We start from the raw sequence: 57,671 nt of genomic DNA on the forward strand, positions 1-57,671 counted from the left end.
CAACGCCACCAACTCCCCCTCAATCACCCAGACATCCCCTCCCCCACACAAACAGTGACCCTCACCACCACCGTAGCGCCCAGCCACGACACCCCGCAGCACCACCCGCCCACACCCGCATCCCACCGCGCCCACGGCCCGGGCCAATCAACACGCCACCCTTGCCGTAAGGAGATGACGGCATTCGCGCTGTCCCAGTTCCGCCCGCCCCGGAGGCCGCCGTGGATCACCGGCGCAGGCCGTGGGGCCGCCGGGTCGGCGGTGAGGCGGAGATCGGGGGCATGAGCGGTAGCATAAGGAGCATGAGCGAGCCCACCCGGAAATACTCGATCACCATGCCGCGGGACATCGCCGAGGCCGCCCGCGCCCGCAGCGGGCCCTCCGGACTGTCCGCCTACGTGGCCGCGGCCGTCGCCCGGCAGATCGAGCGGGACAACCTCAACGAGCTCATCAGCGTCGCCGAGGCGGAACACGGCCCCATCGCCGAAGAAGAAATCCAGGCCAAGCGCGACGAACTTCACCGCGCCCGCGCCGAGCAGCACACCGGCGAGTCATACGCGGCATGACGCGTCCCACCGCCACCCCCGGCGGCACTCTCGCCCTGGACAGCGAGGGACTGGCCAAGGCCGTCCTTCGCGACCGCGCGGTCATCGCCTGGCTCGCCCTTGCCCGCGCCGACGACCTGCGCGTCATCACCTCCGCCGCAACGCTTGTCGAAGTCGTGCACCCGCGTATCAAACGGCCGGCTCTGGAGTGGACCCTCTCCCGCCTCGTCATCGAACCCGTCACCGAGGCCATCGCCCGGCACGCCGCGACCCTCCTCGCCGACGCGGGACTGCACGGGCACACGCACGCCATCGACGCCATGCTCACCGCCACCGCCCTCGCCGCCCCCGGTCCGGCAACCATCCTCACCTCCGCCCCAGACGACCTCGCCGCGTTGAGCGGTGGACGCATCACCGTCATCAAGATCTGACCGTCGCCGCTCAACCGCCGGCAGGGGGAGGACCCAGCCGCCGCCGGGGCGCGGGCATGGTGCCGACACGGACGACGGCCTCCGGGGGCCTGGTGCGTGGGCACCGGGGCGGGTGGGCGGCCGGTCCGGGTGCCGCGGGGCGGCCGGGGGTACCGGTCCGGGTACCGCAGGGCGGCACCCGGAGTGCCCCGGGCCGGCAAACCGGGGGTTCTGCCAGGTCAAGACCGGCTGTGGCCCGGCGGAACCCGGCGCTGGGATTCCTCCAGCAGCCGCAGGGCCAGTTCCTTCCGTTCCGGGGTGGCCTCGGCGGCGTTGCCCGCGTCGAACGGCGGGTGCGGGTCGTATTCGACGGCGAGCTGGGCGGCTTGGGCGATCGTGTCGCCGGTGAGCAGGGCGGCCAGGTACAGCGCCAGGTCGAGGCCGGCCGAGACCCCCGCGGCCGTGATGATCCTGCCGTCGTGGACGTAGCGTTCGGGTACGTAGGTGACGCCGAAGGCCGACTCCAGGTAGTCCTTGGACGCCCAGTACGTCGTGGCCCGCTCGCCGAGCAGGCCGGCGGCGCCCAGGACGAGGGAGCCTGTGCACACCGAGGTCGTCCAGCGGGTGTGCCGGTGGGCCTGCCGCAGGAAGCGGAGGATGGCCGGGTTCTCCATGGCGGCGATCGTGCCGTCGTTTCCGGCCCCGGGGACCAGCACGACGTCCAGCCGGCCGGCCTCCGCCAGCGAGCGGTCCGCCACGACGGCGACGTCCCCGGTGTCGGTGCGGACCGGGACCGGCCCGCGGCGTTCGGCGAGCATCGTGACGGTCGCCCCGGGCAGCCGGGAGAGCACCTCGGCGGGACCGGTCGGGTCCAGCAGGCTGAAGCCGTCGTAGAGGAGGATTCCGATCCGGGGGCCCGGCGTCCGGCGCCCGGCGGCGGCCGCGCCGGCCTTGGCCGGGAGTCCCACGCCCAGCGCCGCGGCGGCAACGGCCGCCGCCCCGCCCAGGGTTGCCCTGCGCGTCGTCGAGTTCGTCTGCGTGTGCGTCATGTTCCGGGAGTCTGGGCGCCCGGCCTCTCCCGCGGCGGCGGCATGTCCGGCATCCTGCGGATCCTGTCCCCTGTGACCCCGTAGTGATCGAGGAACGCCTGCCGTAGCGTCTCGGCAGAACCGAAGCCGCATCGGCGGGCGATGGCGGCCAGGGGCAGCCCGCTGGAACGCACCAGATGCGCCGCTCCCTCGGTGCGGGCGGCCCGCACGGCCCGAGCCGGGGTCGTGCCGAGGTGCCGGGCGAACAGCCGGGCGAGGTGGCGCGGGCTCACACCGGCGCGGGCGGCCAGGGTCCGCGTGCCGAGGTCGTCGGCCAGGTGGCCGTTGATGTGCCCGAGCAGGTCTCCGACCAGCCGGTCCCCGCCGGGCGGGGCGGCCAGGAACATGCTGATCTGCGCCTGGTTGGCGGGCCGGTGCAGGTACGTCACGAGTTCGCGGGCGACCTGCCGGGCCAGGGTCGGCCCGTGGTCCTCCTCGATGAGTGCGAGCGTCAGGTCCAGCGCGCTGGTCACCCCGGCGGAGGTGTAGACGTGGCCGTCGTGCACGTACAGCGGCGCGGGGTCGACAGCGACGGCGGGGTGGCGGGCGGCCAGGTCCGCGCTGTACCGCCAGTGGGTGGTCACCCGCCGCCGGTCCACGAGACCGGCGGCGGCCAGCACGAACACCCCCGTGCACACGGCCGCCACCCGCCTCGCCGTCCCGGCCAGCCGCCTCACCTGTGCGACGAGCCGCTCGTCCCCGGCGGCCTTCTCGTGCCCGGGGCCGCCGACGACGAGGAGGGTGTCCAGCTTCCCGGCCACGGCCGCGAGCCGCCTGCCGCCCCCGACCCCGATACCCGCAGAACTGCGCACGCCCCGCCCGCCGACCGTCCCCAGCTCGATGGCGTACGGCGGCGCGGCACCGTAGCCGTTCGCGGCCTCGAACGCGCCGCTGGGGCAGGCGATGTCGAGAATCTGCGCCTCGTCGTAGGCGACGATCAGCACCCTGCGCGCCACCGCTCCCGCCTCCCGCGCTCGGCGTTCAAGGGCGCTTGTGCAGGAGTGCGGGGTGGACTGGTCCCGTGGCCGGTCCTGGTCGAGCGGCGGAAGATTCGGCTCGACCGGGGAACTGGCGACTCCCCGCTTGCTCACTGGCCATTGAGCATCTCGTCTTCGTCGAAGCCGAGTTCGTCCTCGATTTCCAGCTCGATGGCGGCGTACCAGCGCAGGGGGTTGGCATACCGGTCGTTGGTGGCGATGCCGCGTAGCGCCTGTTGGGCCTCGGGGGTGCCGATGGTTCCGAGGGCCTGGATGCTCTTGACGCTTGCCGAGTGGAACGGTGCTTCTTTGGGCCAGGTTTCCTCGAAGAAACGCAGCAGGGTGGGTACTGCCGCGGCATCTCGGATCTCGCCGAGGATTTCCACCAGATCCTCGCGATTGACTTCCGCGGGCGTGGGCGTGCGGTCGAGTGCCTCGCGGATGACGGGTGCGAGGCCGGGTGGCTTGATCGATCCGGCGAGGAGGGCGAATCTGCGGAATCGTCGCCAGTCTTCCGCGGCGGCGAATTGCTGGAGCCAGTCGACGATGGCACCGGGGGTTTCGGGAACGGATTCGACGATGCGGGCGGCCTTCTCGTCGCCGATGAATCCGGCGCCAAGGAGCAGGTCGACCCGGTCGATCAGGGCCTGATTCCCGGCCGGGGGTTCGGCGTTGCGATTGTGCTGCGGTGCCACGTTACCTCTCTACCACGTCGATCAGGTTGTGACTGATGATGTTGGAGTTGAACACATCGGCCGATCCCTCTCGGAGGCCGAAGTTCAGGCCACCCAGCTCGAGTTTCACATGGACGAAGTCGGTGCTGCTGCCGATCTCTTCGGCGAAGTTGAGCGGGATGTCGGGGAACTCCGAGCGAATTGCGGCGAGGTTGTCTCCTGAGCCGCGGCCGGCTCGGATCAGGGCGTCCAGGGTACCGGGCTGCATCTCGTACTGGACGAGGTGCGTGTACGCCTGGCCGCGGCGGCCGGCCTGGCGCAGGAATCTGTTGCGGAGTTGCTCGACGTAGCCGAGGTTCTGGGTGACGAAGTTCTCACCGCGCGGGGTTATTTCGCCGTTCGGGCCCAGTCGCTGGAACTCCCGCTTGGACATGGCGCGGTAGAAGAGTTCAGGGCATCCGGACAGGCCGAGGGGGTCGGTCCAGGTGAGGGGGTTGTGGACATAGGAGTGGGGGTTGGGTCCGGGGAGGAGACCGAGCGGGTCAGGGGAACAGTAGCGAGCGGTGTCGGGGTCGTAGTAGCGGAAGAAGTTGTAGTGCAGGCCCGACTCGCTGTCGTCATACTGACCGGGGAAGCGCAGCGGGCAGTCGGCGGTGCCGCCGGCGCCGGGGAGATCCTTGCCCCACAGGGTGGTTCTGCCACGCCAGACGATCCGGCCATCGCCGTCGACAAGTTCGGTGGGGCTGCCCACCAGGTCCGTGACGATGGCATGGAACCGTTCGTCGATCTCTTCCTGCGGCGCGTCTTTGAGCGTGGTGCGTTCGGTCTGGGTGACCGGGCGGTCGAGACCGGGCTGCCAGGTCCAGGAGGTGGTGCGCACCTCGTCGGAGCCCTCGGCGGTGTGGGTCCGCTCGGCAAGCCGGCTGCCGTCCCAGGTGAAGTCGGTCCGTTCGGCAACGGTGCCGTCTTCGGCCAGGCGGAGCTTGGCGGTGCGGCGGCCGAGGGGGTCGTAGAGGTACTGCCAGCGGGTCCCGTCCGGGGTGCGCAGCTCGGTCAGCCGGTCTTCGGCGTCCCAGGTGAACTGCCAGGTCAGGCTGCCGCCGGAGAGAAGTTTGCGGCTGCGCCTGATCAGGCGGCCCTGCGCATCGTGGTGATAGAAGGTCCGTCCGGCGCGCCGTGGCAGGGTCCCGGAGAACGTGCGGTCTCCCTGGACCTCGTCGCCGGTTCCGCCGGTTCCGGCCGGCCAGATCGCGCGGATGACGTTTCCGGCATCGTCGTAGGCGTACTGCTCGGTGGAACCGGTGCCGTCCACCGACTCCACCCGGCCCCTGGGGTCGAAGTGGAATCTTCGGTTTCCGGCGTGCAGTTCGTGGATCTGCTCCAGCTGGCCGCTGGGATTGTAGGAGTAGGCGCGGTGTTCCAGGGGCTGCCGGGTCGTGGCGGAGAGCAAGGTCTGGGCGATCAGCTGGTGGTTGCCGTCCCACTGCTGGGTGAGCACGGCGCCGTGGCCGAGCCGGCGTTCGGTCTCCCGCCCGATCGGGTCGAGGATGAAGGCGACAGTGTGGCCGGCCGTGGTCACCGTGGCCGGTGCATCCGGCGTCCATGTCCACGTGGCCGAAGGACCCGCGGGGGTGCGGCGTTCGATGCGGCGGCCGTTTCCGTCGTAGATGCTTGTGAGGGTGCGGCCGTTGCAGGTCTCGGTGGTCACTCGTCCGGCCTGGTCGTAGGTGAACGCGAGTTCCACGTCCGGGTTGGCGGCGTGGAGCAGGTGCCCGGCCTCGTCGTATCGGAAGCGGGTGAGGGCACCGGCGCTTTCCTTTGCCACGATCCGGCCGTTGGTGTCGCGGTCGTAGCGGACGCTCTGCCCCTCGGCGTTGGTGCGTTCGACCAGCTGTCCCGCCGCGTCGTAGGAATAGGCGAGGGAGGAGCCGTTGAAGTCCGTCTCGCCGATGAGCCGTCCCGCGGGGTCGTACGCGTACGTCCACGACTGGCCCATGGCATTGCGGACACGGGTCAGCCGCAGTTCCGTGTCGTAGGTGAAGTCCAGGCGGCTGCCGTCCGGATTGATGCGGGCGGCAGGCAGGTCGAAGTGGGTGTACGTCCAGCGGGTGACGGAGCCATCGGCTGCGGTGTGCGTGAGGGCGTTGCCCTCACCGTCATGGGTCCACCGCTCGGTGGCGCCATCGGGGGTCACGCGCAGGGCCAGATTGTTCTCGACCGTCCAGCCGAACCGGGTCACCCCGCCGTCGGGGTCGATGATCTCGGTCACTCGTCCGAAGGCGTCCCGGACGTATCGGGTGATGGCGCCTCGGCCGTTGGTCACCGCCTGGGGCAGGCCGGATGCGGTGGGCTGGAACCGGATGGTGGCGCCGCCCGGTTCGGTCAGGGAAGTGAGGTGACCGTGGTCGTCGTACGAGTACGCAGTGGTGTGGCCGGCGGGGCCGGTCATCGCCGTGAGATTCCCGCGATCGTCGTACTCGTGGCACCATCTCGCGCCATCCGGCCCCACCAGGACGGCGGGCTGCCCCGACGGCGTGTACTCCGCTGTCGAGACGGCACCATCGGGGCGCACGACCTGCACGAGATTGCCGGCGGAGTCGTAGTCGTAGCGGGTGGTGCGGCCCAGCGGGTCAGTGCGGGACAGCAGCCGGTCGTCCGCGTCCCACTCCTGGAGGGTGACCCCGCCAAGCGGGTCCTCCTCGCGTACGACCTGGAAGTTCTCGTTCAGCTGGAAGGACGTCGTGGCGCCGAGCGAATCGGTGCACACCGTCGTCCTGCTGTCCGCGTCGTAGGCGAAGGTGCCGCTGAGGAAGCCGTCGGGACCGATGGTGCGCACGCAACGGCCCTGCTGGTCGTACTCGTAGCGGTAGCGCGAGCCGTTGCGATCCTGCCAGCTGGTGATCCGGCCCTCGCCGTCGTACGCCAGTCGCAGCGGAAGCCCGGAGGAGTTGACGATCTCGGTCAGCCGGCTCTGCTCGTCGTAGCCGTAGCGCACGAGCGCCACCGGATCGCTCCCGTCCGCGCCGAGAAGGTGCAGCGCGGTGATCCGGCCGCCGTCGGTGTCGATACCGATACGGTAGCCGCCGCTGTGCACGACCTGGGTGGGCGCGCCATCGCGGAACGCCACCTCGAAGCCGTTGCCGTTGCGGTCCCGGACGCGCCGCAGCGGCATCACGTCAGCGGTGCCCGGTGGCTCACCGCCGTCCCGGAGAGCGGCGAAGTGCAGCGTGAGCCCTCGTTCGGGAACGCTGACCCGGATCTCGCCGGATGCTGCGCCGTCCCAGGAGAGCGGCCATCGCGGTCCCTCGTAGGGCAGGGCAGGCACTCCCGGTTCCGGGACGGGATAGCGAAGCAGCATCCCGTCGGCGGAGGCGTAGACCACTCCGTGTTCGTGACGCTCCAGGCGCTGGTCGAGGGTGGAGGCCCAACTCGGCCCGAACCAACGGCCGGCGCGGTAGGACGAGACGTGAGCGCGCTCCAGCACCAGCGGAAGAGCGCCGGGCAGGGCGACATCGCTGTGCGACATCACCATCTCGCCGGTGGCGATGTCAATGGGGTCGTTGCGGCAGACGCGCACCAGCATCGGCGCGGCGTCCTGGCGCATCGCGGCCCTGAGCCCGCGCACGGCGGTGCTCATCCTGCCCAGCCCGGTCCGGATCGCCGTCAGGCCTCCCCTGGCCATCCGCAACAGCCCGCCGGCCGTGGTCAGGCCCTTGAAGCCCGGGATGCAGTCGAGGGTGGCGAAGGCGACGTCCCACAGGGATGCGCGTCCGTTGGCGTATTTGATCAATGTGTCGGCGAGGACGACGAGGGCGGCGGCGAGGACGACCCAGGCGAGGGGGCCGCCGATGATCATGACGACGATGCCGAGAACGGCGACGATGGTCTTGCAGACGGCGACGATGGTGTCCCAGTTTTCGGTGACCCAGTGGATGGCGTCTTCCCACCAGTGGCGGTTGTGGATGCCGGCGTCCGACGCCTCGTCGATGGCCTGGGCGCAGGTGCGGGCGGCATCCTCGCGCATGTCGCGGGCCTGGCGGGCGAGTTCACGGGCGGCGTCCAGGCGTTGCTGGGCGTCCTCCACGCGGGTTTGGGCTGCGGTGGCGGCGTCGTGTGCGGCCTGGGCGTTGCGGGTGGCGGCGCGGACCTGGGCCTCGTCGGGTGGCGGGGCGCTGCTGCCGTGGTCTTCGTGCTGGAGGCGGTCGGATTCCTGGCCGGCGCGGGTGACCCAGTCCTGTGCGTCGGCGAGTTGACCTTGGGCGGTGGTCAGATCGGCTTGGGCTTCGAGGGCGCGTTGGAGGGCGCGGTCGGCCATGCCCTGGGCGGTGTCGAGTGGGGGCCAGTAGGCGGAAAGGGCCTGGGCGCACAGGTCATAGGAGGTCTGCAATTTGGTGAGGTTGCCCGGAACTTCGTCGAACTCCGAGCGGAACGCCTCGGCGGAGAGACCCGCCCAGTCCTGCACCGCCCCGTCGGAAGCCATGCTGCGGATCTGTGCCAGCGCCTCGCCGACATCGTCGGCGAACGTCTGTAAGGACTCCGCCAGCTCCCGGATCTGCTCGGGATCGCCCGGCGTGGGATCGGAATCCATGTCCACCGGGCTCCAGTCGGAGGGCCGCGCCACCGTCACCCACCCCCATGGTGTAACCACACGACTCCAGGGGACTGTAGCGCGACTCCACGACAGACTGTAGCGCTCAGGACGCAGCGTGCGGGCGTTTCCCGGGATGCGGACCGGCGCGCGGCCCGGTCCGCTGCGCGCCACCGCTCCCGCCTCCCGCGCTCGGCGTTCCCCGGGGGCACCGTAGTCGAGGTGCCGCCCGGACGAGTCCGGGGGCTGCGCCGCACCCCCGGGGCCTGGTGCGGGTGCACCAGGGCGGGTGGGCGGCTGGTCCTGGTGCACCAGGGGAAGTGGGGCGCGGGAGACGATGCCGGGCGGGGTGCCGGGGGGTGAGTGTGGGAGGGCCGTGAAAATCACGGATTTTCCCTGCTCAGCGGTGTCTGGAGTGATCGACAAGTGGCCGCGATTCTTTACCGGGTCGGGCGGTGGGCCTTTCGGCGGCGCCGGCTCGTGGGTGGCGTGTGGCTGGGGGCGCTGGTGCTGGCCCTGGTCGCCGCCGCGGTGGCGCCTGAGGCGCAGGACGAGGACCTGTCCATGCCGGGCACCGAGTCGCAGAAGGCGTTCGACCTGCTGGACGAGCGTTTCCCGGAGAGCAACGCCCAGGGCGCCGAGGCGCGCCTGGTGTTTCAGGCCCAGGACGGGCAGCGGGTGACGGCCGGGGAGCCCAGGGCGGCCGTCGAGGAGGCGCTCGGCTCCCTGGAGGGCGGCGATCAGGTCGCGTCGATCGACGACCCCTTTGCGGCCGGCGCCGTCAGCGAGGACGGCACCATCGCCTACGCCACGGTCACCTACACCGCGGACGCCGTCGACCTGGGCGAGCCGGCGAAGAGCGCCCTCCAGAACGCCGCGGACCAGGCCAGGGAGGCGGGGCTGACCGTGGAGATCGGCGGCTCGGCCCTGGACGCGGAGGTGTCGCCCGGCGGCACCACGGAGCTGGTCGGCGTGGCGGTGGCGGCGGTGGTGCTGGTCCTCGCCCTGGGGTCCCTGGCCGCGGCCGGGCTGTCGCTGCTGACCGCGTTCCTGGGCGTGGCCATCGCCTTCGGCCTGGTCTCCGCGCTGGCCGCCCCGCTGGGCCTGACCTCCACCGTCGCCATCCTGGCGCTGATGCTGGGCCTGGCGGTCGGCATCGACTACGCGCTGTTCATCACCTCCCGGTTCCGCGAGGAACGCGCCCGCGGCAGCGAGCCCGAGGAGGCCGCCGGCCTGGCCGTGGGCACGGCCGGTTCCGCCGTCGTCTTCGCCGGCGCCACCGTCTTCATCGCCCTGGCCGGCCTCGGGGTCGTCGGGATTCCCGAACTCACCAGGATGGGCCTGGGCGGCGCGGGTGCCGTGGCCCTGGCCGTACTCGTCGCGCTGACCCTGGTCCCCGCGCTGTTCGGCTTCTTCGGCAGGCGGGTGTCCCCCGCCGGGGCGCGGCGGAGGGCGTGGCGAAGGAGGCCGTCGCCCGCCGGCGAGGCCGCCCGGCGGGGCGGCGGGCGCCCGCACGTGGCGCCCGCCGCGGCCGGCCGGCCCGGGCTCGGCGCCCGCTGGGCGCGGTTCGTGCTGCGCCGGCCGGTGGCGGTGCTGGTGGTCGCCGGGCTGGGTCTGGGCGCCGTCGCCCTGCCGGCGCTGAGCCTGGAACTCGGGCTGCCGGGAGACGAGTCGAAGCCGGTGGAGACCACCCAGCGCCGCGCCTACGATCTGCTGTCGGAGGGCTTCGGCCCCGGCTTCAACGGGCCGCTGACCGTGGTCGTGGACGTGCCGGAGGCGGCGGACGCCCCGGCCACCACGGACCTGGTCGCCGAGACCGTGGGGGGAATGGACCAGGTCGCCTCGGTCGGCGATCCGGTGCTCAGCGACGCCGGGGACACGGCCGTCCTCACCGTCGTCCCGCGGACCGCGCCGAACAGCGGCGAGACCAAGGAGCTGGTGCACGCGATCCGGGGCGCGGTCTCGGACGTCGAGGCCGACACGGGGGCCACCGTCCTGGTCACCGGCACCACCGCGATGAACATCGACATCTCCGAGGCCATGTCGGACGCCCTGCTGCCCTATCTGGCCGTGGTCATCGGGCTGGCGGTGCTCCTGCTTGCGGTGGTCTTCCGCTCGGTCCTGGTCCCGGTCAAGGCCGCGCTCGGCTTCCTGCTGTCGGTGGGGGCCGCCTTCGGCGTCGTCGTCGCCGTCTTCCAGTGGGGCTGGGCGGCGGACCTGATCGGCATCGAGCAGACCGGGCCCGTCATGTCGCTGATGCCGATCCTCATCGTCGGCATCGTCTTCGGCCTCGCCATGGACTACGAGGTCTTCCTCCTCGCCCGGATGCGGGAGGCCCACGTCCGGGGCGCCTCCCCCGCCGAGGCGATCGTCAACGGCTTCCGGCACAGCGGCCGGGTGGTGGCCGCGGCGGCGATCATCATGGTCAGCGTGTTCACCGGGTTCATCGGGATGAACAACCCGACCATCCAGACGATGGGCGTCGGCCTGGCCTCCGCCGTCGCCTTCGACGCCTTCGTGGTCCGGATGGCGATCGCCCCCGCGGTCCTGGCGCTGCTCGGCGACCGGGCCTGGTGGCTGCCCCGTATCCTGGGCCGTGTGCTGCCGCAGGTCGACATCGAGGGTGAGGCACTGAGCCGGCGCGTCCCCGCCTCCGCGCCCGCGCCGGACGCCGCGGTGCCGCACCTTCCCGCCGGCAGGCGCTGACTCGGCCATGGGGAACACGGACGGCGGTGCCCCGCGCTCACGCGGCAGGTGGTGGCGGGAGGCGGCGATCACGGCGACGGCGTTCGCGCTGTGCCTGATGGGCGGCGTGGTGCAGGACGACGGCAGCACGCTGGCCGCGCCACCCGCCGCCGCCTACCTCATCGCCGTGGCCTCCTGCGCGGTGCTGCCGGTGCGGCACCGGGCGCCGCTGGCCGCCATGGCGGCCACCACCGCCTGCGGCGTGCTGGTGCCGGCCCTTGGCCTCCTGCTGAGCCCGCTCATCGTGGCGCCCGCCGTGATCAGCGCGTACTCGCTCACCGTGCGCACCCGGCGGCACGCGGCGAGCGCGGTGACGCTCACCTCCGTGGCGCTGCTGGTCGCCTTCGCCCCCGTGGTGGGCGCCCTCTCCTGGAAGGACGCGAGCAGGATGGGGGCGGTGGCGGCGTTCCCGCTGGTGGCGGGCGTGCTCGGGCACTCGGTGCAGAACCGGCGGGCCTACCTGGCCTCCGTGGAGGAGCGGGCCAGGCGGGCGGAGGAGAGCCGGGAGGGCGAGGCGCGCCGGAGGGTGGCCGAGGAGCGGGTGCGCATCGCCCGGGAACTGCACGACCTCGTGGCGCACCAGATCACCCTGGCCAACGCGCAGGCCACGGTCGCCGCCCACCTCTTCGACGCCCGCCCCGAGCAGACCCGCAAGAGCCTGCGGGAGCTCGTCGAGACCACCGGCGAGGCCCTGCACGAACTGCGGGCCACGGTCGGCCTGTTGCGCCAGTCCGGGGACGCGGCCGCGCCCGCGGAACCGGCGCCTGGGCTGTCCCGGCTCCCCACGCTCCTCGCGTCCTTCCGCCGCGCGGGCCTTGAGGTGTCGGTGCACCAGGAGGGCGCGGCCAGGCCGCTGCCGCCCGGCGTGGACCTCACCGCCTACCGCATCGTTCAGGAGGCTCTGACCAACGTGACCAAGCACGCCGGCACCCACCGCGCCCGGGTGGGCCTCGCCTGGGACCGCGATCACCTGACCCTCACCGTTGCCGACGACGGCGGGGGCGCCCGTACGGCACCGGCCGCGGCCGGGGGGACGGCCGCGGCCGGGGGCACGGAGCGCGCGCCAGGTTACGGACTGATCGGGATGCGGGAACGCGCCACCGCGGTCGGGGGGCAGCTCTCCGCGGGCAGACGCCCGGAGGGCGGCTTCCTCGTCACCGCCCGGCTGCCGCTCCCGCCCGCCAGGGACGCGGCGCGGAGGACGGACGCGGCGCCACCCGGCGAGGGGCCGGCGGGCGGGGAGGGCCCGGCGGCCGGGGAGGCGGGCGAGGCCGGGGCCGGGGGTGCGCCGTGACGCTCCGGGTGCTGCTCGCCGACGACCAGGCCCTGCTGCGCGGGGCCTTCCGGCTGCTTCTCGACAGCGCCGAGGACATCACCGTGGTCGGGGAGGCCGCGGACGGCAGGGAGGCGGTGCGCCTCACCCGGGAGCTGCGCCCGGACGTGGTGATCATGGACATCCGCATGCCCGAGATGGACGGTCTCACCGCCACCTCGGAGATCTGCGCGGACCCGGAACTGCGGGCCAGCCGCATCCTGATCCTCACCACGTACGAGACCGACGAGTACGTCGCCCAGGCGCTGCGCGCGGGGGCCGGCGGCTTCATCGGCAAGGGCATCGGGGCCGAGGAGCTGCTGGACGCCGTGCGGACCATCGCGGCCGGCGACACCCTGCTGTCGCCGGCCGCGACGCGTTCCCTGGTCGCCCGTTTCCTGGCCACTCCCGACGACGCCCCGCCGCACCAGCCCGAACTGCTCGGCCGGCTCACCCCGCGCGAACGCGAGATGGTGGCCCTGGTCGCGACCGGCCTGTCCAACCAGGAGATCGCCGAGCGGCTGTTCCTCAGCCCCTTCACCGTCCGCGCCCACGTGCAGCGCGCCATGACCAAGCTGGAGGCCCGCGACCGGGCGCAACTCGTCGTCATCGCCTACCGGACGGGCCTGGTCCAGGCCGGCCCCGAGGGCGGCACCGGCCCCGGCACCGGCCGCCCGTAGCCGCGCGCAGACCGGGCCCCTGGGGCGGGCGCCGCGTTCGGCCGTACCGGGATCGCGGACCGGGCGGGATCGCGGGCCGGGCGGGATCGCGGGCCGTACCGGGATCGCGGACCGGGCGGGATCGCGGGCCGGGGCCCCGCCGGCCGGGCCACCGGGCGCAACGCCGTTCCGGCGCAGGGCCGTTCGGGCGCGACGCCGTCGGGGCGGGTGGTCACGGCGCGGGGTGGTCACGGCAGGGGGTGGTCACGGCAGCGGGGTGGGCGCGGGCAGCGTGAGGGCGGAGTGGGCCGGCCGCGCGGGCGCCGCGGGCAGGGTGACCAGCGTGCGCAGCATGGCGTTGCGTTGCTCCAGGGCGCGCGAGGTGGTGGGGAAGAGAGTGGCCCCTCCGTTGTCGACCAGTCCTTGATTCATGGCCACGAACCCGCGCAGGTCGCGTTCGCAGGCGGCGAAGGCCGCCGCGTGGTCCGGGTGCGTGGCCAGGGCGTGGGCGAGCAGGTAGGCGCCGGCCAGCGCGAGGCTGGAGCCCTGCCCGGTGAGGAACGAGGGCGCGTACGCGGCGTCGCCGACGAGGGCGACGCGGCCGCGGGACCAGTGGGGCAGGCGGATCTGGCCGGCCGTGTCGAAGAACAGGTCGTCCGCCTCGCGCATGGCCTTGACCATGGCGGGGACCTCCCAGCCCGCGCCCGCGAAGACCGTGGCGGCCAACTCCCGTTGGGCCGCCGGGTTCCGGAGCGCCTCCAGCGGCGGCTCGGGACGGTGAAAGGTCAGGAAGGCGTGCAGTTCCTCGCCGTCCCCGACGGCGTAGAGGGCCGCGGCCTTCCCCGGGGCGTTCCACATCAGGAGCTCGCGGGAGAGGCCAAAGGTGTTCGGCATGGTGAAGAGGGCGAAGCAGTAGCCGAGGTAGCGGTGGAACCGTTCCTCGGGGCCGAACAGGAGCTCCCGGGTGGCCGAGTGCATGCCGTCGGCGCCGATCACCAGGTCGAACGTGCGCCGTTGCCCGCTGCGGAACGTCACGTCGACTCCTTCCTCGGACTGGCCGAACGTGCCGGGGGAGTCGCCGAAGAGGAATTCCACCTCGTCGCGCACCCTGGCGTAGAGGATCTCGGCCAGGTCTCCGCGGCGGACTTCGAGGTCCCGTCCCTCGACGCCGCCGGCGACGGCGCGCGCGCTGACCGAGGCGATCTCGGCGCCGTCGGCGTCGAGGAAGGTGCAGCGGCGCATCTCGATGTGCGCCTCCCGCAGTTGCGGCAGTATCCCCATCCGGCGGACCACCTCCACCGCGGTGCCGCGGATGTCGATCGGGTAGCCACCGCCGCGCAGCGCGCCCGCCTTCTCGACCACGGTGACCGCGTATCCGGCCCGGTGCAGCCAGTACGCCAGCGCGGGCCCCGCGATGCTGGCACCGACGATGAGCACCCTGCGTTGCGCGCCCCTGGTGCGTTGCGCGCCCCTGGTGCGTTGCGCGCGTCCGATGCGCTGGGCGCCCCCAGTGCGCTGGGCGCGTCCGGTGCGCGGTGCGCCTCCGGTGCGTTGCGTGACGTCGCGCCGCGCGGCGGCACTTCCGTCCCTCGACGGGCCGGTGGGTGTCATGAGGGGGTTCCCTTCCTCGTGAGGCGGGCAATGAGCGGTGACAGTGCGGCGACGAGGCCCGCGGTGGCGAAGCCGGTGACGAAGGCGGACTCGCCCGGCAGGCCCGTGGCCGGCTCGGCCCCGGCGTCGAGGATCGCGCCGGCGACCTGGGCGCCCAGGGCGACGCCGATCACGCGCGTCACCACGAGCAGGCTGGTGGCGATGCCGGTGTCCCCGGCCTCCACGGCGGTGGCGGCGCCGGCGAGCAGCGCCGTGGTGGCGACGCCCGCGGCGAACGCGGTCAGCACCTTCGCGAGGACGAGCTGCCAGGCCGCGGTGTGCAGCGCCGCGAGGGCGATCAGCGTGACCGCCGTGACGATGCCGCCCACGACGACCACGGCCCGCGGTCCGAAACGCCGCGCCGCGATCCCGCCGACCGAATCGCTGAACGCCCCGGCGAGCGCGCCCGGCAGCAGCAGCAGCCCGATGTCGGTGGTGTCGGCGCCGAAGCCGTAGCCGTCGGCCGGCACCGCGAACAGCTGCGGCAGCAGAAAGAGCACCATGCCGGAGCCGGTGGTGATGACGAAGGTGAGCAGGCAGGCCCGCCACAGGGCGGGGTGTGCCAGCATGCGCAGCTCGACCATCGGCGCGGCCGCCCGGCGCTCGACGAGGACCCACCCGGTCGCGAGGGCCGCCACGGCCACCGCGAGGCCGCCGGCCGCGAGGGGCGGCAGGCCGTTCGTCACCGTGACGAGCCCGAGCATGAACGCGAGCAGCGTGCCGCTCAGCAGCGCCACGCCCGGCCAGTCGATCCCGTGCTGCGAGGGCGCCGGCGGATCGTCGGGCATCAGCCGCGTCACGGCCCACGTCGCCGCGATGATCGCGAGCGTCGGCAGGGTGAACATCCCGTGCCAGGTGAGTCGTTCCGCGATCGGCCCGGCGAGCGACGTACCCACCATGCCGCCGCCCGTGAACAGCGCGCTGACCACCCCGATCGCCACCTGGGACTCCCCCGCCGCCAGGTGCTTGCGCGCCAGGACGAAGGAGAGGGGCAGCGCGCCCACCATGGCCCCCTGCAGCACCTGGCCGAGTAACAGCACCGGCAGGTTCGGGGCCAGGCCGGCCAGCAGGCCACCGGCCGAGACGAGGGCCGTCAGCCGGACCAGCATGCGCTTTCCGCCGTAGCGGTCGCCGAGTTTGCCCGCGACGGGCGCGACGACCGCGCCGGTGACGAGCAGCGTGTTGGCGACCAGCGCCCCTTCGGCCGGGCTGATCCGCAGCTCGCGTTGCAGCAGCGGGAGCGCGGGTTCCAGCACCGACTGGAGGGTGCCGAGGGCGAGGGCCAGCATGCCGAGGGCGCCGATCGGCAGCCACCCGAGGCGGCCCGTCCGCCCGCGCGGCCGGTCCGCCCCCGCGGGGCCGTCGACGGCGGCCCGGGCCGAACCGCCCGGCCCCGCCGCCTGTTCCGGAAATACCACCACGTGCCGATCACTCCAGACGCCGTTGGGCAGGGGGGAATCCGTGGACATCACGGACCTCCCACACTCCCCTCCGGCGCCCCGCCCGGCATCGTCTCCCGCGGCCCACTTCCCCTGGTGCACCCGGACCAGCCGCCCCGCCCACCCTGGTGCCTGCGCACCACGGGGCGGGGAGGGCGGGGTGGCCGCGGAACGGAAGGCCATCCGAGAGTGCGCGTATCATCACCTGATGTAGTCGGCGGGAGGGGCGGGATGAGCAACTTCAACGAGGTGGCGAACCTGCGGGCCGCCGAGGCCCGGGTGCTCGCCGAGTCGAAGAAGACTCTCGCCGAGGCGGACCGCCGCAGCCGCGTCCAGGAGCAGGTGCCTCCTCGGATCGCGGACCGGATTCACACCTGGGAGCTGCTGACCGAATCCGAAGCCCCCTGGTACGGCGACCTGGCGGCAACGGCCGCCCCTCCCCCCGCCTGGGCAACCGCGCTGGATCGCGTCGGGGACGAGAAGGCCAGGCCGGAACGGATCACGTTCGCCAGCGATCTCGACCAGGACCTCGACTCCGCTCCGGTGGTGACCTTCTACAGCCTCAAGGGCGGTGTCGGACGCAGCACCGCCCTGGTGGCCGTGGCCCGCCGCCTCGCCTCCGAACACGGTCTGAGGGTCCTGTGCATCGACATGGACCTCGAAGCCCCCGGCCTGGACACCCTGTTCGGCATCTCGCAGGAGAGTCAGCCGGACCGCGGCGTGGTCCCGGTCCTTCTCGCCTACGAGTTCGGCGAGGACCCCGTGGTTCTCGACCACGTCGTCCCGATCGACGACAACGGCCGCCTGTTCTGCATGCCCGCCGGCCGGATCGACGGTACCTACGCCGCCCGGCTCCGCTCCCTTGAGCCGGAAATCTGGTATCGCGAACGCGTCAACGCACTGCATCGGCTGATCGACGACGCCCGGGAATCCACGCTCCGCCCGGACGTGATTCTGCTTGACTCCCGCACCGGCGTCAGCCCGGTGGCCGCCCCGCTGCTCTTCGACGTCTCGGACATGGCCGTGGTCTGCTTCCACCCCCACAGCCAGGCGCGGAACGGCACCGAGCTGCTGACGGGCGCGCTGCTCAGCTCGACCACCCGTCGCCGGACACCCCTTCGCCTGACGCCCGAGCCACGCTTCGTCGTGTCGCCGATGCCCCCGGGGCACAGCGCGCCCCGGCTGGCGGACCGGGCGAAGTCCTGGATCGACAAGTGGCTGGCGCCCTTCAACGAGGCCCGCCACGGCGCGCCGTTGCTGACCGCGGAAGAGATCACTCACGTCGTCCCCTACAACGCCGAGGTCTCCTTCTCGGACACCGTCGCCACGGACAGCGTCCGCCTCGCTCCCTATGCCCGCATCGCCGACTGGGTCCTGCAGATCGTTCCGGAGCCCGCCCCCAAGCGCAGCCTGCAGAGCCGGACCTCGGAGAGCAAGGCCGCGACTCTGGCACAGCTGTCCTTCTCCACCGGCACGGCCGAGGAGCTGGACAGCGCCCAATTCCTCCAGGACTACGTCGTCACCCGCCAGGTGAGCGAGACCGCCGACCCCGAGACTCCCCTGATCCTGGGTCGCAAGGGCACGGGCAAAACGGCACTCTTCCGGTGGCTGGCCGCAGGAAAATTGCCGGGGTGGACTCCCGTCGCCGTCACGACCCCCAGCTTCCGGGACCGGCCTGACTGGTCCTTCGGTCCTGACAACTACGATGCCATCGACCAGTACCTTGCGACGAGCGGCCAGGACTGGGGCACCTTTTGGCAAATCCTGATTGCGCTGGCGGTGCATCGCACCGAAGGTGCCGCGGACGAGGCCGGAGCCCCCCATCGCGCGATGCGGGATCTCGAAGCGGGAGACTTCGCCGCCACCCAGGCCGTCCTGGAAGTCCTGCGGGACCCCATGGGTGCCCTTCAGTGCACCGACTGGCTGCGCAAGGTCGACGCCGACGGAAGGAATCAACTCCTTCTGCTCTTCGACGGACTCGACACCGCGTTCGGCAACAGCCCCGTTCAGCGCAGACGCCGCTCCCAGGCCATCGCCGGCCTCCTGGCGAAGCAGGCGGACCTCGCCCCCAAGTTCACCGGAATCCGGCTCAAGATTTTCGTGCGTCAGGACATCTGGAGCGGGCTCCGCTTCGAGAACAAGAGCCATTTCTACGGCCTCTCCCGCAGGCTTCAATGGGAGGACCAGCGCGAGTATTTCAAGGTCGTCCTCAAGCGAGCCGTCCACGCAACCGCCTTCCGGGACATCCTCCGCACCGCGGACGAGTCACTCGTGGAGAACGATGTCGCCTCGTGGACCCCAGAACAGGTCGACACGGCCTGGAATTCACTCGTCGGCGAGCGCATGCGCGGCGAGCGCACCGCATTCACCTCGAACTGGGTGTGGAACCGCCTGGCCGACGGCAACGGCGATCACTCCCCCCGTGCGCTGTTGCAGTTGTTCGCCGCCGCACTGGACTGGGAGCGGGAGGAGGAAAAGCGCAGCGCCTACGACCGTTCGGTCCTGCGCCCTCGCAGCCTCGCCCTCAGCCTGGAGCGGGTGAGCGAGCCGGCGCTGTCGGCCCTGCTGGACGAGGAGTTCCAGGAGCTCCGGGTGGTGGCCGACGCTCTCAAGGACTACGGCCGCACCCCCATCGGCGAGGACGCGCTGCGCAATGCCCTCGGCGAACCGCCCGAGGACCTGATCGCGTTGGCCAGGGAAGCCGGCCTCATCACGCCCAATGAGGCCGACGACGACGCCCGGTCGTTCCGCGTCCCCGATCTCTACCGCTGGGCGCTGAGCGTCACCCGCAGGGGGCCGATGTAGGACGGCAGGGCGACTCGGCGGAAGGGCTGCCCGGCCCTTCGCCGGCCGCCCCTCCCCCGGCCCGCCACCGGCCGCCCGAAAGGCGTTGCACCCGTGAGCGTCTCCGCTCCGCGGACCGGGGCATACGCGCGGGGCCGTGCGCGCGGGCCGTGCGCGCGGGTGGTGCGCCTGGGTGTGCGCAGAAGGGCGCGATGTCCCGGCGCGCACGGCCGGCCCCTCGTGCGCCGTGGCGCGTTCGGGGTGGGGGCCGTGGCGCGGACAGCGGGGGAACGGGCGGTGCGGGGGCGGTCAGTGCTGGAAGGTGAACCAGTTGATGTTGACGAAGTCGCCGCCCGCGTTGGTGAAGACGAGGTAGACGTCGTGGACGCCGGTGGCGGCGGCGGTGATGTTGGCGGGGACGGTCTGCCAGTTCTGCCAGCCGCCGTTGTTGGCGAAGTCGATCTCGGCGATCTGCGGGCCCGTGGTGCTGTCGAGGCGGACCCGGATGGCGCCGCTGACGCCGGGGTCGGCGCCGGAGGCCAGGCGGGCGACGAACTGGCGGGGCGAGGCGCTGCCGAAGTCGAGGGCGGAGTACTTCAGCCAGTCGCCGCCCGCTATGTAGCCGACGTCGAGGCCGCCGCCGGTGTCGCTGCACGCCTCGGTCTGGGTGCCGCTCTGCGCGCTGTGGCTCTCGGCCTGGATGGTGGCGTAGGCGCTGGTCCCGTCGCCGGGCGGGGTGCTGCCCGAGTCGCCGCCCGGGCCCAGGGAGATGCTCCACGAGGTGGGCGCGGGGTCCTGGATGTGGCCGTCGACGGGGGCGGAGCCCGAGGGGCCGACGTCGTCGTAGGGGAAGGCGTAGCCGATGTTCGCGTGCTCGTGGACGAGGCGCGCGTAGTGGTTGGTGATCGGGTCCTGGTAGTACTGGGCGGGGGTGACGCCGTTCGGCTGCGAGGCGCCGCCGCTGACCAGGAGATTGCTGCGGTTGAGCGCGGCGGCCAGGCGGGCGGTGACGGCGCCGCGGGCGTCGGGGCCCGAGTTGTACAGCGGGCCGCTGGCGCAGCCGAAGATGTCGGCGGCGCTCGGCTTGGTGAACGGGACGCCGTTGGTGTTGAGCCCGGCGAAGGTCAGCGCGCCGTTGGAGACGGTGCCGGAGAACGCGCCGAACGCGCCCTGCGTGTCGATGGTGAGGGTGTGGGACTGGTAGTGGCTCCACACCCGGTCCAGGTAGGAGTTCCAGTAGCCGCCGAAGTCGGTGGGCGAGTGGCCCGGCGCCATGACCCGCAGGATCGCGCCGGAGGAGTCGGTGGCGACCAGGTGGTCCCAGGGGGCGCCGTCGGCGGCGTGCTGGCTGCGCAGCCCCGAGGCGATGGCGGCCAGCGCCCCCGAGGGCAGCGGGCTGACGGTCTGGGTGCCCGCGCTTCCGGTGCTGGTCATGGCGATCGGCAGGGCCACCATGTCGACGTAGGAGATGTTCGCGTACAGGTTGGCGCTGTTGTACGTGAACTCGCAGAATGTCCAGTTCGTCTGCCAGTTGGGGTCGGAGCTGACGAGCGCGGGCTGCACCAGCCCGGGAACGGTGCCCGGGTTGCGGAAGAACTGGAGCTTCCTGCCGGCCGAGAACCACACCCGGCCGCCGATGAGGTACTGGCCGAGGGTGAGGCGGACCGGGGCGGAGCCCGAGGCGCCCAGCGGGATCGAGTAGTCGGCGGTCGGGGTGACCGGGGCGGACGGGTTCTGCAGCCGGTGGAAGACGCCGTCGGCCGTGACGAACCCGGGCCACCCCGAGGTGTCGGCGCCGCTGATGTAGGCGTAGACGTTCCCCTGGCCCGAGTTGTTCTGCAGGCTGATCGGCAACGAGGCCGCCGCGGCCGACGCGCGGGAGGCGAGGGGGAGGGCCCCGGCCAGGGCGGCGGCCCCGGTGGCGCCTGCGGCGGCGATGAGCGAGCGTCTGGTGACCACGCGGTGCTCCTTCGGTGGGGGGAGAGAGGGGGGAAGGGGCCGGCGGCGCCCGCGAGCCGGACGCCGCACGAACGCGGCCGGGGCGGACGAGCCACGACGGGATTGGTCCAGACCTATTCAAGGGGTGTGACATGTAGGCGTCAAGAGGCGCGGCAGGCGCGGGGATGTCCCTGCCCGCCGGGGGCGGCCCGCGGGAGCCGGCGGCTGCCCGCCGGGCCGGAACGTGCGGCGGTGGTCCGGGAGTTCGCCCGCGCCGAGCGGCGCCGGCAAGGCGGTACGCTGCCGGGTCGTGCCGAAGACGCGTCTTGACACCGACCGCATCCGGGCGGCCCGCCGGGTCATCGACCCGGTTTTTCTCGACACGCCGCTGTACCGCTGCGAGGCGCTCGGCTCCCGTCTGGGGTGCACGGTGAGCGTCAAGGTGGAGACGGCCAATCCCGTCCGCAGTTTCAAGGCCCGCGGCACCGAACTGGTCGCGAGTCTCCTCGCCGGCAGGGGCGCGCGGGCCGCGGTGTGCGCCAGCGCGGGCAATCTCGGTCAGGCCCTCGCCTGGTCAGGTCGCGCGCGGGGGCTCGACGTCACCGTCGTGGCCTCCCGGCGTGCGCCCGCGGTCAAGCTCGATCGCATTCACGCACTGGGCGCCCGTCTCGAACTGGTGGACGGCGACTTCGAGGAGGCACGCGAGCGGGCGGCGGCGCTCGCGCGGCAGGAGGGCATCCGGCTGGTCGAGGACTCCCTGGACATCGAGACCTGCGAGGGCGCGGCGACCATCGGCCTGGAACTGGTGCAGGGCGCGCCGTCGTTCGACGCCGTCCTGATCGCCCTGGGCGGCGGGGCGCTGGCCACCGGCGTGGGCCACGTGGTGAAGGCCCTCGCGCCCGGGGTCGAGGTGATCTGCGTCCAGCCGCTGGGCGCCCCGGCGATGACCCACTCGTGGCGCAGGCGGCGCGTCGTCACCACCGACTCGGCCCGCACCATCGCGGACGGCGTCGCCGGCCGGCGTCCCCTCGCGGCCGTCCTGGAGGACCTCCTCCTGGTCGCCGACGACGCCCTCCTGGTCCGGGAGTCGTCGATCGTCGCCGGGATGCGGATGCTCTTCGACCAGGCCGGCCTCGTCGTCGAACCCTCGGCCGCGCTCGGCATCGCGGCCGTCCTCGAAAACCGCGACCGGTTCGCCGGCCGGCACGTGGTCACCATCCTGTGCGGCAGCAATGTCGACGCGGACGACTATCGCCGCTGGATCGGCCCCGCCCCCACCCGCGCGCCGTGAATCGCGGGATTCACGCGGCGGCGATTTCGGCTCCCGGGGAAGGAGGGGAAGGGAGGCGGAAAGCGGGGAAGGCCGGGAAGGGGAATTCGGGAAGGCGAGGGAGGCGGGCAGGCGGGGAAAGCAGGGCATGCGGTGGATTCCGGGAATGCGGGGCGGGTTGGCCGCCCTTCGGGGGCGTCCGCGAATGGGCGTTGCGGGGTGGCGGCGGCGGGGGCCCGTTCTTCCTTGCGACCATCCCCTTGGGCGCGCCCTCTTGGTACGCTTCGGGGCCGGAAACCGGTCTCCGGCCGCCTCGCGGGAGGCCGGTGCCCGGTCGGCGTTCTCGCGAGGGGCGGGCACGAAGCCCCTGGCCGGAGGCGCGTGCGGCCGGAGCGGAAGTGCCGCCCGCGTACCTTTCGGCGGTGATTTCCCGCGGAAGGAGGGAAGGCGGCGGAACCTGACGGGGAATCAAAATCCGGGACGGGGCACCATGCCGCGCTCCGGTGCGGGAATCGAAGAAGAATGGCGGGTGCGGTCGTGGCCGGGGCGTGGAAAATCGGCCCGTGCTTCCCGATCCGCAGGTCGAGCAAGGCACAGAGGAACAGCATCATGAGCAACGCCGAAAACGGCAGACACGAGGGATTCTCCGCCGAGGAGCGGGCGGCGATGAAGGAGCACGCCCAGGAGTTGAAGAAGGCGGCGCGCCGCGGTTCGAAGGCGGAGAAGGCCGCCGAGGCGGAACGGGACCTGCTCGCGAAGATCGCAGGCATGCAGCCCTCGGACCGGGCGATGGCCGAACGCGTCCACGCCGTGGTCACCCGCACCGCCCCGGACCTCGCGCCGAGGCTTTGGTACGGGATGCCCGCCTACGCGCTGGAGGGGAAGGTCGTCTGCTTCTTCCAGAGCGCGGAGAAGTTCAAGGCGCGCTACGCGACGCTCGGGTTCAACGATCCGGCGAAGCTGGACGAGGGCCCGATGTGGGCGACCGCCTTCGCGCTGACCGAGGTGACGCCCGAGGTGGAGGCGCGCATCGCCGCGCTCGTGAAGCGGGCGGTCGGCTGAGCCCGTCAGTGGCGCGCCACGCCGCCTGACGCGTCACGCCGCCTGACGCGTCACGCCGTCCGGCGGGCGGCGCCGTAGGGCCCGCGGGGGCGTAGGGCCCCCGGCGGCGTAGGGCAGGCAGGGGCGTATGGCGGGGGCGGCGGCGAGGACGGCTCGGGTGCGGGGTGGGCAGGCCCGGGCGGCCGCCGCGGTCCTCGGCCGCGAGTTCGCGACCGCCGCCAAACGGCAGGCGGCAGGGCGGCCCAGGCGGCAGGGGTCCCAGCGGCAGGCGGCAAGGCGCCCGCGGCAGGCGAGGTGGAGGGCCGTACCGCGGCCTGGGTATCCGGCCACGCCCGGCCTACGGTGGGGCGCGTCGCGTACGCCCGTTCCGCGTGCTCCGGTCCGCGGCCCGCGACGCCTTCGGCATCGTCGTCTCGCGACGGAGAGGAAGCCCGTGGAAGCCGACGTGCGCCCCGGCCGCCCCAACGGCGAGCAGCGATGACCGCGGGCAACCCACCCCCCGTACCGCCCACGGGCAACCCGCCCCCCGTACCGCCCGGGAGGAGGCGCGTACCCGTTCCGCCCGGGCGGGGGCGGCCGGGCGTTCCGGCCGGGGGCCCGCGGCCCGCCGCCCGGGAGGCGGGGCGGCGCGACCACGCGGCGGGCCTGGCCACCGGTCCCGTGGGACGGCTGCTGCTGGGCACCAGCGCCCACACGACGATGTCCGTCGCCACCTACGGCTGCTACGCCCTGACCAACGCCTGGTTCGTCTCCCGGGGGGCCGGGACGCAGGCGCTGGTGGCCGTGAACCTCGTCTCCCCCGTCCTGCTCGTCCTCGGCGCCGTCTCCACGACGGTCGGCGCCGGCGGCGCGTCCCTGGTGTCCCGCAGCCTCGGCGGCGGGAACCCACGGCAGGCGGCGCGGGCGGCGGGGAACACCTTCCTCGTCTTCTGGGCGACGGCCGTCGCCGTCACCGTTCTCGGCCTGCTCCTGCTCGACCCGCTGCTCACCCTGCTGGGCGCCACGGGCGGCACGCGCGCGGACGCCCGCAGCTACGCGGGGATCATGCTGGCCGGCGCAGTCACCGCCACCGGCTTCTCCAGCCTGGTGCGCGCCGAGGGACGCCTGGGGTTCTCGACGCTGCTGTGGATGCTGCCCGTCCTGTGCCAGATCCTCCTCGACCCGCTGCTGATCTTCGGCCTCGGCCTCGGGGTCCGCGGGGCCGCCCTGGGCACCCTCGGGGGGCAGGGGCTCTCCCTGGCGATGAGCCTGTGGTTCTTCTTCGTGCAGCGGGACCGCCCCTACCGCATCCGGCCGGGCGACCTGCGCCCCCACGGGCCCACCCTCAGGGAACTGCTCGCCGTCGGGGCCCCCTCCTTCCTCAGCGGGTTCGGCAACACGCTGATCATGCTCCTCGCCAACAACCGCCTGGCCGCCACCGGCGACCCGGCGGCGCTCGCCGCGTACGCCACCTGCGTCCGCGTCGGCACGTTCGTCCTCATGCCGCAGACCGGCATCGCGCAGGGCATGCAGCCGCTCATCGGGTACAACGCCGGCCGGGGCCTGCTCGCCCGCGCCGAACGCACCCGCGTCCTGGCGCTGCGGGCGACCGCCCTGTACGGCGCGGCCGTCTGCCTCGCCCTGCTGGCCGCCGCGGACCCGCTGGCCGCCGCCTTCGCCGACGAGCAGGTGGCACGGCGGGCGACGGCCGAGGCGATGCGCATCATCGCGCTCGGCTACCCCTTCGCCGGGGTGCCGGCGCTGCTGTCCACGTACTTCCAGGCGCGGGGACGGCCCCGCCCCTCGCTGCTGATCTCCGTCGGCTCGCTCACCGGCGTCCACCTGCCCGTCCTGCTGGTCCTCGGCTGGTTCGGCACGCCCTGGCTGTGGATCGCCTTCCCGGCGGCGGCCCTCCTGTCGGCGGCGGGCGCGATGGCCGTCCTCCACCGCGCCGCCCCGCGCCGTGGATGACCCCGCAACGCCGCCCCCACGCCCTCGGCCCGCCCGGGACTTCCGGGCCCGAGGCCGCCCTCGCGCGGCGGGCGTTCAGCCGCGGGTCGCGGCCCGGACCAGCCCGGCGACGGCCAGGGAGCGGCTGTGCGGCGGCCAGGCGATGACGGTGGTCACGGGCGGCGCGTCCAGCAGCGGCACGGCGGCGAGGTCATCGCGCAGCCGTGGGCGGCTCGACTCCGGCGCGATCCAGCAGGCGCGCCCGAGCGAGACCAGCTCGTACAGCTGCGTGTGGTCGCGGACCTGCGGCCCTCTGCCCTCCGGGTAGGTGCCGTCCCTGGCGGGCCAGCGCGGCAGCGGCAGGCCGGGCAACTCGGCGACCTCGGCCATCCGCAGGCCGGTCCGGCCGGCGAGGGGATGCCCGGCCGGCAGGAGCACGACCTGGCTCTCCGTGCGGAGTTCCTCGGTGTCGAACCCGGCCGCGGCGTCGTAGGGCAGGTGCAGCAGCGCCACGTCGGCCCGGCCGTCGCGCAGCATCCGCTCCTGCTCGCCGATCCCGCACAGGAGCAGGTCGACGGTGACCGCATCGGGTTCCGCGGCGTAGGCGTCCAGCAGCTTCGCCAGCAGTTCGGTGGACGCGCCTGCCTTCGCGGCGAGGACCACGCCGGCCTGGCCGGTCGCGGCGAGCGCGGCGCGGCGGGTGCGGCGCTCGGCGGCCTCCACGGCGTCCAGCGCCGCCCGGGCCTCCCGCAGGAGCACCGCCCCTGGCTCGGTCAGGGCGACCGCGCGGCTGGTGCGTTCCAGCAGCCGCGCCCCCAGGCGCCGTTCGAGCCGGTGGATCGCCCGCGAGAGCGGGGGCTGCGCGATGCCGAGCCGCTGCGCGGCCCGCCCGAAGTGCAGCTCCTCGGCGACCGCCACGAAGTACCGCAACTCCCTCGTCTCCACCCCGTCATGCTACCGCCCCCACCGGTATCGATACCCGTCGGGTATCGATACCCACCGCATCGGTGTTGGCCTGCCCGCCCGGTGCCCGGCCAGGATCGGGGCATGAGCGAACAGACCATTGCGCTGGTGACCGGCGCGAACAAGGGCATCGGATACGAGATCGCGGCCGGCCTCGGCGCGCTCGGCTGGCGGGTCGGGGTCGGCGCCCGCGGCGAGGAGAGCCGCGAGAAGGCGGTGGCGAAGCTGCGGGCGGCCGGAGTGGACGCGTTCGGCGTGCCGCTTGACGTGACCGAGGACGCGAGCGTGGCCGGGGCGGCCCGGCTGATCGAGGAACAGGCCGGGGGCCTGGACGTGCTGGTCAACAACGCCGGGATCACCGGCGGCGCCTCCCAGCTGCCCAGCACGGTGGACCCGGCGACGGTGCGGGCGGCGGTGGAGACCAACGTGATCGGCGTCATCCGCGTCACCAACGCGATGCTGCCGCTGCTGCGCCGCTCGGCCGCGCCGCGCATCGTGAACATGTCCAGCAGCGTCGGCTCCCTCACCAGGCAGTCCACCCCGGGCGCGGAAACGGGCCCGATCGCCGTGGCCTACGCGCCGTCGAAGACGTTCCTCAACGCGGTCACCGTCCAGTACGCCAAGGAGTTGCGCGACACGAACATCCTGATCAACGCGGCCTGCCCCGGCTACTGCGCGACCGACCTCAACGGCTTCCGCGGCGTCCGCACGGCCGAGCAGGGCGCACAGATCGCGCTCCGCCTCGCCACCCTGCCCGCGGACGGCCCGACCGGCGGCTTCTTCGAGGACGCGGGGGAGGTGCCCTGGTAAGGAACGTGCCGCCGTGGGCGGCCCCCGCCCCGGGGCGCCGCCCCCTCCCCCAGGCGCGCCGGCCCGCCCCGCGCGCATGGCCCGGACCGGCGCACGGGGCCGGGGCGGCGTCTCCCCACGCGTTCCCCCATGGCGAGGCCGTCCCGCGGACGGTGGCCTGCCGGTCCCGCGGCCAGTGCGGCTTTCCCTACCTCATGTTGCGGGTCGGGAGCGGATGGCCGGTGGGGAACTCGGTGGTCATCGCAGCCTCCGTTGACGCAGGATGACGGCTGTGCCAGAGCTCAGCAGCGTCCATGTAGTCGAGTACGACCCCGACTGGCCACGGCGGGCCGCGTCCGCGATCGATGCTCTCCGGAGGGCGGCACCGGGGCTGTTCGTGGCGATCGAGCACATCGGCTCCACCGCTGTCCCGGGACTGGTGGCCAAGCCCGTCATCGATCTGATGGCCGCCGTCCCCGACCTCTCGCACGCTCGACGTCACCAAGCGGCGCTCGCCGGCCTGGGCTTCCACCCGCACGACAACGGGATGAACGACCGGCTGCTGTACGTCCGCGCGGATGGTGGGGTCCGAAGCCACATCCTGCACGTGGTGACGTTGGGGAGCTGGCCCAACCGGAACCAGCGGATCTTCCGGGATTACCTGCGCGGCCATCCCGAGGACGCGGCCCGATACGCGCAGCTCAAGCGGGCGATCATCGCGGCTGGCACGGCACCGGGTGAGTATGCGCGAGCGAAGACGGCGCTGGTGCAGGAACTCACCGACCGCGCTCGCGCACAACTCGGCCTGCCACCGGAACCCGTGTGGGAGAAACAGTGAACTCCTGCGGCCTTGTGCCGAGGCTGCCGGATGAAGGCCCGGGACGGCTTTGACCAGGTCGGTGATGCGGGTTGTGCGGCATCGCAGCTTCCGCAGGAGGCGCCAGAACTTCAGGGTGGCGACGGCTTGTTCTCCCAGGGCGCGGATCTTCGCGTGGGCGCGGGCGGCGCGAATGTCGTGGATGGCTCCGGGCAGGGGCCGGTGACGCCCACGGCAGCCGCCCATGGGGGCGCCTCCCGGCGGGAGGCTGGGGGAGGGTCGGTCGGCGGCGATCCGGTCGATGGGTATCAGTGTCCCGTCCAGGATCACGAATGCCTTGCCGGCCGCTGAGCGGACCGCCGCGGGGATGTCCGGCGCGAGGGCCGCGAGGATCTCCACGGCCTCGGTGACCTACCGGTACACCGAGGTGGTACCGACACCGAAACCGGCCGCGAGCTGCGCGTAGGTGTGGCCGCACCGCAGATGGGCCGGCACCAGCAGAGCCTGCCGACCGGCCGCCGCTTCCGGCACACGAATTGACAGGCGAGCACATCGGGTTGACTTGATTGACGCTGTCCGTCGCCCATTCATTCCTCCTAGGCTCACGGTGTCCTTTTTCTGCCCGCCACAGGAGGTGTCCGGACTTGAGGATGTACTGCTTCACCTGCGGTTCCGGCGAACCGCACCGCCGCCTCAACGACAAGGAGAAGGACTGGCTGAAGAAGCGTCTCGGCAGGAAGTCCGTCGATGAATTCTTCATATGCGTGGCACCCGGCTGCCGCAATACGCGTACCGGGTTGAACAAAAAGCCGTTCGATTCCCCTATCCGCGTGCCCTCGGACTGAGGTCTTCTCCGGCGGGCGGGCGCATGTCTCGTCAGCCGCCGCCCGCATCGGCCCGTGGGACGAATCTTCGCCTCCCTGCGGATTGCCCACCCGGGGCACGTCGGTGACGCCGCCCTGCGCGGGGCGGTCAACGGGCCGCGCGGCGTGGGGTGTTGCGCGTTTACCTGGGAGGGCCGACGAGGATCTGGCCGTAGGCGTCGGCCGCGGCGGCGAGCGCGTCCTGCGAGAGGGTGAAGCCGGGTGGGCGGGGCGTGGCGAGATCGCGTCCCGCCTGCCGGAACATGCCCTCGATGCCCCCGGGCGTGGCGATCATCAGCAGGTCGGCGGTCTCCGAGGTGATGCGGTAGCCGTGCGGGATGTTGCGGGGGAGGAAGACGATGCCGCCCTCGGACAGTTCCTTCTCTTCCTCGCCGACCCACAGCAGGGCGCTGCCCTTGATCAGCATGAAGATCTCGTCCTCCCGGGTGTGCATGTGGAAGGGCGGCGCCTCGCCCCTGGAGGCGGCGAAGCGGCCCACGGTGAGCTGTCCGCCGGTGGCCGCGGAGTCCAGGAGGATCGAGAAGGTACTGCCGTCGAGCCATTCGAGCTTCTGCTGGTCTTCGGGCTGGGCCAGGTACGGGATGGTCAACGCGACATCCTCTCGGGACGCAGGCGGGTTGTACCGGAAGTTCCGATCGCTCGGAGCAGCGTAGCGACGCGGCGACACCGGGGCCGCGCGCTGCTCGTTCGGGCCGTCAGCCGCCCCGGCGGATCGGCAGGCCGGCGATGACGGAGGTGCCGCGGACCGGGCGCGTCCTGACTCCCCATGCTGCGGCGAGCCTGTCCACCAGGAACAGCCCCCGCCCGGTCTCGGCATCCGCGTCCGGACGGGCCGGCGCGGCCAGTGGGCGAGTCGGGCCCCGGTCGGACACCGCGATCCAGTAGTGCCCGTCCGCCGGCCACAGGACCAGTTCGACGAGGTCGTCCTCGCGGTGGGACCCGTGCCGGATGGCGTTGGTGACCAGCTCGGAGGTCAACAGCCCCAAGTCGTCGGTCAGGCCGGGCAGCAGCCCCTTCGGAAGCGCGCGGGCAACGGTGTGCCGCGCCCGCATCACGGAGGCGGGACGGGCCGGGAAGTGCCACAGGGCAGGCACGGACGGGATTTCGGGCATGGCGAACTCCGCTTCGGTGGAGGAGGGTTCGGTGACTCGGGGACGCCGGTGGCCTGCCGCCCTGGGCGCGGCACACCCGCCCCAGGGCAGGCGGGCATGCTCGCGCGGTGCGCTTCCGGCGCTTCACTGTGTAGCGTGCGCGATACCGACAGTAGAGCGTCGATGGTAAATTAGCCACACCGTCGCGCATATTGACCACCGACGGGTGACGAGCCGAGCGGCGGTGGCCGATGCCCCGCCGCACGAAGAAGGAGTGGCATGCCCACCAGGTCGATGCCGAGCGAACGGCAGAAGCGACTGGGCAGCGAGCTGCGGCACATGCGCATGGCGGCTGGTGTGTCCGCGGAGTTTGCGGCGGGCCTACTCGGCGTGGACCGCGGCAAGATCTCCAACATGGAGTCCGGTGTCCGGGGGATCAGCGCCGACCGCCTGAGAACCTTGGCCTGCAACTGCGACGTGACCGACGAAAAGTACGTGGAAGCGCTCGTCGCGATGGCTCAGCCGAGCACCGGCTGGTGGGAGCGATACCGGGGCAGCCTGCCGCAAGGATTGCTGGACATCGCGGAGATGGAGGCGAACGCCGCTCGTCTGCGCGGCGCCAACACGGTGCACGTTCCAGGCATGCTCCAGACCCCGGAGCTCGCGATGGCCATCTTTCGCGCCGCGGTGCCCGCGTTGCCGGAACACGAGGTTGCCCTGAGAATGGCGCTTCGCTCCGAGCGTCAGCGGGCCGTCCTCGGCGAGGAGCCCACCCCATACCTCGCCGTCGTCCACGAGGCCGCCCTGCGCATGGAATTCGGCGGTACCGACGTTGCTCGCGCGCAATTGGAATACCTCGTACGGATCTCCGAGCGAGAAAACATCACCCTACTCGTCCTCCCCTTCAAGCACGGCGCGTTTCCCGGGGCTGGGCAGACCCTGGTCTACGCCGAGGGGGCCGTCCCCCGGCTCGATACCGTGCAGGTGGACAGCTCTCATGGACCGGTCTTCCTCCACGCGCAGGCCCAGCTTGAGAAATACCGGGCGCAACTCGCCCTGTTGGAAGAACTGGCGCTGCCGCCTGAGCAGTCCCGCGAGTTCATCCACCGGATCGCACGCCAGTTGTGAGGAGCCCCCATGCCCGAGATCACCTGGGAAGCCCCGTTTTGCGCCGAAGGAAGCTCCTGCTTTCGCCTCGGCACCGACGCCGAGGGCAACGCCTACATAGCGGTCAACGGCCGGGAGGACCACTACCTCACCGACTCCGTCGACGCCCTGCGGGCCCTCATCGCCGACATCAAGGCAGGCAAGGCCGACCACCTCCTGTAGGGGCCGATGCCGCTCGTGCGGTTCCGCGTCACCACCCGCGCTTTTGCTCGTCAGTGGGAGTCCGGGGAAAGGCGGCCTTCCATGCCCGCCCGCAGCATGGCGGCCCGCGGGTCGCCGTAGTCCGCGACGAGCGTGAGTGCGCGCCGCCAGTGGTGGCGGGCCTGGTCGGGGTCATCGCCGTGCAGGGCGCGTGCGAGGGCGTCGAGGGCGACGGCCTCGTGCCAGGGATCGTGGAGGCCGCGGAAGGCGACGGCGGCCTGGCGATGGAACTCGGCCGCCTCCTTGGCACGTCCGAGTCGCCGGTACGTCTCCCCCGCGCCCATCCAGGCCAGGGCCTCGCGACTGCGGTTGCGCAGACGGCGGTGGAGGGCGGCGGAGCGCTGTAGGAGTCGAGGGCCTCGCCGTATCGGCCGGTAGCCTGCTGCGCGTTGCCGAGGCTGATGAGCCAGATGGCCTCGGCGAAGTGGTTGCGGAGGCTGAGGGCAATCTCCATCGCCTCCTGCGCGGTACTCAGCGCGGCCTCGGTGTCACCCCGGTCGCACTGGATGTCGCTCAGCGTCCACAGGACGTTGCCCTCGCTCATGCGATTCCGGACCTCGCGTTGGTAGGCAAGAGCACGGCTGGCGATCTCTTCGGCCGTGTCCAGCCGCCCCGCCCGATAGTGCGTCAGGGCCAGGTTGGCGCGTGCCACCGCCACGAAGGGGTCGTTTCCCACCTCCTGGAAGAGGGCCACCGCCTGCTCGAAGTGCTCCTGAGCTGCGCCCAGTTGGCGGCGATTGAGATAGGTGAGCCCGAGCAGGTTGAGCGAGCCGGCCTCTCCGTAGCGGTCGCCCAGGTCGCGCCGGATGGCGAGCGCTGAGCGATGGCATTCCTCACTCGCGGCCAGGTCGTTGAGCCGCGCGTGGCTCATGCCGAGGTCTTCCAGCAGGGTGGCCTCGGCGGCCCGTTCTCCCTGTTGTCGTGCCGCTGCCAGGCCGATCCGTCCGACGGCCGGCCATTCGAGAATGGAGGCAGAGGGAGGCTGCGCGTAGTAGGTGACCAGGGCGAGCTGCCACGCATGGCGGGCGAGGCCCGCCGCCTGCGCAGCACGAGTGGCGGCCAGGAGATTGGCGTGTTCCCGCTCGGACCAGGTAACGGCACTGTCGTAGTCCGGGAAGGACAGCGCGGTTACGCTCTCGTCCAGCGGCTCGAGTGTGAGATGGGCTTCTCGGGGTTCCAGCCAGGTCTGGGCGGCGTCGGCGGTGTGCAGGTACCAGTCGAGGACGCGGCGGAGGGCGGCCGTGCGCCAGGCTGAGGATTCTTCGCGGCGGGCTTGGTCGGTGGCATAGGCGCGGAGGAGGTCGTGAAACTCGTAGCGGTCAGGGGCGTTCTGTTCGAGCAGGTGAACGCTCGCGAGCATGTCGAGGAGCTGCCGGGTGCGGCTGGGGCGGGTTCCCGCAAGGGCAGCGGCGGCGTGGAGGCCGAACTCCGCCCCCGGGTGGAGGCCGAGCAGGCGGAAGAGGCGGGCGGCTTCGGGGGGTAAGGCCCGGTAGGACCACGCGAAGATGGTCCGAACGGCGTCGGCCTCATCGTCATGGCCCGTGCTGAGGGCATCCCACAGGGCGGACTCGTCACGAAGTTCGGCGATCAGATCGTCGAGGCTGAGGTACGGGCGGGTGGCGGCGCGCTCCGCCGCCACCCGCAGGGCCAGCGGGAGGCGGGCACACAGGCGCGCCAGCTCGGCGAGCTTGTCCGCATCGTCCTCGGCCCGGTACTCGGCGGTGACGGTACGCAGCAGCGCGACCGCTTCGGGCTCGGGAAGGGTGCCGAGGGTGACGCGGTGCGCACCGTCTCGTATGGCCAGGCCGGAGAGCCTGCTGCGGCTGGTGACGATGGCAAGGGAGCGATGGCCACCGGGCAGAAGTGGCCGGACTTGGGCCGCGGTGGCGGCGTTGTCCAGGACGATCAGCGTGCGGCGGTCGGCGAGGAGCGAACGGTAGAGCGCGGCGGCGGCATCAATGTCGGCCGGGACGGAACCGTGGGGCACACCGAGGGAGGTGAGGAAGCGGTGCAGCGCCTCCTGCGCGGTGACCGGCTGTCCCGGATCGTAGCCGCGCAGGTTGATGTAAAGCTGCCCGTCGGGGAAACGATGGTGGACCTGATGAGCCCACCGGAGGGCGAGTGATGTCTTGCCTGCCCCGGCAGTCCCCTCGATCACGCACGCGGTGACGATGAGTGACGCACCCTCGTCGGTGGGGAGCACCGCGTTCAGGCGCTCCAGCTCCCTGGTGCGGTTGACGAAGCGCCGTACGTCTCCGGGGAGTTGGCGGGGCCGTGGCGCGTGGGGTTCGTCGCGGCCGTGGAAGTGGACGCCGCCGCTGACGTTGCCTGCCTGGACCACGTCGCGGGAGGCCCCCGACAGCTCCGAGTGCGTGCCGCCGGGGCGCCCGTCGTCTTCCTCGCGTGCGTTGATGAGCTACTCCGTCGTCGGCTGCGGCGGGGGCAGCGGCGCCACTTCGCGCGCGAAGAAATCCGCGATGTCCTCGCCGTTCTCGAAGAGCGTCCTGATCGCGGCCTCCCAGCCCTGAACGAGGTCGGGCCGGGTGTAGCGCACGCCGCCGTCCAGCACGCCGGCGTCCGTGTAGACGACCTCGTACAGCGTCAGGCCACCGAGAACAACCAGCTCCGGGAGCGGTCCTTCGCTCTCCACCGTGGCCAGCCGGGCCGCGTCGACAATCCGGATGACCTCGTCGTACTCGGCCTTCAGCCGCAGCGAGTGGAGCTCCCACTGGAGATAGGGGGTCAGCGGCAGCCCGACCACGCGGACCCGGTGGAAGACGGTGCGCTGTTTCCTGTCCTGCTCGGCTGCCTTTCGGAGGCCCTCCCGCTTGTTCTCCAGCAGGCGGAGGGCCTGGTCCCAGTCTCCCCGGCGAAAGGCGTCCCAGCTCGGGTTGTTCAACTCGACGAAATGTTCACGCCGTTCGAGTTTCCAGGAGTCCCGCTGGTAGATCCGGCCGTACCGCTGCCAGAAATCGGCCGAGTACGCGGCGCGGTCCGTCCTCACTCCCTGGGTACGGTCGAGGGGCGGGGCATGCAGGTCACGCATCGGGGATGTCCGCCTTCGCCGCGCGGAGCAGGGAGCCGGGAAGGACGACCAGCCGCTCGTCGGGGGCGAGCGTGACCCCCTCCGGGAGACGGGGACCATAGGCGGCTGTCAGGTCGCGTCCGATGACGGCCACGTCGCCGTTGTCGAGTTCCCAGATGTCGGGGCAGCCTTCCTTGCCGTCGGTCGTCCCCAATTCCGCGGCGGATCTGCCCAGTCGCCGTACGAACAACGCGGCCGGGTCCGCCTCCCAAGGACGATGCACGGCTGTCTCCTCCCCGCGTTTCCGCTCTGTGCACGGACTGTACTCAGGGGCATACCCGCCCGCAACGGACCGCCGGCGGAATGGCCAGGAAGGCACTCGGGGGGCCGGGCCCCCGGGGATCGCGGGGTTTGCGGGTCCTCCGGGGGGCGGCGGGTTCCGGGGTCAGGAGCAGGTTTTCCAGGAGGAGATGATGTCGTTGAAGTTCCAGTAGTTCAGGTCGTCGATGGCGTATTCCGGGGGCAGCGTGATGGAGCGGCCCTCGAAGTTGTTGTGCTCGTAGAAGCACACGTGGTGAGTGGTGTGGTTGTAGACGGACGAGATCGAGTCCTGCCACTTGTGGTCGCCGTAGGTCTTCACCGGGTCCTTCTCCCACTGGTCGTTGCCCGGGATGTCGGAGCAGTTCCCGTGGTTGACGTTGACGCAGATGGTGATGCCGGAGGCGGCAGTGACGGCGGGGGCGGCGTTTGCGGGGGTGCCCGCGGCGAGCACCGTCGTCAGTGCGGCGGCGGTCACGCCGAGGGACACGGCGCTGCGGCCCAGGGTGGGCTTCATTCTTGTTCCTTCCGGGAGGGTGGGGGTGGCACCCGCGGGGTGAGGGGTGGACCGCCGAGGGGTGAGGGTTCAGTCCCCGGGTGGGGCCGTGGGGGTTCCGGTCCCGCGGGGCTGTGGGCTCGGCCGTGGGGCCCGGCCCGGGCGGGGCGGTGGGCTCCGCCCGGGCGGGGCGGGCTGCGGGATCAGCCGTTGGTGAAGCGGCCGGCCTCGGCCAGGATCTGGTCGGGGTCGTCGAGCGGGGGGTAGATGTACGTGGTGTTGATCAGCTGTTTGACGGCCTTGGCCTCCCGGCGGGTCTTCGTGACGGTGCGCTCCCAGCCCTCGGTGGTCACGGCGCCGGCCGGGCCGAGGTCGAGGCAGGTGATGTAAGGGGCGGGGGCGAAGGGCAGCGGGTCGTGTCCCAGCAGGTCGGCGGCCACGTTGTGCCCGGCGAACTTGCCCAGCGGGTGGGCGTGCTGGCAGCTCTGCACGGTGCGGTGGCCCTCCTCCGCGAGGGCGGCCGCGGTGTCGCCCGCCGCGTACACGCCCGGCACGCCGGCGACCCGCAGGTACGCGTCCACGGTGAGGCGGCCGAGCCGGTCCCGTTCGCCCGGGATCTGCGCGGTGAGCGGGCTGGCGGTCACGCCCGCGGTCCACACCACCGTGGCGGTGGGGATCACCTCGCCGTCCGAGAGCGTGACCTCGGTGGGCGTGGCCGAGGCCACGGTGCGGCCGAGGCGCCGCTCGATCTTCAGTTCGTCGAGGACGCCGTCGAGGTGGGGCCGCGGCCCCTCGCCGAGTTCCGGGCCGATGACGTCGGAGCGGTCCACCAGGACGATCCGCACCTCCTCGCCCGCCCCCGCCGCGCCGGCGAGCGCACGCAGCCGCCCGCAGAGTTCGGTGGCGACCTCAAGGCCGGTGAATCCGGCGCCCACCACCACGGCCGTGTAACGCCCGGCGGACGCCGGGTGCCTGGGCAGCCGCCGCAGGTGGTGGTGGAGCGCCGTGGCCGAGGTCAGGGTGTCCACGTCGAAGACGTGCCGGGCGCCGGGGAAGCCGGGCACCACCAGCCGGCTGCCCGAGGCCAGCACGAGGGCGTCGTAGGACAGTTCCTGCTCCTCGCCCGCGCGCCCGACGGCCCGGACGGTACGGGTGTGGGTGTCGATGCCGGTGACGGTACCGGCCACCCTGCGCACGCCGATCGGGCCGAGCACCCGGTCCAGGGGCACCCGCATGGCCCCCGGGTCGTCCTCGTACAGCCGCGGCCGGATGACCAGGTCGTCCCCGCCGCTGATCAGCGTGACCCGCAGGTCCTCGCCGGCTTCCCCGGCGGCGCGGGCGGCCCGTACGGCTCCCGCCGCGCTCCACACGCCGGCGAAGCCCCCGCCGATCACCAGGATGTCCTTCATGGAGGTTCACCTCTCCGGACGGCCGCTGTGCCGTCCTCCTCGGGGCCGGAGGCACGGCGTCCGCCGGCCCGGTTCACGAGACAGACCGGACAGCGCGCCGATCTGTGACAGCGCGCCGATTCGCGGCAGCGGGCCGACTCGGCAGCGGGCCGATTCGTGACAGCGGGCCGAGGCGTGCCGGAGGCGAGGAGACGAGGGGGACGAAGGGCCGAGGGGGGACGAGGGGGAACGCGCGGGGGCGAGGGGAACGCGCGGGGGCGGCGGGGCGGAACCGGGGGCTGCGGGGGCGCGTGGGGGGCGGGGGGGCGCTCAGTGGGAGGGCAACGCGTCCACGTAGGGCAGGAGTTTGGCGGGATTCATCACCCACATGAGCCGGTCGATGCCCTCCGCCGAGGCGTCGATGCACAGCAGCGCCACGGGGGTTGCGCCGTGCGAGACGAGGACGGCGGGCCGCGTGTTCGCCTCCACCCACCGCGTGCTCGCCCGGGGCCAGAACCGGGGGGCGAACGCGGCCAGGTACCGGGAGACGCGGGCCCGCCCGAAGACCGGGATGCGCGAGGCGCCCCGCACCCCGCCGCCGTCGGAGTAGCTGACGACGTCGGCGGCGAGCAGTTTCTCCAGCGCCGGCAGGTCGCCGATCCGCGCCGCCGCGAGGAACGCCGTGAGCAGGCGCCGGTGTTCCGCGGCGCCGACCTGCTCCCTTCGCTCGGCGGCCAGGCGCTTGCGGGCCCTGCTGGCCAGCTGGCGGGCGTTGGCCTCGCTCGTCCCGAGCACGGCCGCCACCTGCTTGTGCGGGTAGTCGAACGCCTCCCGCAGGACGTACGCCGCCCGCTCCAGGGGGTTCAGCCGCTCCAGGAGGAAGAGGACCGCCAGCTCCAGCGCCCGGTTGCGTTCCGCGCCCACCTGGGGGTCCGCGCTGGTGTCGACGGGCTCGGGCAGCCAGGGCCCGACGTAGGTCTCCCGCCGCACCCTGGCCGACTGCGCGACGTTGAGCGCCAGCCGGGCGGCGACCGTGGACAGGTAGGCGGCGGGATCGAGGATGCCGGAGCGGTCGGCCTTCTGCCACCGCAGCCACACGTCCTGGACGACGTCCTCGGCCTCCGCGGCGCTGCCCAGCATCCGGTACGCGATGCCGAAGAGCCGGGGCCTGGCCGCGACGAAGTCCCTCGTGGCCTGGTCAAGCGAGGCCGCCTCTGACTCGTCAGCGTGCACGGTTGCCCTCTCGGCTCCGGGTCGGCTTGCACCCCATGGATGTCCCGTGGCCGGCGGAATACTCGGCGGCCGCCGCGCCTGTCTCATTCTCGGCCGCCTCCGCGGCCGGCTCCGCGGCGGGTCCGGCGGCCGGCCCGCGGGCGACTTCCCGGCCGACCCCGCGGCCGGCTCCGCTGCCCACCTCACGGCCCACCTCCCGGCCCGCTCCGCGGCCGGTCCGCCGGGGACCGGCCGCGGGCGTGGGCCGTGCGCGGGGGCGCGGGCCGTTGGGGGGGCGGCGGGTCAGGTCAGGCCGGTGTGGATGGCGTCGACCAGGTCGCCGTCGGCGGTGTCGCCCGAGAGTTCCCAGAAGAAGGCGCCGGCCAGGCCCTGCTGGAGGGCGTACTCCATCTTGCCCTGGATGGTGGCGGGGGTGTCGTAGCTCCACCACTCGGAGCCGCAGTGGGCGTACGCCGTGCCCGCCACCGTTCCGGTCGGCGGGCAGCGGGTGGCGAGAACCTTGTAGTCCTCGATGCCCTGCTCGTAGGTGCCGGGGGCGGGGCCGGTGGCCGTGCCTCCCGGGGCGCTCTGGCTGACCCCGGTCCAGCCACGCCCGTAGAACCCGATGCCGAGCAGCAGCTTGTCCGCGGGCACGCCCTGGTCACGCAGGCGCTGGATGGCGTCGGCGGTGGTGAAGCCCTGCTGCGGGATGCCGTCGTAGGAGGTGAGCGGGGAGTGCGGCGCGGTGGGTCCTGTGGTGGCCCAGGCGCCGAAGAAGTCGTACGCCATCACCGACAGGTAGTCCGCGTACGCGGCACCCGCGGCGTAGTCCGCGGCGTCGATCTTGCCGCCGGGCGAGGCGTCGGCGGTGATGGCCGCCGTCACCAGCTGGTCGCCGAACGCGTCCCGGAAGGCGTGCATCATCTCGCCGAACACCTCGGGGCCGCTGCTGTCACAGGTCAGACCACAGGCGTTCGGGTACTCCCAGTCGAGGTCGATGCCGTCGAAGACCCCGTCCCAGCGCGGGTCGTTGACCAGGTCGTAGCAGGACTGTGCGAAGTGCTGCGGGTCCTGCATGGCCTGGGTGAAGCCGCCGGACCAGGTCCAGCCGCCGAAGGACCACAGGATCTTGATGTCGGGATAGCGCTCCTTCAGCTGGCGCAGCTGGTTGAAGTTGCCGCGCAGGGCTCCGGTGTCCCAGCTGTCGGCCTCGCCGCTGACGCTCTCCTCCGCGCTGTAGAAGCGGTCGTAGTCGGCGTAGGAGTCGCCCACGGTGCACTCGCCGTTCTGGACGTTGCCGAAGGCGTAGTTGATGTGGGTGAGGCGGTCCGCGGCCCCCGAGGTGACGATGTCCTTGACGTGGTAGTCGCGCTGGTAGATGCCCCACTCGGTGAAGTAGCCGAGGTTGACGTGGTCGCCGGGCGACGTGTCGCCGCCGTCGTCGCCGTCGTCACCCCCGTCGTCGCCACCGTCACCGTCGTCGCCCCCGTCGTCGCCGCCGTCGCCGCCGCTGCCGTCGCAGGGGGCGCCGTTCAGGAGACAGCCGGCCGGGGTGGCCGTCCCGGTGCCGACGAAGCCGAAGCTCGCCGACTGGCCGGGGGCGAGGGTGCCGTTCCAGGAGAGGTTGCGGGCGGTGTAGTGGTCGCCGGAGTGGGTGACCGTCGCGTCCCAGGACGAGGTGACGGCCGTTCCGGAGGGGAAGTCCCACTCGACGGTCCAGTCGGTGACGGTGGAGTTGCCGGAGTTGGTGATCGTCCACTTGCCCTCGAAGCCGGTGCCCCAGTCGGAGGTCTGGGTGTACGTGGCGGTGACGGCGGCCGCCTGGGCCGGTGCGGCGAGCGCCACCAGGCCGGCCAGCGGCAGGACGAGTACGGAGAACAGGGCAAGGATGCGGTGTCTGACACGTGGCACGAGAGCGCTCCTCTTTGTCATGGCACGGTCATTGAAGGTGGGGCGAGCGTAGAATGGTCTGGACCAACGGTCAAGAGGTCTGGACCAAGGGCGGGTTCGGCTTTTCCCGGCCCCGCCGGCCCTCCCCCACCGGACGGGTGGCCACCGGGCCCGCGGCCCTCCCCCACCCGGCCCGCACCCGGTGCCCGCGTCCCCCCACGCGCCCCGGGGGCGGTGTACCTGGGGGGTGCGCGTGGTGGCCGTGGAACAGACGACCGAGGCCGGTTCCGCGTCGGCGGGCCCCGGCCTGCGGTGGGCGCCGGGGCGGCGCCGGCGTCACGCCGCCCCTGAGCGGGGGCGCGACGCCGCCGCCCGGGACGCCACGGGAAACGGCACGGGGGAACGCCACGGGGAACGCCGCCGGGAGGGCGGTGGAGGAGGCGGAGGAGCCCGGCGCGTGGCGGGACGGCGCCCAGGCGCGGCGTTCCGCGACGGGGGGCTTCCCGCCGCCTGTGTCCCCGGCGACATCGAACAGCTCGGGCGGACGGCCGACCCCGCGGTGTTCCCCGGCGGCCGACGGGACGTACGGGCGCCCCCGCGAGGGCCCGCGGGGGCGGCCCGCCGGTTGCCTGACGCGGGTTCAGCCGGAGAAGGCGGCGCCCCGCCAGATCCTGAGGTCGATGCTCAGGTAGTAACTGGGCGAGTCCTCGGGGGCGTAGCCGGTGACGGTGACCAGCGCGACGTCCCCGGCCTGGGTGCGCAGGCAGATCCGGGATCCTGCGGGCGCCGACTCCTGGTCGATCACGCTCGTGTAGCGGGTCACCGAACGGCAGGTGTCGAGCGTGCCCTCCTCGTCGGGCCGCAGCAGCACCAGCGTGCTGTCGCCCGAGGTCGCCAGCTGGTAGCCGTCGAAGAGGTCGGAGTTGAAGCCGAAGTCTCCCTCGTACAGCACCCCCGACTCCGTCGTCACCGGGGTGGGCGGGTCGTCGGAGAGGCGGAGCGTGCGGTTCTCCGGGATGTCGATGCCCTCGTAGTCCACGGGCGTCGGGTCGGCCGGGGGCTCCTCGGTCTCCTCGCTCGCGTCGGGCGGTGGCGCGGACTCGCCGGAGGCGGACTCGTCCTCGCCCTCGCCGATCTGGCCGTCCTGCGTGGTCTCGGTGCTGCCGCCGGCGTCGGCGGTACCGCCCGCGTTCTCGTCCTTGTCGTCCCCGTTCAGCAGGGAGGCGCCGAGCAGCCCGCCGAGCAGCCCGACCAGGACGCCGCAGGCGACGATCAGCGCCAGCCGGCCGCGCCGCGGCCGCGCGGCGGGCGGCGGGGTCGCGGCGGTGGGGGTGCCCGCCGGGGCGCCCGCGGCGATGCCCGCGGGAGTGCCCGCCGGGGCGCCCGCGGGGGTGGTGGCCGCCGGGCCGGGGTAGGGCGGGGCGCCGGGCGGCTGCGGCGCGAAGGGCTGCGGAGTCGGCGGCAGGCCCGCCGTGGGCAGCGCGGCGGGCGGGGTCGCCGGGTAGGGCGCCGGCGGGGTCGTGTGCGCGGGAGGCGGGGCGACGGAGGTCGCGGTGGCCGCGTACCGGTCGATGTCGTCGATCACGGCGGGCGGCAGCCACGTACCCGACTGCGGCTCGGCGTCCTGGGTGAGGGGCCGGCACAGCTCGATCACCTCGGCCGGGGTGGGCCGTTCGGCCGGGTCCTTGGCGAGGCAGCGGGCGGCGATCTCCCGCAGCCCCTCCGGCACCCCGGACAGCTCGGGCTCCTCGTGCACGATCCGGTAGAGCACGGCCGGGGTCGCCGCCTCGCCGAACGCGGGCTCGCCGGTGGCCGCGAACACCGCGATGTGCCCCAGCGCGAAGACGTCGGCGGCGGGCGTCGCGGGCCGGCCGAGCGCCTGCTCGGGCGCCATGAACGCGGGGGTGCCGACGGTCACCCCACTGTGCGTCAGGGCGGTGGCGTCGGCGGCGCGCGCGATGCCGAAGTCGATGACGCGCGGCCCGTCGGCGGCGAGCAGGACGTTGGAGGGCTTCAGGTCCCGGTGGACGATCCCCGCGCCGTGGATCGCCTGGAGCGCCTCCGCGATGCCGGCCAGGGTGAGGGCGGCGGCCGGGACGGGCAGCGCGCCGTGCTCGGTCACCGCGGCGTGCAGCGAGGGACCGGCGACGTACACGGTCGCCACCCAGGGCTGCGGCCCCTCGGTGTCGCTGTCGATCACGGGCGCCGTGTAGAGGCCCTGCACCTGCTGGGCCGCGCGCACCTCCCGCTGGAAACGCCGCCGGAAGTCGGCGTCGTCGGCGAGTTCCGCCCGCACCAGCTTGATCGCGACGGGGCGCCCGCCGGGCGTGTGCGAGAGATAGACCCGGCCCATGCCGCCCTGCCCGAGCCGGCCGCTGATCCGGTACCCGCCGATGACCGTCGGGTCGCCCGCTTCCAAGGGGATCACCATGGAAGGGGACCCTAGCCAGCTCTTCTGGGCGTGAAAGACCGAAAACCTGCTTTGCAGCGGGATCGTGACGAATACGAGCCAGGACCTGTACGGGAGTTGACGCCTCTCCCCGCCGGGGGCGAACCGGGTGGGAGGGGAGGGGCCGGGATGGGGCGCGGGGATGGATGGGGCGGGTGGAACGGGCGGCTGCGGGCGAGGCGGGTGGCGGGGGCGGCGGTCGAGTACCGCGGGGGCCGGTGGAGTGACGCCGGGGCGGGATGGTCCGGTCAGGTGAGGAGGGTGGGGCGGAGGGCCAGGACGGCGATGTCGTCGACGCTGTCCGCGCCGAGCCGGATGAGGAGTTCGTCGCAGAACACGTCGAGGGGCTCGCGGGCCATGGCTGCGGTGTGCCGCCGCAGCCGGGTGAGGGCCTCTTCGAGGGACTCGCCGCGGCGTTCGATGAGGCCGTCCGTGTACAGCAGCACCGTCGCGTGGGCCGGGATCGGGGCACTGGCCCGGGGGCGGGAGGCGTCCGGGTCCATGCCGAGCAGCAGGCCCGCGCCCTGGTCGAGGTAACGCGTGTCGCCCTCCGCGGTGGTCAGCAGCGGCGGCAGGTGCCCCGCGGAGGAGTGCTCCAGCACCCACGGCCCCTTCTCCCGGCCCTTGACCAGGCCGTAGATGCAGGTCGCGGTGGCCTCCCGGTACAGGCTGCGGTTTGCCATGTCCAGGCGGCGCAGGACCACGTCGGGCGGCGCCTGGCGGTCGACGGCGATGCCGCGCAGCGTGCCGCGGAGCTGGCTCATCGCGATCGCGGCGTCGAAATTGTGGCCGGTGACGTCGCCGATGACCACCGCGACGTCCCCGCCGGGGACGACGAAGCTGTCGTACCAGTCGCCGCCGACCTGTGCGGTGGTGGAGGAGGAGGCGTAACGGGCGGCCATCCGCAGGTGCGGGATCTCGGGCAGTTCGGGCAGCAGCGAATGCTGAAGGCCCTCGGCGATGTTGCGGGTCTCCTGGTAGAGGCGGGCGTTGTCCACGCCCAGGGCGATGCTGCTGACCAGGTCGCCGACCAGGGCCACGTCCTCCTCGGCGAAGGGCCGCCGCCCGGCGACGCGGGCCACGGTCAGGGCGCCGAGGATCTCCCGCCGGGCGCGCAGCGGGGCCGCGATGACGCTGCCCGCGTCCAGTGCCCTGAGCACCTCGCGGTAGTGGGCGTCCAGCGGGCTCACGGCCTCCTCCGGCGGCGGGGGCGGGCCGAGCAGCAGGGGGCCCGCGCCGCGCAGCACCCGGGCCAGGGGCCCGCGGGCCACCTCGGAAAGCGGCGGGAGTGGGCCCTCGCGGACGGAGTCGGGCGGGGGGCGGGAGTCGCCGCCCACCACGCTGACGCGTTCCACCCGGGTCTCCTCGGTGAACAGGTCCACCATGCACCAGTCGGCCAGCCGCCGCGTGAGAATCCGGCCCACCTGCCGCACGCCCTCGTCCAGGGCCATGGTGTTGCTCAGCGCGCCCCCGATGTCGGCCAGCAGGGAGAGCCGCTCCACCGCCGGCATGTCCCCGGTGACGCCCTCGGGCCTGGCCTCGGGCGGAGGCTCGGCCTCGGGGCCGGGCGGGGTCGCGGGGCGCGCCGCAAGGCCGGACTCGGGGAGCGTCGCGTGCCAGGCGGCGCCGGTGCCGCGGGGTGGCTCGGCGGCGGTCGTGGCCCTGGGGACCAGCTGGGCGACGAACACGGTGCGGCCGTCGGTCGTCTCCTGGAGCTGGATCATCAGGCGGACGGGCACCAGCCGGCCGTCGCGGTGCAGTGCCGGGAGTGGCACCGAGCGGCCGAGGATCCGGGGCCTGCCGGTGAGCAGCAGGGAGGCGAAGGCGGCGCGGTGGCGTTGCCGCAGGTGCTCCGGAATGAGCGTGGTGAGCCGGCGGCCGACGAGGTCGTCCACCTGCCAGCCGAGCAGGTCGGCCGCGGACGCGTTCGCCGCGATGATCGTGTTCGTCTCGTCGGCGGCGACCGTGGGCACCCTGCTGGCCCGCACGTCACCGGTTTCCCACGGCACCATCTCGGCCGAATGGACGCTCGGCTCCCGGGGCACCACCGTCCAGGCGGTGGGGTTGCGCCCGGCGAGCTGGCGGATGATCTCGTCGAACAGCCACTCGTGGAACAGGCGGTTGCGCGGCAGGGACGGGAGGGTGAGCAGGCGTTCGTCCGCGGCGGCCTCCTCGGCCAGGTCGAGCACCCGGCGCAGCACCGGCACGGTGGAGCCGGCGTCGGAGGGCAGCGCCACGCTCAGCGAGCGGCCCTCGGCGTCGGCGGGCTGCTCCCGCAGCGCGGTCGACACCTGGGCACTGATCACGTTGTTCACGTCGTGGGCGGTGGTGAGCTCCTCGGGTCGCAGGCCGAGCGGCTCCCCGGCGAGGCTGGCGAGGATGACCTCGCGCAGCAACGCGTGCCGGTGCTGCTGCGCGGCCTTGTACAGCGGGCCCGGCACGTCCAGCAGGGTCACGTGGCGGGCGGAGGGGAAGCGCGGCGGCACGGTCTCCCACCCGGAGGGCGGCGTGGGGCCGGCGCCCGACCGCAGCCGGAACCACACCTCTTTGCCGCCCTCGACCACGTCGGTGCCGAAGCCGGAGGCCAGCCGCCCGACCAGGGCGAGGCCCTGCCCGGTGCCGGCGTAGGCGGGGCAGTCCTGCGGCACCAGCGCGCGGGCGGGCTGCCGGTCGGTGACCCGCACGTAAACCGCCCCGTCGGGCGCCGAGACCGACACGGTCACCTCGGTGCGGGCGTGCAGCACCGCGTTGGTGACCAGCTCGCTGGTCAGCAGCTCGGCGGCATCCGCCAGCTCCGGCGCGGCGCCCAACGCGGCGGCCCGCACGAACCACCGGGCCGACGACACGCTCTCCGGCCGCGGGGGGAAACGGCGCGTCGTCGCCTCCGACGGATCGAGGGGGCCCATGCCACGAGTGTCCCGCACCCTCCTCACCCCGCAACCACGCTCACTTCCACCCCCGCCGTCCCCTTCGCCCCTATCGGCACTCCGGTCACTCCGGTCACCGTCGTCCCCGCCCGAGCGCCGGCCACCCCTCCCGGGCCTGGCGCACCACCACCGCCGGGAAGGCGAAATCCACAGCCCTGTAACACATTTGGGCGCAGGAGCGGAGGCGCGGACGGCCGCCACTAGGGTGTGGGCGTAGGTCCACGTTCTCGTTTCACCAGGGGGGATCATGCGCAGGCCCATACGACTCGCCCTGCCCGCCGTGGCCGTGGCGGCGCTGGCACTGAGCGGCTGCGGCAGCGACGACGACGGCAAGACGGACTCCTCGGCGCAGGACGCCGGCACGGAGCAGAGCGAGTCCCCGGAGCAGCAGGAGAGCGGGGACCCGAGCGGGGAGGAGACGGGGAGCGGGGATTCCGCCGGGGGCGAGGGCATCGAGGGCGTGTGGTCCACCTCGGAGTCGTTCGCCGACCCGGCCGACAACCAGCTGGTGATCGCCGGCGGCGCCGCCACCTTCGTGCTCGGCTCCTCCCCCGACAACCTCGAAGGCGGCTACTGCAGCGGCACCGCATCCGCCACCGCCCTGTCCCTGACCTGCGCGGACGGCTCCACGGAACACTCGGAGGGCACCCTGGCCCTCGACGGCGACACCCTCAACGTCACCTGGGGCTCCGGAACCGCCGAGACCTACTACCGCCAGGACGTCGAGATCCCCGACATCGGCGACCTCGACGGCAACCTGGAGGACATCCAGCGGGAGCTGGAAAACCTCGACCTGGGCGACCTGGGCGACCTGGAAGACCTGGGCAGCATGGAGGACTTGGACGACCTCGAAGACCTGGGCACGACGAACGGCTGAGCCGGGGGCGGGCGGGCTCCGGTCAGGCAGCGGCGCACGGTGCCATGCGCCGGAGTCCGGGGGAGCGGCCTGCCGGACCGGAGCGGCTATCGGCGGGAAATTTTTGCTGCCCAGGCAAGCGCGCTGGCTGATGGCGCAGGCATGACCCGTTATTCCCAGCCATGTCCCGCCCTTCGGTGCTCAGGGCCTCAGGCGGGTGCCGGCCCGCTCTGCAGTTCGCGGCAGTTTTACCGCTGAGGCCCCTGAGGGGCACAGCTTTCAGGCGGGCCACCCGGCACGGCCGGTGAGCAGGGGCGAGGCATCGCATGTGAACAGTGCGCCGAGGGCAGGTATGCCTGGGAGGGGCACGCGGGGCGGCACAACGAGGTGGCACGATTCCCATCGTCCGCATTCGCGGCGATCCGAGGGAACATGCGCCGCGACCCAGCCCCTGGGCACGGTTGCGACTGCCACCGGCTTGAGGTCTGGCGCGAGCCTGACGAGGACAAGCTGCCATTCGGGATCGCGCAGCATCGTGTCGTACTCGTGCCGGGAAAGGTAGAGGGCAAACCGGCTGCGGCGAAGCGTCGTCTTCGCTTCCAGGTGGACCCTGCATTCCGGGGAGCGCACGGCGATGTCGTAGCCGAAACCGTCGGACCATTCGGCGACACGCTCGATCCGTGCTCTCACCGATCCGGTGAGCAGCTCAATCAGTGCGATTTCGCCTGCGGCTCCGATGCGTACCCGTTCAGCTGCATCCACCTTCCCCCATACGCCGCGGACTTGGGCGTACGCTTCAGCTTCGCTCATGCCCAGCGCAGCAGCCGCGCGCAAGGCATCGCCAGGGAGCTCGTCCGGCTCGCGCACGAGAACGTTGGCATCGGCCAGCCAGGCGGCTTCGCCGTGGGCAATCGCAGAGGCGAAGACTCTGTGGCGGGCGGGCACACTGCTGTTGAGATTGACCAGCAGCCCAGTATCGCGTATCCACGCGTAAGCCGCGTCATACTGGGTCGGGGTGATGTCGCTGTACTCGCTATGTGCCATGAAGAGAGCCCGGACCCGCGCGGCCCCGCTCGCGGGAAGCCTCTCAAGCCAGCGAACTGCCGCACGCAGGACCGGTTCAGGTGGTACCGGCATGGAGATGGCCCATCAGCGCCTCGAGATCCCTTTGGTCCAGGCCGCTGCCGATCGCGGGTTCTTCGTCTAGGTCGGCGAGCTGCTGGACGTCGGGATCATCGAGAATTCTTCCCATGAACTGAAGCTTGTCTTGCAGACGTCCATCGACGACCTCGTCGATGGTTCCCGCTGAAGCAAGCACCGTAATCCGGGTCTCTGCCTCAGGAGCAAGGCCAAGCCGGTGAATCCGGTCAAGGCTCTGCAGGAAGCGCGCGGCAGCGAAGTCCCGGTCGACGTAGACGGCGTCGTGGCAGTGATGGTGGAGGCTGATGCCCTCCCCGAGAGTGGCCGGGTTAGACAGCAGCACGGCACAGTCCGGGTCGGCGCGGAAGCGTTCGATCTGCGCCTGGCGGTCTTCGGTTCCCCCGTGTACCACGGCTGGCGAGAAATTCCGAAGCATGCGTTCCAGCGTGTTCAGGGATCGCACGAAGGTTGACCACACAAGCGTTTTGCGTCCGCAGGCGGCGTTCTGCCTCACGATGGCCAGGACCTCCTGGTACTTCGGAGACATCTCATAGTTCGGGAGGTCCTGCATGAGCTCGAACAGCGGGGTTCCCGCTGGTACGGCTAGCGGTGGCACCCGATAGGCGAGGGGCTCGTGCCGCGTGGTGCCGACGGAGAGCAGCGCTGGACTCGTCGCGGCCATCAGCATGTACACCACGATTCTGCCGAGCGCTTGGAAATCGCCCTCACATCCGGCGGCGCGGGCAGAGAAGCGCCCCAGGAGAGCCTCGTACACCTCCTGGTGGACCGCGGGCAGGGGAAGGAGGCGCAGGTTCGTCGTTACCGGTGGCAGCCCGAGTTCGCTCTTAGTGGTGCGGACGTACAGAGGCCGGAGAACCTGGCTGGCCCGGGCAAGGTCCCCGCCTGCGACAGCCTGCGCGACCTTCTGACGACCGTGCCCAGGCCAGACGAAGCCGAAGAGGTTCTCCAGATCTCTCACGCCATTTGGCGCAGGAGTACCTGTCATGATCAGCCGGCGCCGGGCCCTGGGACCGAGGGCGAGGCATGCTGCCCCATACGTTCCCGCGGCGCCGAGCTTCATCCGGTGCGCCTCGTCCAGGACGAGCAGGGACGGCCGCGCCGCCAGCCACTGGCCGAGTTCGTTCACAGCCCCGTCCAGTCGCTCGTAGTTGACGAGGAGGGCATCAGCGGCCGGATCTGCGCCCCGGGAGAACACCTCCATACGCAGCGGCTCGCGCAGGCACTGCTCATTCTCGTCCTGCCAGGCCTCGTAGCACGACTTCGGGCCGACGACCAGGAGCCGTTCGGCGCCCTCGCTGCGCCGCAGAGCGTGGAAGACCGCAAGGCCGACCCGGGTCTTCCCGGCTCCCGGGACTGAGAAGTTAGCGCCATGCCGCAAAGACAGAAGCTTCGCAAGATCCCTGCGCTGGAACGTGGTCAGTGCCCCTTTCCAGTCCGGGCCAAGCAGGTCTCCGACATCCGCAGCATCGGTCTCTCCGCTGTGAGCGGCATCCGGGTCCAGGCGCTGGGCCACGGTCTGGGCATCCTTGGCTGAATCCGTGGCCAGGGCCGCCAATTGTGGGTCCCAGGCCACGCTGTCCGGCTCGGGCCAGGACGCGAGAGCCATAAGGTTGCCCAGAAGCTCGTCTATGTCGACATCGGCTGTACCGGGCGATCTCTGCACACAACTGCTGAAGGACACCGAGAGGCGCCTGAGCGCTTCCTCCCAGCCACTGCCAGCCCGGAACCTCGCTTTCGTCGCAACGTCGCCGAACTCAATCGACAGGCTCAGCCCGGTCGCCCGCGTGGGCATCAGTCCTCCCTCGCCGCGTCCAGAAGCCAGGCCACGCCGTCGCCGGGAGAACTGAACGTGCGGCTCGCTTGTTTCGCGAGGCGGGCCAGGCTGGCACGCAGGGTGAGCAAGGCGTCGTCGAAGGCTTCCTCGTCGAGGGCACGCTTCTGCTTTGCCTCTGCGAACTCGGCAGCGCACTGGTTCACGTAGTCAGCGGCATCCGTGAGACGTTCAGGAACAGCGACCTTCCGTTTCTGCAATTCGGCGCGCTGTCCAGCCAGCTTGACTGCTACGTCAAAGGTCTTGCGCGCCGTCTTGACGAGAGAGTCCGCAGTGGCGACCTCAGCGGCACTGAGCTTGCTTCCGGCCTGGGCGGCGGCTTTCGCCTGAAGGAGGTTGTCGGTGACCGCGCGGGCGATCTTCAGCGAAGCCGTCACGTCGGGGACCGACACACCGGGCAGGCCAGGGATGGAAACGGGGGCGGCTTCCCGCAGCCTGGGCCGAAGCTCTTCCGGCAGCCGCTCCTGCAGGTACCGGCTGTGGAAATCTGCCTCAGCGAGACGGACTGACGTCTTGGCGAAGTTCAGAACCACCATGGCCAGGCGTGCCTCTTTCAGCCGCTCGGCGGCATCCGGATCGGCCTTCGCCAGCGCGCTGTAGTCACGGTGCAGCTCACGGAGCTTCTCCTGCTGGTCCTCGAAGTCCACCAGCCTCAGCCGTATCCCGTTTCCGCTGCTACTCCGCTCGATCGCTTCCTCGATCAACTGGTACACCCAGCGGTCCTGACGGAGAGTAGCCGTCTTGATATTGAAATCGCGAGCCACGTCCTCTTCTCGCCGCCCATCCCTGAGCTCTTCCTCGATTGCCATGAGCCGGTTGATATAGGAATATGCGCGGCGCTTATCGCGGCGAAGCTGAAGAGAGAGTTCCACGCTGTTGATGTCCCGGCGGGAGGTGTCGGCCGGGAGGACCCCCACACGGATGTCCCTGACTCCGAGGTCCTTGAGGGCAGCGCATCGCGTGTTGCCGTCTACGAGGATGCCGTCGGGGCTGATGATCCCCGGCTCCTTTTGCCCAAAATCATCAAGTTCATCCCGCAGGGCCGTGTAGTCCGGATCGGTCTGGTGGGGATTAGACGGTTTGCAGCTCAGCAGGTGATGCAGATACTCCTGCGCCGCCTCACTCCATGGCTCCTCCTCGAGCACACGGTTGCGTTCCGGGTCCAGGGTGCGCTGCGCACGGATGCGGTGGGTGTCGGGATTGAAGTACAGCATGTCAACCGGCATGGAGATGACGTGCAGGTGCTTTCGCTCGCCGCGCCAGTCAACGCTGACCTTGGCTCCGTTATCCTGTACGGCCTGCTCCAGGCGCTCTTGCACCAGGGAGCGGATCTTCTCGCCCTCGGGCGGGACTCCGAACTGCACACCCATATCAAGGGCCTCCTAGGGGACATCCGCGGTCAGCGTCTCCTGCATCATGGCAGGAGACACCGACAGCTGACGGGCCGTTGCGGCGCCCGGTGGAGCCCGCCAAGGAGGGAACCCACGTGCCGATGCCCGCATGGAACGACCCGAGCCTGAAGGCCGGCACCATGGTCCGGGCGGCCCTGTGGCTCGTCCAGGAGATCGGCGAGGGCAACACCTTCACCAAGGAGCAACTCCGAGCGGCCTTCCCGAAGGTCGCACAGGCCGACCGGCGCCTCCGGGATCTCCGCGACTACGGGTGGGTCATCCTCACCAACGCCGAGGACGCGAGCCTCCTCGCCGAAGATCAGCGTTTCGCACAGGCCGGTGTGCCGGTCTGGGACCCAGCCGCCCGCCGTGCCGCGGCGCCCCGCAAGGCGGTCTCGGCCAAGGAGAAGCAGCTGGCGATGAGTCAAGACGGCTACATGTGCACCATATGCGGCATCTCAGGCGGAGAGCCCTATCCAGAAGACGCCCACCAGACCGCAGTGCTGTCTGTTACCCGCCGCACGACCGTCCTGCCCGACGGCCACGAAGAGACCCTGCTGGTCACCGAATGCAAGCGCTGCCGAGCCGGGTCAGATGGCGCTCCCGCCAGGGCAGACGAGGTTCTCGCGGAGATCCAGATGCTGGACGGGAGCGAACGGCGCCGGCTTCTCCGGTGGATTGATCGGGAGCGGCGCGGCTCCACCGCTCTGGAAAGGGCCTGGAACGCCTATCGACGGCTCCCCGGCCAGGCACGTGAAGAGATCCGCTCGGTGCTCGAAGGCTGACACGGCAGAACCAATGATGAGGTACTCATAGACATGACAGCGGCACTGACAGTCGCAAGGCAGCACTTCCACGGGGCTCTCGCTGCTAGGCACACGCTGTCCCTGTCTCCAGACGGGGTTGCCTCTAACGCTGACAGCAACCAGAAGACCAGCACGGCTATTGCGGCAGCGATCGCCAAGGCGCTCGGTGCGCAGATCGTCCCGAAGAAGCTTGATGGCCAGCGCGCGGGGAAGCAGTTCGAGCAAGCGGTGGAGGAGTTCCTCGCTGCAGTCTTCCCCCTCTTCCGCTCGCTGCGCCCCGGCAAGTGGCGCATCGAGAACGTCGGCAGCTCACGCGGCGAGTACCAGATCTCCAAGTACGAGCCATACGCACATCTCGGGGAACTCGCGCATGTGATCGAGAGCAACCGGACGCTCGCTTCCGTCCTCGGAAACTCCTATGAGATCAGCCCCGATATCCTGGTGCTGCGGGCCCCGGAGCCGGACGGCCTCATCAACCAAGAGCGGGAGCTTGTGGACGAGGAGTCCGGCCGGTACTCCATCCTCAGGGAAGTCAACCAGGAGCGGGCGATCGTCCACGCCATAGTGTCCTGCAAGTGGACGCTCCGCAGCGACCGCGCCCAGAACGCGCGCTCTGAAGCCCTTAACGTCATCAGAAACCGGAAGGGACGCACGCCCCACATCGTGGTCGTCACCGGCGAACCCACGCCCTCAAGGCTGGCGTCCCTGGCGCTGGGCACCGGCGACATCGACACCGTCTACCACTTCGCCCTTCCCGAACTGATCCAAGCGGTCGAGAAGACGGGCAACGACGAGGCAATCAGCATGCTCAGTACGCTGGTCAATGGCAAACGTCTGCGCGATATCAGCGACCTGCCGCTGGACCTGGCCGTCTGAATCATGGCTGCTTCCGGCAATTCGTTCAGCTGATCCGTGACCGCATCTCCGCGAACCGTGCGTGCCGCTCGTGCCCCTTCTGGCCGGTGAACCCTTTGAAGTCCACCAGCCGGTACGCACGGCCGTCGAGGCGGTCGTCTTCGTCGATCACGAAGTCGCGGGCAAGCATCGCCATGCGGCGTTCGAAAGAAGATGAATCGATCTTTTCGCCGGAGGCCCGCACCAGCTCCTCTTCGGTCAGCGGGGACTTGGCGGCCTTCAGCGCCACGTAGAGCGGATCGTGCAGGACTTCCTTCTCTACTTCCGCAAGGTCCTTCGGCGTCCCTTTCTGCTTGAAGGCATTCACAATGGACGTTCCCACCGCGCGAGCAACAGGCGGGGGAAAAGCATTCCCAATCTGCCGGTACCTGCTCGTCTTCCGGCCAGTGAACGTCCACTGATACTCAGGAGAAGCTCCCCAGCCCTGAATTCGGGCCACCATCTCCGTAGTCAGCTTGGGAAGAAAACCCACCGGATGCGACTCGTTCGGCGGCTCGTCGGCCACACCCATCGCGTCGACGCCGAGGGCTCGCCATGCAGCCTTTGCACGAGTCGGGCCGAGATCGGCGCCACCATGTTTCTTCGAACCACCGACGATGGTGGGTGCGATTCCGTTTGCCCCGTCAGCCCATTTCCTGGCGCCGCGCCAGCCCCTGGAAGCCATGAGCTCATAGAGCTCCGTCCCGACCGTACCAGTGCACGGATTTTCGTCGGGCCAGTAGAACCACGGAGCGTCCTCGGGCCGCATTGCCACCAGGACAAACCTGGGGCGAAGCTGCGGAACACCGTAGTCCCGCGCCTCGAGAAGCTTCCAGTCAGACCAGTACCCCTCCTCTTTCAGCCGGTCTTTCACGTGCTGCCGGTAAGCTGCGAACCGGGGCATCGACAAACCACGCACATTCTCCAGCAGGAGGGCGCGAGGCCGAATCTTGCTCACATGCTCCACTGTCCAGGCAAAAAGATCACGCTCGTCGACGGCCCCAAGTTGCTTTCCGGCGATGGAAAACGGGGGGCACGGAACACCACCGGCAAGGAGGTCAATACCGGCAAATTCCTCTGGTTTCCAGACTTCACGGTCGGCCACATCGCCGATCCTGACGTCCCAATCCGGGCGATTCTCCTTGAGTGTCGCCGCCGCGTTCCCATCGAGTTCTACCGCCAGGGCATGGTGGAAGCCGGCGAGCTCCAGGCCCAGCGACTGGCCACCCGCGCCCGCGCAGATTTCCACGACCGACAGATCAGCCACGCTCGTACCTCCAGGTCTGACACTCCACAGAGCTCCTATCCTCACTCATCTAACACCGTGGGTGTGACAAAGCCCCTTCGGCTACCGTATGCGCGATGACCCGCAGCAGTGACCTCCCAGCCACGGCCCCGCCGACTCCGGGCCGTTCCCGCAACATGGCCGCCATCAAACGGAGGGACACCAAGCCGGAGCGGGCCATCCGATCGCTCCTGCACGCTGCGGGCAAGCGCTACCGGGTCGACGTCCGGCTGGACCTGGAAGGCGCCCGCCCACGTCCGGACATCCTCTTCACCCGGGCCAAGGTGGCGGTCTTCGTGGACGGGTGCTTCTGGCACTGCTGCCCTGAGCACGGACGCCAGCCAGGCGTTAACGCCGGATATTGGGGGCCGAAGCTCGAGCGCAACGTCGCCAGGGACCGCGCCGCGGACGAAGCGCTGCGTGCGGCTGGCTGGACCGTGGTGCGGGTATGGGAGCACGAGCCCCGCGATGAGGCCGCAGCACGGATCATCGCGACTGTCGAGGCGGCCGCAGCACCCGATTCCTCAGGCAAGCCCAAGTGACCACGCGGCACCGCATCCTCCTTGCCCCGAGTTGATCTTGCCGTCCTGACGCAGCTCCCCGCCTCACCATGAGGAACGGCACGGCCCCCTCGTCGCAGCCTCGGCGATTGCCAGCCCCGAGCCTGTCACCTCGCTTCTCTCTCCACCCCGTGCCGAAGCCCCCGCCACCGCGGCCCAGTTGGGGGTCCCAGAGGAGGGGTTGGTAGATGGACTGAGTACCGGTAGTCAGTTAGGCTGCTTAGCGTGTTGGGGCCGGTGAGGCAGCAGTGGCTGCATGGGTTTTTGGATGTGTGTCTGCTCGGGCTGCTCGCCGAGCGGCGGGATTACGGGCTCGGGCTCGTCGAGCGGCTGGCTGCGGCCGGGTTCGAGGAGATACCCGGGGGGACGTTGTATCCCTCCCTGCTGCGGCTGGAGAAGCAGGGGCTGGTGCGGACCGAGCGGGAGCCGTCGAGTGCGGGGCCGCCGCGGAAGTACTACGAACTCACCCCCGCGGGACGGGCCGCGCTCGCGGAGCGGGTTCGGGGGTGGGCGGCGTTCCGGGACGCGGTGGACGCGGTGACCTCGGTGGGTTCCGGGGCCGGGGAGGCGGGGGCGTCGTGACCTTCGGACGGGAATGGGGCGCCCGGCTGGCCGGGCACCTCGTCGAGGCCGGGGTACCGGAGGGCGAGGCCAGGCGGCTCGCCGGGGACTCGGTGGCCGAGGCGCGCGAGGCGGGGCGTGAGCCCGCGGAGCTGTACGGCCCGGCCGTCGCGTATGCGCGGGAGCTGGCGCGGACGCTCCGCGCCGTCGCCGCCACGGCGGCTCCGCTCGCGCGGGCGCGGGGCCCGGTGGTGCTGCGGCTGAGCCGGGTGACGAAGAGGTACCGGCGCCGCACCGTGCTGGGCGGCGTGAACCTCGTGCTGCGCGCCGGGGAGGTGGCGGCCGTCGTCGGGGCCAACGGCTCGGGGAAGTCGACGCTGCTGAACATCTGCGCCGGCGTGACGCGCGCCAGCGGCGGCCTCGTAGAGCGGACGGCGCGGGTGGGGTACGCGCCGCAGCAGCAGGGCGTCTCGCCCCTGCTGACCCCCGCCGAGCACTTCCGGCTCTTCGGCGCCGTGCACGGGATGGGCCGCCGCAGGTCCGTCGCGGTTGGCGAGCAGCTGGCCGGGCAACTGGGCTGGCGACCGCGCGCGGACGTGGTGGCCGCGCACCTCTCGGGCGGCACCCGGCAGAAGCTGAACGTCGTGCTCAGCGAGCTGAACCGCCCCGACCTCATCCTTCTCGACGAGCCCTACCAGGGCTTCGACCAGACCTCCTACCTCGACTTCTGGGACCAGGTCTTCAGGTGGCGCGACGCGGGCGCGGGCGTGCTCGTGGTCACCCACCTGCTGCACGATCTCGAACGAGTCGACCACGTACTGGAATTGCACCGGGTGGACGAGTGATGACCCTGACCATTGCCGCGATCAGCCTGCGCGAGACGAGCCGCCGCCGCGTCGCCCTGCTCTTCGTTTTCCTGCTGCCGCTCGTGTTCTACCTGGTGCGGCTGGACGTGCACTGGCAGGCGATCCGGTTCCTGGCCATCGGCGTCGGCTGGGCGATCGCCACGCTCTCCCTGTTCAGTCACGTCGGCGCCCGCCGGCTGGGCGAACGGCTGAGCGTGATCGGCGCGTCGCCCACCTCCCTCTTTCTGGGCCGCCAGCTGGCCCTCGTCGGCGCCGGGCTCGCCCTGGCCTGCGCCTACTTCGCCCTCGTCGCCGCGACCCTGGACGTGCCGCGCCTGCCGGCCGTCGCCCTGCTGCTGGGGACGACGGTGCTGGTCGCCGCGCCGCTCGGCGCGCTGGTCAGCCTGGTGCTGCCGCGGGAACTCGAGGGCGCGCTCGCGCTCCTGTCGCTCATGGCCCTGCAACTGCTCGCCGACCCGGCAGACGCCTTCGCCAAGGCGCTGCCCATGTGGTCGACCCGGGAGCTGGCCGCGTACGCCATCGAGCCGGTGGGCGCGGGCCCACTGCGGCAGGGGCTCCTCCACTTCGCCGGCACGCTGGTGCTCTGTTCCCTGATCGCCTGGGGCGCGAACCGCCTGCGGCTGCGGCCCGTGCGCCTGCCGGAGCCCGCGCCCGAGCCTGCCACGCGGTAGGTGGCGAGGTCCCTTCCCTTTCGCGTTCCCTTTCGCGGCGGCGTTCGCGGTACGGGCTCCCCCTGGGGGCGAACCGGGCCGCGAACGCCGCCGCTTGCTGTGGTCGCCCCACCACGGTACGTCGCGCTACGGGGAGTTGTCCGCGTGCCGAGGGCAACCGCCGCCTCCGGGGCGGGACGTGAGGAGACGCAAGGAGAGGGAGGGGAGGGAAGGGGAGGGAAGGGGAGGGGGAGGGAAGGGGGAGGCAAGGAGGGGTGAGGTGAGGAGGGTGAGAGGGGGGCGGGCGGGTGGGTGGTTAAAGGAGGGGCTTGGGGCGCGGGAGGGCGCGTGGGGGAGATGGCTCGGGGTGGGAAAGGGCGCCGGCCCGCGGGAGGGACCAGGGGTGGGCCCCATGGGCCAGGGTCAAGGGGGGTGAGGGGCGCGGGTCCGGGGCCAGGACGCGTGGGTCCGGAGCCAGGACGCGGGGGCGAGGGACCTGGAGTTTCCGGGGTAAGGGGCCTGGAGTTTCCGGTGCGGGGGCGAGAGGCCCGCGGGGGCGGCGGACCAAAGGCCCGTGGGGCGGGGACCGAGGGCCCTGGGGCGGAGGGGCGAAGGGCGGGGGTGGAGGGCCGAAGGTCGCGGGGCGCGGGGGCCGAAGGTCGCGGGGCGTGGGGCCAAAGGTCGTGGAGCGCGGGGTGGGTGGGGTGTGGCGCGGGGGTGGGTGGGGTGAACTGGGGGGCTGGGGGCGGGGGTTCGATGACGCGGGGGGTGACGGGCGGTTCGCCCGGGGCAATTGAGGCCGTCGCGGGGTGCGTCGGCGTGCGGCACGGGCGGTGAGGGAAAGGGCCGGGGCTTGTGACGTGGCGCATGAGACGTGGCTCACGTGCGAGGCGGGGTCGTAGGACCGGCCCTCGTCGATCGGGGCCAGGGTGGGGACGCTTGCCGGAACGGGGCGGATTCCCGGGTGGGGCATCGTAGATCCGCCCTTTGCACCAATGCCGCATTACCTCCCAAACTGGGCATCGTTCCGCGCACTCAGCGCACGACTCTCCTTCTGCTTCGGGAGGTTCTCCCATGCTCGCGATCAAGACGACTGCTCCTGTGACCGCACTGCGCCGCTCGGCGCGAGTGGCCGCCCTGGCGGCCGCCTCGGCGGGCGTGGCCGCCTCCGTGCTGGTCCCCCACCACGCGCACGCCGCCGAGCAGGCCGAGACGACCCACGCCGGCACCGCCGCGACGGCCACGACGACCGCCCTGCCCACCTCCCCCGAGCAGGTCGGCAAGGACGTGCACGCGATGCTCGTGGCCGACAAGTCGCACGCCAAGGGCGGCGACGACGAGGGCCGCGGCGCGCACTACAAGGACGGCAAGCTCGTGCCGATCCCGCACGACGCCCAGCCCGAGCCCGTCCCCGCCAGCCACGAGGACATCGACCGGTGGATCAACAAGGCCCTGGAGGTCATGCACAAGCACGACATCCCGGGCACCTACGACGGCATCTACCGGAACCTGATGCGCGAGTCCTCCGGTGACCCCCACACGATCAACATGTGGGACGAGAACGCACAGAAGAACATCCCCTCCAAGGGCCTGCTCCAGGTGATCGACCCGACCTTCGAGCAGTACCACGTGGACGGCACCAGCAACGACATCTACGACCCGGTGGCCAACATCGTCGCGGCCTGTAACTACGCCGCGGACCGGTACGGCTCGATGGACAACGTCGACCAGGCGTACTGAGTGACCCCGCACGGAGCGTGAGAGCACTCCCCCGCGGCCCCCGCACAGGGGCCGCCGGCACCCGGGCCCGCCCCGGCCGACCAGCGTCGGCCGGGGCGGGCTCTTGGTGTTGCCGCGACCGCTCCGGCTCCCCCGGCCGCCCCGGCGGCGGCGATCCCCACGCCGCCGGGGCCCTGGCACGGGCGCCGGGGGTCAGGCGGATTCGGGCGTGGCCGCGCGTCCGGGGCGTACGGCGGGCAGGGCGAGGGCGGCGGCCGCGGCGGCGAGGGCGGCGCTCGCCCAGGCGGCGGTCGCGGCCTCGCCGGTGAGTCCGGTGCCGGCCGCGGCCAGCAGCGGGCCGGCGAACGCGCCGGCGTTGAGCGCCGCCGTGGCGAAGGAGCCGC

46 protein-coding genes and 1 pseudogene (1 of these 47 running past the window's edge) are annotated in these 57,671 nt (G+C 72.0%); 22 read left to right on the top strand and 25 right to left on the bottom strand.

The window, feature by feature from the left end:
- Positions 1–302 precede the first annotated feature (302 nt).
- On the top strand, positions 303–566 hold the full coding sequence (locus D7294_RS17910; protein WP_120680935.1) for a CopG family transcriptional regulator: 264 nt from the start codon (positions 303–305) through the stop codon (positions 564–566).
- Positions 563–976 carry a DNA-binding protein gene (locus D7294_RS17915; RefSeq protein ID WP_120680937.1) on the top strand — a complete coding sequence of 138 codons (414 nt, stop codon included), beginning with the start codon at positions 563–565 and terminating at the stop codon, positions 974–976. The genes D7294_RS17910 and D7294_RS17915 overlap by 4 nt, the downstream gene beginning before the upstream one ends.
- 218 nt (positions 977–1,194) lie before the next feature.
- On the opposite strand, the gene D7294_RS17920 is transcribed toward D7294_RS17915, so the two are convergent.
- The 4 genes from D7294_RS17920 to D7294_RS17935 form a co-directional block, all read right to left on the bottom strand.
- Entirely contained in the window at positions 1,195–2,004 is an 810-nt protein-coding gene (locus D7294_RS17920; protein WP_120680939.1) for a DJ-1/PfpI family protein, read from the bottom strand.
- Positions 2,001–2,987, bottom strand: coding sequence for a GlxA family transcriptional regulator (locus tag D7294_RS17925; protein ID WP_120681290.1), 987 nt, complete (start codon positions 2,985–2,987; stop codon positions 2,001–2,003). The genes D7294_RS17920 and D7294_RS17925 overlap by 4 nt, the downstream gene beginning before the upstream one ends.
- Positions 2,988–3,130: 143 nt before the next feature.
- Positions 3,131–3,715, bottom strand: a complete 585-nt coding sequence (locus D7294_RS17930) for a HEAT repeat domain-containing protein (RefSeq protein WP_120680941.1) — start codon at positions 3,713–3,715, stop codon at positions 3,131–3,133.
- 1 nt (position 3,716) lies between these two features.
- Positions 3,717–8,321, bottom strand: a complete 4,605-nt coding sequence (locus D7294_RS17935; RefSeq protein WP_120680943.1) for a DUF6531 domain-containing protein — start codon at positions 8,319–8,321, stop codon at positions 3,717–3,719.
- Positions 8,322–8,708: 387 nt separating this feature from the next.
- Here D7294_RS17935 and D7294_RS17940 point away from each other — a divergent pair, with 387 nt between their 5' ends.
- The 3 genes from D7294_RS17940 to D7294_RS17950 are packed head-to-tail and all read left to right on the top strand — an operon-like array spanning position 8,709 to position 13,019.
- Positions 8,709–10,988 (top strand): MMPL family transporter, encoded by a 2,280-nt coding sequence (locus D7294_RS17940; RefSeq protein ID WP_120680945.1) that lies wholly within the window; start codon positions 8,709–8,711, stop codon positions 10,986–10,988.
- A 7-nt stretch (positions 10,989–10,995) separates the two neighbouring features.
- Positions 10,996–12,321 (top strand): sensor histidine kinase, encoded by a 1,326-nt coding sequence (locus D7294_RS17945; RefSeq protein WP_120680948.1) that lies wholly within the window; start codon positions 10,996–10,998, stop codon positions 12,319–12,321.
- Positions 12,318–13,019, top strand: coding sequence for a response regulator transcription factor (locus D7294_RS17950; RefSeq protein WP_120680950.1), 702 nt, complete (start codon positions 12,318–12,320; stop codon positions 13,017–13,019). Before D7294_RS17945 ends, D7294_RS17950 begins: the two co-directional genes overlap by 4 nt.
- A 243-nt stretch (positions 13,020–13,262) precedes the next feature.
- Here D7294_RS17950 and D7294_RS17955 read toward each other — a convergent pair whose 3' ends face one another.
- A complete protein-coding gene (locus D7294_RS17955; RefSeq protein ID WP_241562447.1) occupies positions 13,263–14,435 on the bottom strand; it encodes an FAD-dependent monooxygenase in 1,173 nt (390 codons plus the stop codon).
- A gap of 170 nt (positions 14,436–14,605) precedes the next feature.
- Positions 14,606–15,937, bottom strand: a complete 1,332-nt coding sequence (locus D7294_RS17960) for an MFS transporter (protein WP_120681292.1) — start codon at positions 15,935–15,937, stop codon at positions 14,606–14,608.
- A 339-nt stretch (positions 15,938–16,276) separates the two neighbouring features.
- Here D7294_RS17960 and D7294_RS17965 point away from each other — a divergent pair, with 339 nt between their 5' ends.
- The gene (locus D7294_RS17965) at positions 16,277–18,892 is read left to right on the top strand and encodes a tyrosine-protein kinase family protein (RefSeq protein ID WP_147450857.1); all 2,616 of its coding nucleotides are present in this window, start codon (positions 16,277–16,279) and stop codon (positions 18,890–18,892) included.
- 288 nt (positions 18,893–19,180) lie between these two features.
- On the opposite strand, the gene D7294_RS17970 is transcribed toward D7294_RS17965, so the two are convergent.
- Positions 19,181–20,830: a beta-1,3-glucanase family protein gene (locus tag D7294_RS17970; RefSeq protein ID WP_120680956.1), complete on the bottom strand. Its 1,650-nt coding sequence runs from the start codon at positions 20,828–20,830 to the stop codon at positions 19,181–19,183.
- Between the two features lie 289 nt (positions 20,831–21,119).
- On the opposite strand from D7294_RS17970, the gene D7294_RS17975 reads away from it, so the two are divergent.
- The 3 genes from D7294_RS17975 (at position 21,120) to D7294_RS17985 (ending at position 25,091) form a co-directional block, all read left to right on the top strand.
- Positions 21,120–22,100, top strand: coding sequence for a threonine ammonia-lyase (locus D7294_RS17975; protein WP_120680958.1), 981 nt, complete (start codon positions 21,120–21,122; stop codon positions 22,098–22,100).
- Between the two features lie 588 nt (positions 22,101–22,688).
- Complete coding sequence (locus D7294_RS17980; protein WP_120680960.1) at positions 22,689–23,141, top strand: iron chaperone; 453 nt, start codon at positions 22,689–22,691, stop codon at positions 23,139–23,141.
- 660 nt (positions 23,142–23,801) lie between these two features.
- Positions 23,802–25,091 carry an MATE family efflux transporter gene (locus tag D7294_RS17985; RefSeq protein ID WP_241562448.1) on the top strand — a complete coding sequence of 430 codons (1,290 nt, stop codon included), beginning with the start codon at positions 23,802–23,804 and terminating at the stop codon, positions 25,089–25,091.
- Between the two features lie 75 nt (positions 25,092–25,166).
- Here the strand turns inward: D7294_RS17985 and D7294_RS17990 are convergent, their stop codons facing one another.
- A complete protein-coding gene (locus D7294_RS17990; RefSeq protein ID WP_120680966.1) occupies positions 25,167–26,015 on the bottom strand; it encodes a LysR family transcriptional regulator in 849 nt (282 codons plus the stop codon).
- Between the two features lie 102 nt (positions 26,016–26,117).
- Here D7294_RS17990 and D7294_RS17995 point away from each other — a divergent pair, with 102 nt between their 5' ends.
- Positions 26,118–26,843, top strand: a complete 726-nt coding sequence (locus tag D7294_RS17995; RefSeq protein WP_120680968.1) for an SDR family oxidoreductase — start codon at positions 26,118–26,120, stop codon at positions 26,841–26,843.
- Between the two features lie 271 nt (positions 26,844–27,114).
- A complete protein-coding gene (locus tag D7294_RS18000; protein ID WP_422070714.1) occupies positions 27,115–27,660 on the top strand; it encodes a GrpB family protein in 546 nt (181 codons plus the stop codon).
- Positions 27,661–27,675: 15 nt separating this feature from the next.
- Here D7294_RS18000 and D7294_RS33255 read toward each other — a convergent pair.
- Positions 27,676–28,230: pseudogene (locus D7294_RS33255) on the bottom strand (transposase family protein); the annotation flags it as partial.
- Between the two features lie 59 nt (positions 28,231–28,289).
- On the opposite strand from D7294_RS33255, the gene D7294_RS18010 reads away from it, so the two are divergent.
- A complete protein-coding gene (locus D7294_RS18010) occupies positions 28,290–28,484 on the top strand; it encodes a hypothetical protein (RefSeq protein WP_120681294.1) in 195 nt (64 codons plus the stop codon).
- Positions 28,485–28,644: 160 nt separating this feature from the next.
- On the opposite strand, the gene D7294_RS18015 is transcribed toward D7294_RS18010, so the two are convergent.
- Both D7294_RS18015 and D7294_RS18020 read right to left on the bottom strand, forming a co-directional pair.
- Positions 28,645–29,112, bottom strand: a complete 468-nt coding sequence (locus D7294_RS18015; protein ID WP_120680972.1) for a cupin domain-containing protein — start codon at positions 29,110–29,112, stop codon at positions 28,645–28,647.
- Positions 29,113–29,218: 106 nt separating this feature from the next.
- Positions 29,219–29,635, bottom strand: coding sequence for an ATP-binding protein (locus tag D7294_RS18020; protein WP_120680974.1), 417 nt, complete (start codon positions 29,633–29,635; stop codon positions 29,219–29,221).
- A gap of 258 nt (positions 29,636–29,893) precedes the next feature.
- On the opposite strand from D7294_RS18020, the gene D7294_RS18025 reads away from it, so the two are divergent.
- On the top strand, positions 29,894–30,742 hold the full coding sequence (locus tag D7294_RS18025; protein WP_120680976.1) for a helix-turn-helix domain-containing protein: 849 nt from the start codon (positions 29,894–29,896) through the stop codon (positions 30,740–30,742).
- A 9-nt stretch (positions 30,743–30,751) separates the two neighbouring features.
- A complete protein-coding gene (locus D7294_RS18030; RefSeq protein WP_120680978.1) occupies positions 30,752–30,943 on the top strand; it encodes a hypothetical protein in 192 nt (63 codons plus the stop codon).
- A gap of 28 nt (positions 30,944–30,971) precedes the next feature.
- Here D7294_RS18030 and D7294_RS18035 read toward each other — a convergent pair whose 3' ends face one another.
- The 9 genes from D7294_RS18035 to D7294_RS18075 form a co-directional block, all read right to left on the bottom strand.
- Complete coding sequence (locus D7294_RS18035; protein WP_338325664.1) at positions 30,972–33,323, bottom strand: tetratricopeptide repeat protein; 2,352 nt, start codon at positions 33,321–33,323, stop codon at positions 30,972–30,974.
- A gap of 75 nt (positions 33,324–33,398) precedes the next feature.
- Entirely contained in the window at positions 33,399–34,028 is a 630-nt protein-coding gene (locus D7294_RS18040; RefSeq protein ID WP_120680980.1) for a DUF6879 family protein, read from the bottom strand.
- Positions 34,021–34,290 (bottom strand): hypothetical protein, encoded by a 270-nt coding sequence (locus D7294_RS18045; protein WP_120680982.1) that lies wholly within the window; start codon positions 34,288–34,290, stop codon positions 34,021–34,023. The genes D7294_RS18040 and D7294_RS18045 overlap by 8 nt, the downstream gene beginning before the upstream one ends.
- A 162-nt stretch (positions 34,291–34,452) precedes the next feature.
- Positions 34,453–34,842, bottom strand: a complete 390-nt coding sequence (locus tag D7294_RS18050) for a peptidase inhibitor family I36 protein (protein WP_120680984.1) — start codon at positions 34,840–34,842, stop codon at positions 34,453–34,455.
- Between the two features lie 182 nt (positions 34,843–35,024).
- Entirely contained in the window at positions 35,025–36,230 is a 1,206-nt protein-coding gene (locus D7294_RS18055) for an NAD(P)/FAD-dependent oxidoreductase (RefSeq protein WP_120680986.1), read from the bottom strand.
- Positions 36,231–36,539: 309 nt separating this feature from the next.
- Positions 36,540–37,442: an RNA polymerase sigma-70 factor gene (locus tag D7294_RS18060; RefSeq protein WP_241562449.1), complete on the bottom strand. Its 903-nt coding sequence runs from the start codon at positions 37,440–37,442 to the stop codon at positions 36,540–36,542.
- A 282-nt stretch (positions 37,443–37,724) separates the two neighbouring features.
- Complete coding sequence (locus D7294_RS18065) at positions 37,725–39,332, bottom strand: glycosyl hydrolase family 18 protein (RefSeq protein WP_241562450.1); 1,608 nt, start codon at positions 39,330–39,332, stop codon at positions 37,725–37,727.
- Between the two features lie 619 nt (positions 39,333–39,951).
- Positions 39,952–41,742: a serine/threonine-protein kinase gene (locus tag D7294_RS18070; RefSeq protein WP_120680992.1), complete on the bottom strand. Its 1,791-nt coding sequence runs from the start codon at positions 41,740–41,742 to the stop codon at positions 39,952–39,954.
- A 266-nt stretch (positions 41,743–42,008) separates the two neighbouring features.
- Positions 42,009–44,666, bottom strand: a complete 2,658-nt coding sequence (locus tag D7294_RS18075; RefSeq protein ID WP_120680994.1) for a SpoIIE family protein phosphatase — start codon at positions 44,664–44,666, stop codon at positions 42,009–42,011.
- Positions 44,667–44,934: 268 nt separating this feature from the next.
- On the opposite strand from D7294_RS18075, the gene D7294_RS31990 reads away from it, so the two are divergent.
- Entirely contained in the window at positions 44,935–45,564 is a 630-nt protein-coding gene (locus D7294_RS31990; protein WP_158674646.1) for a hypothetical protein, read from the top strand.
- Between the two features lie 258 nt (positions 45,565–45,822).
- Here the strand turns inward: D7294_RS31990 and D7294_RS18085 are convergent, their stop codons facing one another.
- The 3 genes from D7294_RS18085 to D7294_RS18095 all read right to left on the bottom strand — a co-directional run bounded on the left by D7294_RS18085 (position 45,823) and on the right by D7294_RS18095 (position 49,905).
- Positions 45,823–46,587 carry a protein NO VEIN domain-containing protein gene (locus D7294_RS18085; protein WP_158674647.1) on the bottom strand — a complete coding sequence of 255 codons (765 nt, stop codon included), beginning with the start codon at positions 46,585–46,587 and terminating at the stop codon, positions 45,823–45,825.
- A 76-nt stretch (positions 46,588–46,663) separates the two neighbouring features.
- Positions 46,664–48,496 (bottom strand): DEAD/DEAH box helicase, encoded by a 1,833-nt coding sequence (locus D7294_RS18090; protein WP_120680998.1) that lies wholly within the window; start codon positions 48,494–48,496, stop codon positions 46,664–46,666.
- Positions 48,496–49,905: a ParB/RepB/Spo0J family partition protein gene (locus D7294_RS18095; protein ID WP_120681000.1), complete on the bottom strand. Its 1,410-nt coding sequence runs from the start codon at positions 49,903–49,905 to the stop codon at positions 48,496–48,498. The genes D7294_RS18090 and D7294_RS18095 overlap by 1 nt, the downstream gene beginning before the upstream one ends.
- Positions 49,906–50,027: 122 nt before the next feature.
- On the opposite strand from D7294_RS18095, the gene D7294_RS18100 reads away from it, so the two are divergent.
- Together D7294_RS18100 and D7294_RS18105 are read left to right on the top strand one after the other, a co-directional pair.
- Positions 50,028–50,711 (top strand): hypothetical protein, encoded by a 684-nt coding sequence (locus D7294_RS18100; protein WP_120681298.1) that lies wholly within the window; start codon positions 50,028–50,030, stop codon positions 50,709–50,711.
- A 33-nt stretch (positions 50,712–50,744) separates the two neighbouring features.
- Positions 50,745–51,608 (top strand): NgoMIV family type II restriction endonuclease, encoded by an 864-nt coding sequence (locus tag D7294_RS18105; RefSeq protein ID WP_120681002.1) that lies wholly within the window; start codon positions 50,745–50,747, stop codon positions 51,606–51,608.
- Between the two features lie 25 nt (positions 51,609–51,633).
- Here the strand turns inward: D7294_RS18105 and D7294_RS18110 are convergent, their stop codons facing one another.
- Positions 51,634–52,893: a DNA cytosine methyltransferase gene (locus D7294_RS18110; RefSeq protein WP_120681004.1), complete on the bottom strand. Its 1,260-nt coding sequence runs from the start codon at positions 52,891–52,893 to the stop codon at positions 51,634–51,636.
- A 95-nt stretch (positions 52,894–52,988) separates the two neighbouring features.
- Between D7294_RS18110 and D7294_RS18115 the strand changes: the two genes are divergently transcribed.
- The 5 genes from D7294_RS18115 to D7294_RS18135 all read left to right on the top strand — a co-directional run bounded on the left by D7294_RS18115 (position 52,989) and on the right by D7294_RS18135 (position 57,288).
- Entirely contained in the window at positions 52,989–53,453 is a 465-nt protein-coding gene (locus D7294_RS18115; protein WP_120681006.1) for a very short patch repair endonuclease, read from the top strand.
- 243 nt (positions 53,454–53,696) lie between these two features.
- Entirely contained in the window at positions 53,697–54,053 is a 357-nt protein-coding gene (locus D7294_RS18120; RefSeq protein ID WP_277751104.1) for a PadR family transcriptional regulator, read from the top strand.
- Positions 54,050–54,877 (top strand): ATP-binding cassette domain-containing protein, encoded by an 828-nt coding sequence (locus D7294_RS18125; protein WP_120681008.1) that lies wholly within the window; start codon positions 54,050–54,052, stop codon positions 54,875–54,877. The genes D7294_RS18120 and D7294_RS18125 overlap by 4 nt, the downstream gene beginning before the upstream one ends.
- On the top strand, positions 54,877–55,569 hold the full coding sequence (locus tag D7294_RS18130; RefSeq protein WP_120681010.1) for an ABC transporter permease: 693 nt from the start codon (positions 54,877–54,879) through the stop codon (positions 55,567–55,569). The genes D7294_RS18125 and D7294_RS18130 overlap by 1 nt, the downstream gene beginning before the upstream one ends.
- Before the next feature lie 1,053 nt (positions 55,570–56,622).
- Entirely contained in the window at positions 56,623–57,288 is a 666-nt protein-coding gene (locus D7294_RS18135; RefSeq protein ID WP_120681012.1) for a transglycosylase SLT domain-containing protein, read from the top strand.
- Between the two features lie 192 nt (positions 57,289–57,480).
- Here the strand turns inward: D7294_RS18135 and D7294_RS18140 are convergent, their stop codons facing one another.
- On the bottom strand, positions 57,481–57,671 hold the 3' end of the coding sequence (locus D7294_RS18140; protein WP_120681014.1) for a Cmx/CmrA family chloramphenicol efflux MFS transporter. 1,009 nt of this gene lie beyond the right edge of the window; only the last 191 of its 1,200 coding nucleotides appear in the window; its start codon lies beyond the right edge, outside the window — the gene reads right to left on this strand; its stop codon occupies positions 57,481–57,483.

Origin of the sequence: Streptomyces hoynatensis (assembly GCF_003626535.1) — a bacterium.
Classification (GTDB): Bacteria; Actinomycetota; Actinomycetes; order Streptomycetales; family Streptomycetaceae; genus Streptomyces; species Streptomyces hoynatensis.

Bases quoted from the DNA above. Each gene is read 5' to 3' on its own strand.
- D7294_RS17910 (WP_120680935.1), top strand. From the start codon at position 303: ATGAGCGAGCCCACCCGGAAATACTCGATCACCATGCCGCGGGACATC.
- D7294_RS17915 (WP_120680937.1), top strand. From the start codon at position 563: ATGACGCGTCCCACCGCCACCCCCGGCGGCACTCTCGCCCTGGACAGC.
- D7294_RS17920 (WP_120680939.1), bottom strand. From the start codon at position 2,004: ATGACGCACACGCAGACGAACTCGACGACGCGCAGGGCAACCCTGGGC.
- D7294_RS17945 (WP_120680948.1), top strand. From the start codon at position 10,996: ATGGGGAACACGGACGGCGGTGCCCCGCGCTCACGCGGCAGGTGGTGG.
- D7294_RS17960 (WP_120681292.1), bottom strand. From the start codon at position 15,937: ATGCTGGCCCTCGCCCTCGGCACCCTCCAGTCGGTGCTGGAACCCGCG.
- D7294_RS17980 (WP_120680960.1), top strand. From the start codon at position 22,689: ATGAGCAACGCCGAAAACGGCAGACACGAGGGATTCTCCGCCGAGGAG.
- D7294_RS17995 (WP_120680968.1), top strand. From the start codon at position 26,118: ATGAGCGAACAGACCATTGCGCTGGTGACCGGCGCGAACAAGGGCATC.
- D7294_RS18010 (WP_120681294.1), top strand. From the start codon at position 28,290: ATGTACTGCTTCACCTGCGGTTCCGGCGAACCGCACCGCCGCCTCAAC.
- D7294_RS18020 (WP_120680974.1), bottom strand. From the start codon at position 29,635: ATGCCCGAAATCCCGTCCGTGCCTGCCCTGTGGCACTTCCCGGCCCGT.
- D7294_RS18025 (WP_120680976.1), top strand. From the start codon at position 29,894: ATGCCCACCAGGTCGATGCCGAGCGAACGGCAGAAGCGACTGGGCAGC.
- D7294_RS18030 (WP_120680978.1), top strand. From the start codon at position 30,752: ATGCCCGAGATCACCTGGGAAGCCCCGTTTTGCGCCGAAGGAAGCTCC.
- D7294_RS18040 (WP_120680980.1), bottom strand. From the start codon at position 34,028: ATGCGTGACCTGCATGCCCCGCCCCTCGACCGTACCCAGGGAGTGAGG.
- D7294_RS18050 (WP_120680984.1), bottom strand. From the start codon at position 34,842: ATGAAGCCCACCCTGGGCCGCAGCGCCGTGTCCCTCGGCGTGACCGCC.
- D7294_RS18055 (WP_120680986.1), bottom strand. From the start codon at position 36,230: ATGAAGGACATCCTGGTGATCGGCGGGGGCTTCGCCGGCGTGTGGAGC.
- D7294_RS18070 (WP_120680992.1), bottom strand. From the start codon at position 41,742: ATGGTGATCCCCTTGGAAGCGGGCGACCCGACGGTCATCGGCGGGTAC.
- D7294_RS18075 (WP_120680994.1), bottom strand. From the start codon at position 44,666: ATGGGCCCCCTCGATCCGTCGGAGGCGACGACGCGCCGTTTCCCCCCG.
- D7294_RS31990 (WP_158674646.1), top strand. From the start codon at position 44,935: ATGCGCAGGCCCATACGACTCGCCCTGCCCGCCGTGGCCGTGGCGGCG.
- D7294_RS18085 (WP_158674647.1), bottom strand. From the start codon at position 46,587: ATGGCACATAGCGAGTACAGCGACATCACCCCGACCCAGTATGACGCG.
- D7294_RS18090 (WP_120680998.1), bottom strand. From the start codon at position 48,496: ATGCCCACGCGGGCGACCGGGCTGAGCCTGTCGATTGAGTTCGGCGAC.
- D7294_RS18095 (WP_120681000.1), bottom strand. From the start codon at position 49,905: ATGGGTGTGCAGTTCGGAGTCCCGCCCGAGGGCGAGAAGATCCGCTCC.
- D7294_RS18100 (WP_120681298.1), top strand. From the start codon at position 50,028: ATGCCCGCATGGAACGACCCGAGCCTGAAGGCCGGCACCATGGTCCGG.
- D7294_RS18105 (WP_120681002.1), top strand. From the start codon at position 50,745: ATGACAGCGGCACTGACAGTCGCAAGGCAGCACTTCCACGGGGCTCTC.
- D7294_RS18115 (WP_120681006.1), top strand. From the start codon at position 52,989: ATGACCCGCAGCAGTGACCTCCCAGCCACGGCCCCGCCGACTCCGGGC.
- D7294_RS18130 (WP_120681010.1), top strand. From the start codon at position 54,877: ATGACCCTGACCATTGCCGCGATCAGCCTGCGCGAGACGAGCCGCCGC.
- D7294_RS18135 (WP_120681012.1), top strand. From the start codon at position 56,623: ATGCTCGCGATCAAGACGACTGCTCCTGTGACCGCACTGCGCCGCTCG.